Source organism: Roseibacillus ishigakijimensis (genome assembly GCF_016595415.1).
GTDB lineage: Bacteria > Verrucomicrobiota > Verrucomicrobiia > Verrucomicrobiales > Akkermansiaceae > Roseibacillus > Roseibacillus ishigakijimensis.
Window position 1 is genome coordinate 1 of sequence record NZ_JAENIO010000025.1, and the last position, 56979, is coordinate 56979.

50 protein-coding genes are annotated in these 56979 nt (G+C 60.3%); 27 read left to right on the top strand and 23 right to left on the bottom strand.

The features are described 5' to 3' along the window. Both JIN78_RS10450 and JIN78_RS10455 read left to right on the top strand, forming a co-directional pair. Nucleotides 1-351: choice-of-anchor L domain-containing protein (locus tag JIN78_RS10450; RefSeq protein ID WP_234037925.1), on the top strand; the 351-nt coding region annotated here is incomplete at its 5' end. A 66-nt stretch (nt 352-417) separates the two neighbouring features. After that, nucleotides 418-972, top strand: coding sequence for a hypothetical protein (locus tag JIN78_RS10455; protein ID WP_200391915.1), 555 nt, complete (start codon nt 418-420; stop codon nt 970-972). A 20-nt stretch (nt 973-992) separates the two neighbouring features. On the opposite strand, the gene JIN78_RS10460 is transcribed toward JIN78_RS10455, so the two are convergent. Beyond that, a complete protein-coding gene (locus tag JIN78_RS10460; protein ID WP_200391916.1) occupies nt 993-2030 on the bottom strand; it encodes a cytochrome-c peroxidase in 1038 nt (345 codons plus the stop codon). Nucleotides 2031-2164: 134 nt separating this feature from the next. Here JIN78_RS10460 and JIN78_RS10465 point away from each other — a divergent pair, with 134 nt between their 5' ends. Together JIN78_RS10465 and JIN78_RS10470 are read left to right on the top strand one after the other, a co-directional pair. After that, complete coding sequence (locus tag JIN78_RS10465; protein ID WP_200391917.1) at nt 2165-3979, top strand: arylsulfatase; 1815 nt, start codon at nt 2165-2167, stop codon at nt 3977-3979. Nucleotides 3980-4000: 21 nt separating this feature from the next. Beyond that, the gene (locus JIN78_RS10470; protein ID WP_377174536.1) at nt 4001-5497 is read left to right on the top strand and encodes a hypothetical protein; all 1497 of its coding nucleotides are present in this window, start codon (nt 4001-4003) and stop codon (nt 5495-5497) included. A 25-nt stretch (nt 5498-5522) separates the two neighbouring features. On the opposite strand, the gene JIN78_RS10475 is transcribed toward JIN78_RS10470, so the two are convergent. Next, the gene (locus JIN78_RS10475) at nt 5523-6362 is read right to left on the bottom strand and encodes a CvfB family protein (RefSeq protein ID WP_200391919.1); all 840 of its coding nucleotides are present in this window, start codon (nt 6360-6362) and stop codon (nt 5523-5525) included. 411 nt (nt 6363-6773) lie between these two features. Next, nucleotides 6774-7601: a 4-(cytidine 5'-diphospho)-2-C-methyl-D-erythritol kinase gene (gene ispE, locus JIN78_RS10480; RefSeq protein WP_307832993.1), complete on the bottom strand. Its 828-nt coding sequence runs from the start codon at nt 7599-7601 to the stop codon at nt 6774-6776. Between the two features lie 274 nt (nt 7602-7875). Between ispE and rpe the strand changes: the two genes are divergently transcribed. The 5 genes from rpe (at nt 7876) to JIN78_RS10505 (ending at nt 13559) form a co-directional block, all read left to right on the top strand. Further along, nucleotides 7876-8547: a ribulose-phosphate 3-epimerase gene (gene rpe / locus JIN78_RS10485; RefSeq protein WP_200391921.1), complete on the top strand. Its 672-nt coding sequence runs from the start codon at nt 7876-7878 to the stop codon at nt 8545-8547. Between the two features lie 56 nt (nt 8548-8603). Further along, the gene (locus JIN78_RS10490; RefSeq protein WP_200391922.1) at nt 8604-9587 is read left to right on the top strand and encodes a hypothetical protein; all 984 of its coding nucleotides are present in this window, start codon (nt 8604-8606) and stop codon (nt 9585-9587) included. After that, entirely contained in the window at nt 9587-10468 is an 882-nt protein-coding gene (locus tag JIN78_RS10495; RefSeq protein WP_200391923.1) for a peptidylprolyl isomerase, read from the top strand. Before JIN78_RS10490 ends, JIN78_RS10495 begins: the two co-directional genes overlap by 1 nt. A gap of 148 nt (nt 10469-10616) precedes the next feature. After that, nucleotides 10617-11507: a lipoyl synthase gene (lipA, locus tag JIN78_RS10500; RefSeq protein ID WP_200391958.1), complete on the top strand. Its 891-nt coding sequence runs from the start codon at nt 10617-10619 to the stop codon at nt 11505-11507. Between the two features lie 48 nt (nt 11508-11555). Continuing rightward, nucleotides 11556-13559, top strand: coding sequence for a S9 family peptidase (locus tag JIN78_RS10505; RefSeq protein ID WP_200391924.1), 2004 nt, complete (start codon nt 11556-11558; stop codon nt 13557-13559). Nucleotides 13560-13577: 18 nt separating this feature from the next. Here the strand turns inward: JIN78_RS10505 and JIN78_RS10510 are convergent, their stop codons facing one another. The 10 genes from JIN78_RS10510 to JIN78_RS10555 form a co-directional block, all read right to left on the bottom strand. Continuing rightward, on the bottom strand, nt 13578-14129 hold the full coding sequence (locus JIN78_RS10510; RefSeq protein WP_200391925.1) for a tetratricopeptide repeat protein: 552 nt from the start codon (nt 14127-14129) through the stop codon (nt 13578-13580). Between the two features lie 76 nt (nt 14130-14205). Further along, nucleotides 14206-14589: a hypothetical protein gene (locus tag JIN78_RS10515; protein WP_200391926.1), complete on the bottom strand. Its 384-nt coding sequence runs from the start codon at nt 14587-14589 to the stop codon at nt 14206-14208. 64 nt (nt 14590-14653) lie between these two features. Beyond that, nucleotides 14654-15271 (bottom strand): hypothetical protein, encoded by a 618-nt coding sequence (locus tag JIN78_RS10520; RefSeq protein WP_200391927.1) that lies wholly within the window; start codon nt 15269-15271, stop codon nt 14654-14656. A gap of 77 nt (nt 15272-15348) precedes the next feature. Next, nucleotides 15349-16425: a retropepsin-like aspartic protease gene (locus JIN78_RS10525; RefSeq protein ID WP_200391928.1), complete on the bottom strand. Its 1077-nt coding sequence runs from the start codon at nt 16423-16425 to the stop codon at nt 15349-15351. A 32-nt stretch (nt 16426-16457) separates the two neighbouring features. Further along, nucleotides 16458-17117 carry an HAD family hydrolase gene (locus JIN78_RS10530; protein ID WP_200391929.1) on the bottom strand — a complete coding sequence of 220 codons (660 nt, stop codon included), beginning with the start codon at nt 17115-17117 and terminating at the stop codon, nt 16458-16460. Further along, on the bottom strand, nt 17107-17691 hold the full coding sequence (locus JIN78_RS10535; RefSeq protein ID WP_200391930.1) for a hypothetical protein: 585 nt from the start codon (nt 17689-17691) through the stop codon (nt 17107-17109). Before JIN78_RS10535 ends, JIN78_RS10530 begins: the two co-directional genes overlap by 11 nt. A gap of 64 nt (nt 17692-17755) precedes the next feature. Continuing rightward, nucleotides 17756-18688: a UDP-glucuronic acid decarboxylase family protein gene (locus JIN78_RS10540; protein ID WP_200391931.1), complete on the bottom strand. Its 933-nt coding sequence runs from the start codon at nt 18686-18688 to the stop codon at nt 17756-17758. A gap of 152 nt (nt 18689-18840) precedes the next feature. Continuing rightward, a complete protein-coding gene (locus JIN78_RS10545) occupies nt 18841-19224 on the bottom strand; it encodes a hypothetical protein (protein WP_200391932.1) in 384 nt (127 codons plus the stop codon). Nucleotides 19225-19339: 115 nt separating this feature from the next. Beyond that, entirely contained in the window at nt 19340-20878 is a 1539-nt protein-coding gene (locus tag JIN78_RS10550) for a hypothetical protein (RefSeq protein WP_200391933.1), read from the bottom strand. 54 nt (nt 20879-20932) lie between these two features. After that, the gene (locus tag JIN78_RS10555; protein WP_200391934.1) at nt 20933-21961 is read right to left on the bottom strand and encodes a PEP-CTERM sorting domain-containing protein; all 1029 of its coding nucleotides are present in this window, start codon (nt 21959-21961) and stop codon (nt 20933-20935) included. A gap of 214 nt (nt 21962-22175) precedes the next feature. On the opposite strand from JIN78_RS10555, the gene JIN78_RS10560 reads away from it, so the two are divergent. The 4 genes from JIN78_RS10560 to rsmD all read left to right on the top strand — a co-directional run bounded on the left by JIN78_RS10560 (nt 22176) and on the right by rsmD (nt 25553). Then, nucleotides 22176-22559, top strand: a complete 384-nt coding sequence (locus JIN78_RS10560; protein ID WP_200391935.1) for a hypothetical protein — start codon at nt 22176-22178, stop codon at nt 22557-22559. Between the two features lie 139 nt (nt 22560-22698). After that, the gene (locus JIN78_RS10565) at nt 22699-23397 is read left to right on the top strand and encodes a hypothetical protein (protein WP_200391936.1); all 699 of its coding nucleotides are present in this window, start codon (nt 22699-22701) and stop codon (nt 23395-23397) included. Nucleotides 23398-23412: 15 nt separating this feature from the next. Next, nucleotides 23413-25002, top strand: coding sequence for an AsmA family protein (locus JIN78_RS10570; protein WP_200391937.1), 1590 nt, complete (start codon nt 23413-23415; stop codon nt 25000-25002). Continuing rightward, nucleotides 24999-25553: a 16S rRNA (guanine(966)-N(2))-methyltransferase RsmD gene (rsmD, locus tag JIN78_RS10575; RefSeq protein ID WP_200391938.1), complete on the top strand. Its 555-nt coding sequence runs from the start codon at nt 24999-25001 to the stop codon at nt 25551-25553. The genes JIN78_RS10570 and rsmD overlap by 4 nt, the downstream gene beginning before the upstream one ends. Here the strand turns inward: rsmD and JIN78_RS10580 are convergent. Next, nucleotides 25526-26461, bottom strand: a complete 936-nt coding sequence (locus tag JIN78_RS10580) for a glycosyltransferase family 9 protein (protein WP_200391939.1) — start codon at nt 26459-26461, stop codon at nt 25526-25528. The two genes, rsmD and JIN78_RS10580, sit on opposite strands and share 28 nt — an antisense overlap. A gap of 41 nt (nt 26462-26502) precedes the next feature. Further along, nucleotides 26503-27033 carry a DOMON domain-containing protein gene (locus JIN78_RS10585; protein WP_200391940.1) on the bottom strand — a complete coding sequence of 177 codons (531 nt, stop codon included), beginning with the start codon at nt 27031-27033 and terminating at the stop codon, nt 26503-26505. A 124-nt stretch (nt 27034-27157) separates the two neighbouring features. Between JIN78_RS10585 and JIN78_RS10590 the strand changes: the two genes are divergently transcribed. The 12 genes from JIN78_RS10590 to atpC all read left to right on the top strand — a co-directional run bounded on the left by JIN78_RS10590 (nt 27158) and on the right by atpC (nt 36989). Then, complete coding sequence (locus tag JIN78_RS10590; RefSeq protein ID WP_200391941.1) at nt 27158-27943, top strand: DUF1287 domain-containing protein; 786 nt, start codon at nt 27158-27160, stop codon at nt 27941-27943. 194 nt (nt 27944-28137) lie between these two features. Beyond that, nucleotides 28138-28485, top strand: a complete 348-nt coding sequence (locus JIN78_RS10595; protein WP_377174523.1) for an HU family DNA-binding protein — start codon at nt 28138-28140, stop codon at nt 28483-28485. 97 nt (nt 28486-28582) lie between these two features. Further along, on the top strand, nt 28583-29380 hold the full coding sequence (locus JIN78_RS10600) for an MlaE family ABC transporter permease (RefSeq protein ID WP_307832994.1): 798 nt from the start codon (nt 28583-28585) through the stop codon (nt 29378-29380). Between the two features lie 78 nt (nt 29381-29458). Next, the gene (gene msrB / locus JIN78_RS10605) at nt 29459-30052 is read left to right on the top strand and encodes a peptide-methionine (R)-S-oxide reductase MsrB (protein WP_234037927.1); all 594 of its coding nucleotides are present in this window, start codon (nt 29459-29461) and stop codon (nt 30050-30052) included. Nucleotides 30053-30202: 150 nt separating this feature from the next. Further along, nucleotides 30203-31105, top strand: a complete 903-nt coding sequence (gene atpB / locus JIN78_RS10610; protein ID WP_200391942.1) for a F0F1 ATP synthase subunit A — start codon at nt 30203-30205, stop codon at nt 31103-31105. Nucleotides 31106-31144: 39 nt separating this feature from the next. Continuing rightward, nucleotides 31145-31405: a hypothetical protein gene (locus tag JIN78_RS10615; protein ID WP_307832995.1), complete on the top strand. Its 261-nt coding sequence runs from the start codon at nt 31145-31147 to the stop codon at nt 31403-31405. Between the two features lie 61 nt (nt 31406-31466). Further along, nucleotides 31467-32009, top strand: a complete 543-nt coding sequence (gene atpF, locus JIN78_RS10620; RefSeq protein ID WP_200391943.1) for a F0F1 ATP synthase subunit B — start codon at nt 31467-31469, stop codon at nt 32007-32009. A 33-nt stretch (nt 32010-32042) separates the two neighbouring features. After that, nucleotides 32043-32438: a F0F1 ATP synthase subunit delta gene (locus JIN78_RS10625; RefSeq protein ID WP_200391944.1), complete on the top strand. Its 396-nt coding sequence runs from the start codon at nt 32043-32045 to the stop codon at nt 32436-32438. Between the two features lie 25 nt (nt 32439-32463). After that, nucleotides 32464-34005, top strand: a complete 1542-nt coding sequence (gene atpA / locus JIN78_RS10630) for a F0F1 ATP synthase subunit alpha (protein ID WP_200391945.1) — start codon at nt 32464-32466, stop codon at nt 34003-34005. 92 nt (nt 34006-34097) lie between these two features. Continuing rightward, on the top strand, nt 34098-34997 hold the full coding sequence (gene atpG / locus JIN78_RS10635; RefSeq protein ID WP_200391946.1) for an ATP synthase F1 subunit gamma: 900 nt from the start codon (nt 34098-34100) through the stop codon (nt 34995-34997). Nucleotides 34998-35067: 70 nt separating this feature from the next. Beyond that, the gene (gene atpD, locus JIN78_RS10640; RefSeq protein ID WP_200391947.1) at nt 35068-36531 is read left to right on the top strand and encodes a F0F1 ATP synthase subunit beta; all 1464 of its coding nucleotides are present in this window, start codon (nt 35068-35070) and stop codon (nt 36529-36531) included. Nucleotides 36532-36569: 38 nt separating this feature from the next. Beyond that, nucleotides 36570-36989: an ATP synthase F1 subunit epsilon gene (gene atpC, locus JIN78_RS10645; protein ID WP_200391948.1), complete on the top strand. Its 420-nt coding sequence runs from the start codon at nt 36570-36572 to the stop codon at nt 36987-36989. Between the two features lie 148 nt (nt 36990-37137). On the opposite strand, the gene dapA is transcribed toward atpC, so the two are convergent. The 3 genes from dapA to JIN78_RS10660 are packed head-to-tail and all read right to left on the bottom strand — an operon-like array spanning nt 37138 to nt 39119. After that, nucleotides 37138-38034, bottom strand: a complete 897-nt coding sequence (dapA, locus tag JIN78_RS10650; RefSeq protein ID WP_234037928.1) for a 4-hydroxy-tetrahydrodipicolinate synthase — start codon at nt 38032-38034, stop codon at nt 37138-37140. A gap of 28 nt (nt 38035-38062) precedes the next feature. Further along, a complete protein-coding gene (locus JIN78_RS10655; RefSeq protein ID WP_200391949.1) occupies nt 38063-38398 on the bottom strand; it encodes a cupin domain-containing protein in 336 nt (111 codons plus the stop codon). Then, the gene (locus tag JIN78_RS10660; protein WP_200391950.1) at nt 38379-39119 is read right to left on the bottom strand and encodes a DUF937 domain-containing protein; all 741 of its coding nucleotides are present in this window, start codon (nt 39117-39119) and stop codon (nt 38379-38381) included. Before JIN78_RS10660 ends, JIN78_RS10655 begins: the two co-directional genes overlap by 20 nt. Before the next feature lie 72 nt (nt 39120-39191). On the opposite strand from JIN78_RS10660, the gene yidD reads away from it, so the two are divergent. After that, a complete protein-coding gene (yidD, locus tag JIN78_RS10665) occupies nt 39192-39578 on the top strand; it encodes a membrane protein insertion efficiency factor YidD (protein ID WP_200391951.1) in 387 nt (128 codons plus the stop codon). A gap of 4 nt (nt 39579-39582) precedes the next feature. Then, nucleotides 39583-41514: a membrane protein insertase YidC gene (yidC, locus tag JIN78_RS10670; protein ID WP_200391952.1), complete on the top strand. Its 1932-nt coding sequence runs from the start codon at nt 39583-39585 to the stop codon at nt 41512-41514. A 166-nt stretch (nt 41515-41680) separates the two neighbouring features. Here the strand turns inward: yidC and JIN78_RS10675 are convergent, their stop codons facing one another. From JIN78_RS10675 to folP, 5 genes are all read right to left on the bottom strand, one after another. Further along, nucleotides 41681-45181: a hypothetical protein gene (locus JIN78_RS10675; protein ID WP_200391953.1), complete on the bottom strand. Its 3501-nt coding sequence runs from the start codon at nt 45179-45181 to the stop codon at nt 41681-41683. 44 nt (nt 45182-45225) lie between these two features. Beyond that, nucleotides 45226-48927, bottom strand: coding sequence for a hypothetical protein (locus JIN78_RS10680; RefSeq protein ID WP_200391954.1), 3702 nt, complete (start codon nt 48925-48927; stop codon nt 45226-45228). A gap of 59 nt (nt 48928-48986) precedes the next feature. Further along, nucleotides 48987-54818: a hypothetical protein gene (locus JIN78_RS10685; protein ID WP_200391955.1), complete on the bottom strand. Its 5832-nt coding sequence runs from the start codon at nt 54816-54818 to the stop codon at nt 48987-48989. A 260-nt stretch (nt 54819-55078) separates the two neighbouring features. Then, entirely contained in the window at nt 55079-55999 is a 921-nt protein-coding gene (locus JIN78_RS10690; RefSeq protein ID WP_200391956.1) for an alpha/beta hydrolase, read from the bottom strand. 27 nt (nt 56000-56026) lie between these two features. Continuing rightward, on the bottom strand, nt 56027-56941 hold the full coding sequence (gene folP, locus JIN78_RS10695) for a dihydropteroate synthase (RefSeq protein WP_307832996.1): 915 nt from the start codon (nt 56939-56941) through the stop codon (nt 56027-56029). Between the last annotated feature and the right edge of the window lie 38 nt (nt 56942-56979).

Below are 56979 nucleotides of genomic sequence, written 5' to 3' on the forward strand. Positions count from 1 at the left end.
AATTTTGGGCGGCCACCGACATTGCAAGCCTTTTTTGCGTATTTTTTCCTTATTTTCAGTGCGTTACGTGCTCGATTTTTGTCGTGTAGTGTGAGTCCAATTAATCCGGGGATGAACGAGTATTTGTATTTGGATGATGATTTGGATATTGACCCGGAGGTTGATGGTTTGAATCAGCCAGTCCAAGTTGAATACGATGGCTTGGTTGTCCGATTGAAGGCTCATGTTTTCGTGAAACCGGGTAAGAGTTATCATGTGAAATTTGTGATAGCAGACGTTAATGATGATAATCTTGACTCGGGGCTGTTCATTAAAGAGTCGAGCGTTCGAGTGATTAATCCTACACCTTAAATGACAAAGTTATTATATATATTAATTTGCAATTCTTTGTGTCTTGAAGTTTGTTCTTCTGCTGTCTTGATTTTAGATGACTTTTCTTTTGGGGAATCGTCTTTATCCTCAGAAGGAATGGCTTCTGATTCTGTTTTGTATGATACTCTTTTAACGGAGCGAAGAGAAATTTTGGGGGCGGGAGAGCCTAGTTGGGTGGCAGCAATTACTTCTCAAGAATTAAGCTTCTCTGTTTCTCAGCATAGCCCAAGCCCGAGAAGAACATATTTAAGTGTTTCTTATTTTTCTTCTGAAGAATTTAGTTTGTTTGGATACAATGCTTTCGCTGTTGATTTGGTTGATGTTGTAGGTTCTGGCGAATTGGTTGTTTCGGTAGATGGTTCATTTGGGAGGGATGTTGCTGTGCCCATCAATGGGGATGGAATGATTATATCTCCATTTGAATATTTGGGGACTACGGAACCATTAGATTCGTTGACTTCAATTAGATTTCGATTCTATGCTGTATCGGAAGATTTTTCGGCAAAAATCGATAATTTAAGACTTGTTCCAGAGCTGTCATCCGCTCTCCTGTTAGGAATTGGTGGGCTTTTAGTTGTGAGCAATCGCTGTCGGGATTGAGAAGTTATAGTTTGTTTGACTTAGTAATCAAATGGATCGACTTCTCTGGGGTCGGGTTCGCTGGGTTCGGCGAACTGGGGGTCGCTGAGGGTTTCCAGAAAGGCGACGAGGACGGCTTGTTCTTCCTGGTCGAGACGGAGCTCCCTGAGATCCTTGGGCAGGCTCGGGCTTTCCTCTTTCGCGGTCGCATAATGGGCCACAACCTCGGCGAGGGTGGCGAAGCGCCCATCGTGCATGTAGGAAGCGGTCACCGCGATATTGCGCAGCGAGGGAGTGGCAAATTTTCCCCGGTCCCGGGCCTCGCCAGTCACCTCTTCGCGCCCGTGGTCACTCTTGCGCAGGGGGAGGCCGTTGTTGTGGAAGCCGTGGTCGGTGAAGAAGGGCGCGGGATGGCAGCGGGCGCACCCGGCCCCTCCCTCGGTCGGGCTGGTGAAGAAGAGAGATTCTCCCCGCTTTTCCAAGGCGGTGAGCTCGTCGCCTCCGCGCTGAGCCTGATCGTAGCGGGAGTCGAAGGAGGTGAGGGTGAGGACGTATTGCTCCAAGGCAATGGCCAGCCGCTCGGGGGTGATTTCCTGATCTCCAAAAGCTGCCTGGAACTGGGCGAGGTATCCTTCCCGGGCGGCGAGCTTGGCGGGCAAGGTGGCGAGGTTCTCGCCCATTTCGATGGGGTCGACGATGGGGCGCAGCATTTGGCCCCGCAGGGTGGGCTCCTCGCCATCCCAGCGGAAGGGCCCTTTTTTCCAAGCGAGATTGAAGAGGGGCATGGAGTGCCGCCGCGTGGTGTGGGCCGGTTGCACGCCCCAGGGCTGTAGCGAGGGATCGGAAAAGGCCTCCTGGGGGAGGTGGCAAAAGGCGCAGGAGACCTCTTTCTTGCTGGCAAGGGCGTCGTCAAAAAAGAGGCGTTGACCGAGAGCGATGCGTGCGGCCGAAAGCGGATAGTCACGCGGAAGTTCGGGAGCGGGAACTTCCGGTGGATGGTCCAGCAGGAGGTTCCCGGCGCTGGGTGCCGACTGGTCTGCCGCGAGGGCCAAGGGCAGAAAGAGTGGAAAAAACTTCATGGCTAGCGGAAGGGGCGACGGCGGAGGGGGATTTTTCAACAGGGTGCGCAAGCTTTCGGCTCTGGATACTGGGGTGAGAGGGCGGGAGATGAAATTTATTTCGTGCTTCCGCGTTGGAGTAACATTCCATAATCATGATAACCAGCCTCCGTTCCCGTTCACTGCCCCGTGCGCTGCGCGTTTTCGCGCTTTTCTGCGCCGCCAATCTGACTCTTTCTGCCGCTGAGAAGCCCAATGTGGTCTTCGTAATCACCGACGATCAGGGCTATGGCGATCTCTCCTGCCACGGCAACGAGATCCTGAAGACCCCCGAACTCGACGAGCTGCATGGAGAGAGTGTGCGCCTCACCGACTACCACGTCAGCCCGACTTGCGCGCCGACACGGGGGGCCTTGATGAGCGGGCACTTTACCAATCGCGCGGGTCCCTGGCACACCATCATGGGGCGCTGTTTCCTCTTCGAAGGCGAGAAGACTCTGGGAGAGGTCTTTCAGTCAGGCGGCTATGCCACCGGCCTTTTTGGCAAATGGCACCTCGGGGACAACTATCCGTTCCGTCCCGAGGACCGCGGCTTCTCCGAGGTCGTCCGTCACGGTGCGGGCGGGGTGGGCCAGGCTCCCGATGCCTGGGACAACGCCTACTTCGACGATTCTTATGTCCACAATGGCGAGCTGAAAAAGTATGAGGGCTATTGCACCGACGTCTACTTCCAGGAAGCCACCCGTTTCATCAACGAGAGCGTGGCGGCCGACAAGCCCTTCTTCGCCTATATCTCCACCAATGCCCCGCACGGGCCTTATCACTGTGAGGAAAAATACTGGAAGCCCTACCTGCCTGAGCTGGAGGAAAAGTTCGGCAAGAAAGCGGCAGAGCTGGCGGTCTTTTTTGGCATGATTGCCAATATCGATGAGAACGTGGGCAAGATGCGGGACTTTCTGGAAGAGAAGGGACTCGCCGAGAACACCATCTTCATCTTCACCACCGACAACGGCACGGCCCGGGGGGTGCATGTCAATAATGCCGGCATGAAGGCGGGCAAAGGCAGTCCCTACGATGGCGGTCACCGCGTGCCTTTCTTCCTCCATTGGCCCGCAGGTGGTTTTGCGGAAGGTCGCGATGTCGAGGAACTCACCGCTCACATCGACGTCTTGCCCACCTTCGTGGAGCTGTGCGAGCTCCCGCCTATTGAGGAATCCTACCAGTTGGATGGCGTGTCGCTGGTGCCTTTGCTCAAGGACGAGGCCGGGGATTGGCCCGAGCGGACCATCATCACCGACTCCCAGCGGGTGCGTGATCCCAAGAAGTGGAAGAGCTCCAGCACCATGACCCTACGCTGGCGCCTCATCAACGGCAAGGAACTCTACGACATCCAAAAAGACCCCGGCCAGCGCAAGAATGTGGCCGAGCAGTTCCCCGAGGTGGTGGCCAAGTTGCGGGCCGATTACGAGGCTTGGTGGGAAGACATTTCCCCTGTTTTTGAGAACGAAGCGCGTATCCAGATTGGTTCTCCTCAGGAAAATCCCACCCTTCTTTCCAGCCATGACTGGCTCACCAATCAGCGCATGGTGCCTTGGAATCATCAGCAGATTCGGGCTGGCTTCGAGGGCACCGGCTTCTGGGCGCTGCAAGTTGCGGAAGCGGGGGCCTACCGCATCACACTCCATCGCTGGGCCCCCAGCACGGGCGCAAAAATCACCCAAGCCTTGCCCGCAGGCGAGCCCGTGCCCGGGCTCGTGGCCTTCCGCGAGACTCCCGGCCGCGCCATTCCCGTGCAGCGCGCCACTCTCAAAGTGGCCAGCTTCCAAGGCGAAAAGAAAGTCTCCTCCGAGGATGCCGGCATCACCTTCGAGGCCGAGCTGCCGGCCGGGGAAATCGAGCTGGAGGCCACCTTCCACACCAGTGACGACAAAGCCATCGGGGCTTACTATGTGGAGGTGGAGAAGCTTTAAGCCCGGTCTGGCAAATTTATGATGACGACAAATAAATACGCTCTGGGAGTCGGTCTTCTGGCCTTCGGAGCCACCAGACTGACCGCTGCCGACTGGACGGTGAGCAGCCAAGAAGATTGGCAAGCCGCCACCGCCTCCAGCGAGGGTCTCACCCTCGCCGACGGGCTTCTCGCGCCTACCGAGAAAAAAGGCACCTTCATCAGCAAATTGCAGACTTCGGAAGAGAAACGATCTCTTGCGACCCTGACTCTCGCGCAGTCGCCCATTTGGCAAAACTGGAACCCGGTGGAGAACGTTGGCCCGGAGAACCTGCGCGATGCCCCCGTGCTCCTCGTCAAGGGCCCGGAGGATTACTGGATGTTCGGCCGCTACGGAGCCCCCCAGCAGAAGGGGCAGGCTTTCCAAGCGGAGGACGTCGAGGTGGAAGGCTTCGATATTCCGCTCAAGACCACCCCTTTCGCGAATCAATTCGATGCGCCGGGAGGCTTGCAGAAGACCCTGGGTGGTTATCACGCTTGGCAGAGCCGGGATATGAAGACCTGGGTGCATCATGGCCCCGTCACTCCGGGCTTCGCCAAGTGGGTCACCAGCGCCGAGCAAGTGGGCGACAAGACCCTGATTTACTACGATTTCCCCAATGACCAGGACTCCCATGTCTTTGTGGACACCGACCTGACCGACGGCCAGCCGGGGGAAAACAAGGGCAAGGCCGTGGAGGACCCCTCCCACGGCTCAGACGCGGGTTTCATCCGCGACTTGGAAGGGAAGATGCACGTGGTCTTCGAGGACTGGAGCCCCATCAGCGCCAACAAGCGCTCCTGGGATTCCCCGCTGGCGGGTCACGCGGTGAGCCCCAATGGCATCGACAACTTCGAGATAAAGGCCCCCGCCGTCGACGAACGCACCGAGCCCACGGGCAAGATCGGCACCTATCGCCACCCTCACTGGAAGAAGGAAGACCCGGAGAACTACCCCAGCAACGTGGCCGAGTATGAGATCCATGAGCCCGAGCAGGAGGCCTATGGCGACTGGGCCCTGATTGCGGTGGGTGGTCAGTACTACCTCTTCGGCGACTACGATCCGGTGGGCGGTCACGAGATGAGTGTGGGCTGGTTCACCTCGCCATCCATGGACGAGCAGTTCACCTGGTGTGACCATATCGGCAAAGGTCACCCCGATCCCGATGTCGGCTTCGCGGAAGGCCAGTTCTACCTCGTCACCCAGCAAAAGAACGACTTCGTCAGCCCCGGTCCCTGGGTGGAGACGGTGACCGCTCGCGTGGGCGTCGATACCGACAATGATGGCGCGGCGGACACCTGGAGCGATTGGCAGGAGGTCAAGGAAAGCTATGAGCCGGTGGAGGGCTTTGCCCGCCAAGTGGCCAAGACCCCGGCCGCTCTCGACCTGTCCGCTCTTCCGGCGGGTTATGGCTTTCAGGTGGAGCTCAAAGTGGAGGATGCCACCGACAACAAGTCCAAGCCCCTCCTCGACAGTCTGCGGGTGAGCTTCGTGGACTGAGGCTACTTTTCCTCGTGTCGTGCTCTCAGCGCGGCGCGAGAGAGATGCCGTCGGGCCCGATGACGATTTTGCGTTGTTTGTAAAGGGCTCCGGTGGCGCGTTTGAAGGCTTTCTTGCTCACCCCGAGGGCCGCGTAGATGTCCTCTGCCGGACTGCGGTCACTGAGGTGCCAGAAGCCGCCGCGTTCTTCCAGCTCACGGAGGAGGACCTCTTCCAGCTCGTCAGCGAGATATTCCTTGGGGGGATAGAGGGAGAGGTCGATCTTGCCATCCGGTCGCACCTTGGTGATGTAGCCCGTCGTCTTTTCTCCCGCATGAAGGCGACGAAAGACGGTGTCGTGGTAGATGATGCCAGCGGCCTCGTTATTGATGATGGCCTTGTAGCCGAGCTCACTTTTTCCGTAGAGAATGAGGTCCACCGCTTCCCCCTCAAGGTATTTCGGGGGCTCTTTGCTCAGGAAGCGATTGAGGCGGCGGCTGGCCACGATGCGCTGGGTCGCCGGGTCGACATGGACGTGGACCACATAGGAGCGACCCACCTCGCAGGGCTCCTTTTGCTCGCGGAAGGGTAAGAGCAGGTCCTTGGGCAGGCCCCAATCGAGAAAGGCCCCCACCGGAGTGGTCTGCACCACTTGCAGGTAGGCGAACTCTCCCGGCATCACCTTGGGGTGGCGGGTGGTGGCGATGGGGCGGTCCTCGCTATCTCGGTAGAGAAAGACTTCCACCTTTCCGCCCAGCAGAGTTCCCTTGGGCACCTCGCGTTTGGGCAGCAGGATATCACCGAGCTCGCGCCCGCCATTGAGAAACATCCCCATAGGAGCCTCCCGCATCACCGTCAGCTCTGTTCGTTCACCGATTTCCGCCATGGCAGGGAGTGTGGCGGTCGTTCCTTCCCCTGACCACTGCAAAAAGAAAGAGGTCTGCCCATGCCGCATGGAGCCTATTGCCGAACGAAGCCCCGTGGGTCCCAACCGGAGATCAGCGGTAGGGCTCCAAGCGGTAGGGAGGCCTCGCCGAGGCCTCCGCGTTTTTTTAGAGACGGATGGGTCCTTGGAATCGTGAAATTCAAAGGGGCCGGGATTGCAGTTCGGAGCTACGAGAGAGGAGTTCGGAGCTACAAGAGAGGAGTTCGGAGCTACAAGAGAGGAGTTCGGAGCTACAAAAGAGGAGTCCGGAGCTACAAAAGAGGAGTCCGGAGCTACAAAAGAGGAGTCCGGAGCCGCGAAAAAGGAGCCTAGAGCTAGGAGGGTGGAGCCTTGGGGAGTGAGGAGCGGAGCTTATCCCGCCTGACCGCACCAGGTCCACATTTCCGGGTCGGTTTCACTTTTGACCTTTTCGGCAAGTTTTTCGCCATCCACTCCTTCCTCCAAGACGGCGAAGACGGTGGAGCCCGAGCCGCTCATCATGGCCCCGGCCACACCTTCGGTGGCGAGGAGTTTGCGCTTGAGAATGGCGAGGAAGAGGTGCTTCTCGAACACGGGGCGCTCGAGGTCGTTGACCATTTTGACCCCGGCGATTTCCTGCGCTCCGTAGGGGATGTCGGCATGCTCGCGGGAGAATTTCCAGCGTTTGTAGGCTTGCTCGGTGGAGACGGGAAAGGCGGGCTTAAAGAGGAGAACGGTCTCGTTCCACTCAATGCCAGCGGCCTCCACATCGGTGCCCCGTCCGCGGCACCAGCAGGCTTCGTCGAAAAAGAAAAAGGGCACGTCGGAGCCGAGGCTGGCGCCCATTTGAGAAAGTTTGTCAAAGTCGATGGGCTCGTCGTAGAGGGCGTTGAGCCCGAGTAGGGTGGCGGCGGCGTCGCTGGAGCCGCCTCCCAGTCCTGCTCCGTGGGGAATGTTTTTCTCCAAGCGGATCCTGTACCCGACTTTCTCTTTGCTCTCTTGTTCAAACAAGCGCACGGCCCGGGTGACGAGGTTGCTGCCATCGGTGGGCACGCCGGGCTCGTCACAGTCGAGGTGGTATTGCTCGGCGGGTTCAAAATGAAGGTGATCGCTCAGGCCCCGCAGGGGCGTCATGAGGGTTTCGACTTTGTGGAAGCCATCGCGGCGTTTTCCCAGGACCCGGAGGGAAAGGTTCAATTTGGCAGGAGCGTCTACGAGCACGCCCAAGGAATTGTCAGAAAAGAAGGCGAAATCCAATGGTCATTTTTAAAATCGTGCCCCTTTGCGGAGGTGGGGGGAGGACAGGATTTTTGTTTGGGGTGGTTTTTGGACAGGATGAACAGGATGAGAGAGGATTACTTGGGGCGTTTTTTGGACAGGATGAACAGAATGGGACAGAATTTTTTGTTTCGGAACTCTGAACTCTGAACTCTGGATTTTCTTCTCTGGCCTGCGGGCTCTTGCTTCTTCGCGGAGGGTTGCTATCCCTCTGGTCGTGAAAAATTGGACTTATCAGGACATCATTGTCGCGCCCTCCCTCTTGGCGGCGGACTTTGGGCGAGTGGCCGAGGAGACGAGCCGGGCGATCAACGCGGGGGGAGATTGGCTGCATCTGGACATCATGGATGGCAATTTTGTCGATAATATTTCCTTCGGCCCCGCCATGGTGGAGACGGTGCATGCGACCAATGATGTCTTTCTGGATGTCCATCTGATGATCAAGCGTCCCGACCATTACTTGTCGCGCTTTGTGGCAGCGGGGGCGGATATGATTACGGTTCACGTTGAGCCTGAGTCTGATCACCAGGTGGGCGAAACCTTGGCGGCGATTCGGGCTGCGGGGGTGCAGGCGGGATTGGCGCTGAATCCGGCAACGCCTTTTTCGGCGGTGGAACCCTTTTTGCCACAGATTGACATGCTGCTGTGCATGACGGTGGTGCCAGGCTTCGGGGGACAGGCCTTTATGCCGGAGGTGATGGAGAAGGTGCGGCAGGCCGCGGCGGCGCGGGCCGAGCAGAATTTGTCCTTCCATATTGAGGTCGATGGCGGAGTGGGGGCGGAGACGGCCCGGACTTGCCGCGAGGCCGGGGCCAATGTGCTGGTCGCGGGTTCCTCGACCTTCAAGGCACCGGATATGAAGGCGGCGGTGGCAGCTGTGCGCGGATGATTGATTTTCCGCTGGCAAAAGCCGGAGGGCGAGTGAGGTTAGAAACTACGAAGGATATGAAGAAGAAGCTAATCATGGGGGCAGGCTTGCTGGGGGTGGCGGTGGCTCTTTTTGTTTGGGGACCGCGACCGCAGAAGCCGGATTCGGAGGCTGTGGAGAGGGAGAGTAAGAGTGATTTTGCGGAGAGTGATGCCTTGCCCGGCTTCAAGTCCCGCCGGGATCGCTCGGTGCCTCCGCTTAGTCCGGAAGACTTGGAGGGGCGGCCTTCGGTTTTGTCTGGTGAGCCGGTGGTGATCCGGGAGGGGGAGCGCTTCGAGGACCTGGCTGCGGAGGAGAAAGCGCGCATTGCACAGCAGCAGGAGGAAATTGCCGGGCTCATCGCGCGCCAGCAGAATGAGGCTTTTGAGGACCAATTGGCCTTTTGGACGGGAGATCTGAACCTCACTCTCGAGCAGGTGGCTGCCTTGCGGGCGGCTTTTGCGGAAGTGCAGGGGGCGATTGCCTCCGGGGACCTGCAGGCCCACGGACAGTTGGCTTTGCTTTTGCAGGGCGAGGGGCTGGCTGACTTTCTGGGTGAGGTGCTCACTCCGGCTCAGAAGGATTTGTTGGCGTCCAGTGCCCAGCGGCGGCTGGAGGCTGATGCGAATGCCGCCGTGGCTAGTGAGATGAATCAAGTCAATCAGTTGCTGAATCTCAAGCCGCAACAGAAGGAGCGGATGGAGGAGATTCTCTATGAGCAGAAGTTGGCGGCCCAGGCGGGTGGGGCCACCGCCCGGAGCGAGGAGGAGCAGATTGCACAGGCGGAAGCCTTGCGCAATGAGATGGCGAATGCCGCGCCGGGAGAGAATCCCTTGGAGGCGATGTTGAAGGCGCGCTTCGAGCAGATTCGGGAGTCTCAGCTGGAGCAATTGGCAGAGGTGCTGACTGCGGAGCAGTTGGAAATCTATCGGCAGTCGCTGGAGGCTCGCGAGGATCTCTCGCCTTTTGCCGAGAGCTTGAAAGCCTATGCCCAGGATCCTGTATTGCGGAGGAGAAAGTGATGATTCGAGTCAATGGAGAACTGATTAACCCCGAGTTGTTGGAGGAGGCTTTTACCCGAATCAAGTCGGAGGCCGAGTTGCGCACCCAGGTGTCTTGTTGCGAGCGGGATGAGGAGTTTAGCAAGGCGGCCGAGGAGGAGGTGATTGACTCCATCCTCATAGCCCAGGAGGCGGAGAAGACGCATCAGGATTTGGATGAGGGAGAGGTTGTGCGGCGTCTGGAGGAACTCATCAAGACCTATCGGGAGCATGGAGCATCCTGGGAGATGCTGGAGGCCGAGCGCGATCATCTGCGTGACGAGGTTTCGGCGAATTTGCGCATGGAAAAGTTCATTGCGGAGCACATTCCGGCGGTTGCGGAGCCCGATGAGGAGGCTTTGGCTTCTTTTTATGAGGAGAAGAAAGGGGAGTATTGTTCGTTGCCGGAGGCGCGGTGCCTGCACCTGATGCGTCTCATTGATGGTCATGAGGACCCTAAGGAGAATTTGGCTTCGGTAGTGGCGTTGCGGAAGCGGCTCTTGGCCGGGGAGGACTTTGAGACCTTGGCCAAGGCCGAAACGGAGAAGGAAAGCAAAGAAGTGGATCTGGGGTGGATTCCTCTCGATCGACCCACCAATCCTTTCGAAACGGTGCTGTTCTCTTTGGAAGTGGGCGAGATTTCGCCCGTGCTCAGTTACGAGCATGCTCTCCATGTGGTCCAGGTGGTGGAGCGTCGGGGGGGCGAGGCCCCTCCCCTGGAGGAGATTGCCGGGGAGTTGAGCCGCCGCTATGTCACTGAGAAACGGCAGGCTGCTCTGCGCGAGTTGGCCGGGAGGCTGAGGGCCGAGGCGACCATTGAACGCGTCGACTTCGAGCAAGAAGCGGAGGAAGAGGATTCCTAGCGGCCAATTGGCTTCTCCGGGCAGGTTTGTGACAAAATCGCCAATTCCTGTTTGCCACCGGGCGGGCGAGCGTTAAGGTGCGCGCATGAGCGGATGTGCTGGAGCAGGCGGCAAGAAAGGGTTGCGCCCGGGCGACTTTGGTCCCCGGATGCGGATGGACGCGAGTTTGCACCTGGATAAGAAGCCGGACTGGATTCGGGTCAAGTTGCCCAACAATCCGGTTTTTTGGGACACCAAGTCCATGGTCAAGGACCTGAATCTGGTGACTGTCTGCGAGGAAGCGCAATGCCCCAACCGCTGGGAATGCTGGGGTCAGGGCACGGCGACTTTCATGATCGCGGGTGAGAAGTGCACCCGCGCCTGTGGTTTCTGCGCGGTCAAGACGGCCAAGCCGGACGCGCTGGAAGAGGATGAGCCGCAGCGGGTGGCGGAGGCCACCAAACGGATGGGCCTCAATCACGTCGTGATCACGGCGGTGGCGCGCGACGACCTCAAGGACGGGGGCGCGGAGCATTTTGAGAAAACGATTGCCGCAGTCCGTGAAGCCAATCCCGGCATCACCATTGAAGTGTTGGTGCCGGACTTCAACGATAAGGATTGGGCGCTGGAAATGGTGATGCGGGCGCGGCCTCAAATTTTCAATCACAACCTGGAGACAGTGCGTCGCTTGACCCCGCTGGTGCGCAGTCGGGCGCAGTATGATCGCTCTCTTTCCGTGCTGAAGAAGGCCAAGGAAATGGCTCCCGGCAAAGTCGCGACCAAGAGTGGCATCATGTTGGGATTGGGCGAGCGGGAGGACGAGATCGAGCAGGCGATGGATGATTTGCGGGCGGCGCACGTCACGGTTTTGACTCTCGGGCAGTATCTGCGCCCCACGCCGATGCACCTGCCGGTGGTCGAGTATGTGACTCCGGAAAAATTCGCGGAATGGAAGACGGTGGCGGAAGCCAAAGGTTTCCGTCACGTGGCCAGTGGTCCGCTGGTGCGCAGTTCCTACCATGCTGCCGACTTCAAGCCCGAGCTTGATTTGGAGGATTGAGGCGCGCATTTGCTTGGTGTGAAGCCTGCTTCTCCCTAGCCTGAAGGCATGCGGAGAATGGTAACGGTTGTTTGGGCACTGATGGCAGCGGCGGCGTGTGGGCATGGAGGCACGGCAGCCTTCGAAGAGCGGAATGCGGCCTATCGCGAAGCCATTGGCACTGCGCCGGATGAGCGCTTGTCCATTCGCTGGTCTCGCGAGGGAGACACTTGGTATTGTCTTCTCGGAGAAGGAGGGGCGGTTCGCGCGGTTTCCACCGTTGATGGGTCTTCCCATGAGGGGATGATCGGAGAATTGGTGGAAGAGGTGAGAGAAAGAGGCCCGCGGAGACGACGGAGTGAAGGAGGTCGCGAGCGGGAAGGACGGGAAGGGGATGCCCGGCTCCGCTTTCCCCGCGAGGGGGAATTACAGCTCGAGGGCGAGACTCATTCGGCGGGAGAGGGTTGGATCTGGGAGCAAGAGCCACGCTGGTCTCCCGGGAAGGAGTTTGTGGCGGTGCAGAAGGTGCGGGATGTGGCCGAGCGGGAGGTCCATTATGTGCGCAGTTCGCCAGATGACCAGTTGCAGCCCGAGCATTTCACCATCTCTTATCCCAAGCCTGGCGATGAGTTGCGGGTGCGCCTTCCGGTCGTCTTCACCGCGGAGGGGGTGCGTGTGCCGGTGGATGAGAAACTGCTGGAGAATCCTTTTCAAATCCGGCGGCTGCATTGGCGGGACGACCATCGGCTCTGGTTCGAGTATATTGAGCGTGGTTTTGGGAAGTTCCGTCTTATGGAGCTGGATGCTCGTTCGGGAGTCACCCGGGCGGTCGCGGCCGAGGAAGATGAACGATTCGTTCATGTTTATGAAAAGTGCGGTTGGTGGGACCTGGGAGAAGGCCAGCTCCTCTGGCGGTCGGAAGCCGACGGGTGGAGCCACCTCTATCGAGTGGCGGAGGAGAGTGGGGAAAAGAGGCAGCTCACCAGGGGCAAGTGGGTGGTGCGGGGGGTGGAAAAGGTCAGCGAGGAGGGCGTGCTCTTTCGCTTGAGTGGCTATTATGAAGGGCAGGATCCCTACTATGAACACTTTGCCCGGCTACAGCCGGAAACGGGGGAAATGATCCTGCTCACCGAGGGGGATGGCACCCACGACCTGACCTGGTCGCCTGATGAAGCTTACTATGTCGATCGGTTTTCCCGGGTGGATCAGCCTCCCGTGCATGAGCTCCGGCGAGGAAAGGATGGGGCCCTGATAGCGGTGCTGGCTGAAAGCTCAAGCGCCGAGATGGAGGAGCGGGGATTCGCTCTCCCCGAGCGTTTTGTGACGACTGATCGGGAGGGGCGCTACGAGATTCACGGGGTGATTTGGAAGCCCAGGGATTTCGACCCCGCCAAGAGCTATCCGGTGGTGGAGTCCATTTATGCGGGGCCTCATGGCGCTTTCGTGCCGAAGGCCTGGCGCAGCTGGTATGGCCATCGCAGTGAGATGGCGGAGGCGGGATTTGTGGTGGTGCAGATCGATGGCCGGGGCACCAATTACCGGGGGCGGGAGTTTCAGCAGTTTGCTTACAAAAACTTGAAGGACGCCGGATTCCCCGATCGCATCAAGTGGCTGCGGGCTGCCGCGCAGGACCGCCCATGGATGGACTTGGGGCGAGTCGGGCTCTACGGGGGATCGGCCGGGGGGCAGAGCACCCTGGCCGCTCTCCTTTGGCATGGGGATTTCTACCAGGCGGGGGTGGCCGATTGTGGCTGCCACGACAATCGCATGGATAAAATCTGGTGGAATGAGCAATGGATGGATTGGCCGGTGGATGAAAGCTATGCCGCGAACTCCAATACCGAGCACGTCGACCGCTTGCAGGGAGCCTTGCTTCTCACCGTGGGCGAAGTCGATACCAATGTGGATCCCAGCTCGACCCTACAGGTGGTGGATGCGCTCATCCGGGCGGACAAGGATTTTGACTTTCTCTCCGTGCCCAATGGCAACCATGGGATTGGGGAAAGTCCTTACCTGCGGCGCAAGCGGGTCGAGTTTTTCCAGCGCCATCTGGGTGGTCCCAGCGAGCGCTGACCGAGCGGGTGCGGGCGCTTACTCTGCCCCTTCGCTAGTGGCACCGGTGGAGCCAGTGGAGAGGGGGCGGATGGTGATGGCATGCTTGTCCCAGCGGGCCTTCGCTTTCCCTTGTGAGAGGACATACTGGAGGGCGGTGGTGGCGGGGACGTTGCGCAGCCGGATGGAGACGGGGTTGTCACTGATGGTTTTGCCGGGGTCGTCGATGACAAAGTTGGGTGCGGTGTCGCTGCCTGTTTCTTTTTCCACCAGAGCGGCGAGAGCTTCGATGCTTTCGGTGAGGGTGAGGTCTTCGAAGGTCACTTGCGGGAGAATGACGGCGGAGAGCTTTTTCTGGCGCACATTGACACTCACTTCTTGGCTGAGGCGGTCCATGGAGAGGAGCCGATATTTGGCATTCCCGTGGTTGGGCTCCAGCACTAGGGCGCTTTTGTAGGAACTCTTGGCCAGTTCCAGATTTCCTGCTTTGAGGGCGGCTTCGCCTTGGCGGAAATAATCGTTGGCGGTGGGTTGGGCCATTGCGAGGGGGGCACAAAGCCCCACGGCAAGGAGGGTTCGGAATTTTTTCATCGGTGGTGGTTGCGTAGTTTGCGACCGATCCCGCTGGATCGATCATCGGGCAAATTAGCCTTTCCTTCCTCCGGGGTCAAGAAGACAGCCCCGGAGGGCGATGGACCGGGGTGAGGATGGCGATGAGGAGATCGGTCGTGCTGGTCTCCCGCAGGTGGTAGCGGCCGCGCTCTGTCCAGAGGTAGAAAGACTGGCCGTCCGGGCAGCTGGGAAGGGCTTTTCGCAGGGAGAAGCCTTCTCTTTGCAAGAGCAGGCTCAGCGGGAGAGGAGGGGAGTGGGCAGGGAATTGCCGGAGGAGAATCTCGCGACCGGCACTGCGGAAGGTGGCGAAGGACCCCGTGCCCAGATGGGGGAGCAGGAGGGCCACTGGATCGCCGGGAGGCGTGGGATGGAGGGTGGCTCCTTCCCAGCGGGAAGGCCAGGAGGAGAGGGGGCCGGAGGAGGGAGAGAGGGTCGTCATATCCCGGGGAGAGAAACTCCACCGGGTGAAAAATCGGTGAGGGAGGGATGAAAAAACGGTGAAATCAATGCCCGCGCCAAGCCGTCACGCTGAGGATCAGAATGAGAACGCCGTAGGCGAGGCCGCCCCCGACGAGAGCCTTCCAGCGAGTCTCGGACTTGGTCGCCCAGTCGACGGCGTCGCGAAAGGTGTAGGGCATGCCAATCCAGAACATGCCTTTCGTCAGGAGGGCGTAGGCAAAGAAGGAGAGGAGAATGCGGGAGGAGGGTTCCTTGAGGAAGGCGGCCTCCAGAATAGGGGCGGCGACCATGAGCGCGACTACGCCCAGACCGCGGACAAAAAGGAATTCGCGCACCTGGGTGATGAGCCCGAAGCAGGCGAGAGGGACGATGATTTGCAGGTAGCGCTTGAGGAAATTGAACTCACCCAGGTCCATGGAAAGAGTGCCCAACCAAGAGAAGGAACCCCGGATATCGGGAGCCACCAGGAGCCAGAACCAAATGAGGCCGAGGGACATGGTGTAGACCCCGGCATTGTAATGGCGGGGCAGTTTTTTGAGCCAAGCTTGCGCTGGCCCGGACTTGGCCAACATGAGGCCATGGCTGGCGACGAGATAAATCCCGACGACGATTCCTACCGTGCTCAGGGAAAGAGATTCGTAGGGATGCATTGCTTCCTTCATCACTGGGGAGATTTGGTAGGGGAGCGGGCCGCGCTTGGCAACCCTGCAGAAGCAATTCTAACGAAATGGCGGCGAGTTCAGTCCCAGCGGAGGCCCAGAGAAGAGGCCTGCTCCCGGTCGCGGGCCAAGGTGCGGCTGGCGGGAGAGGATTGGCCGTGGGCAGGATCGCCTACATAGAGGAGGCGGGAGCCCGCATCGAAAAGAGCGGCGGAATTTTCCAAAAAGTCCATTCCGATGATGCCATCGATTACCCGGCCATGGCGGTCCTGGAAGTTTTCCCGCACCACGGGCAGGGGAATCACGGCCACCTGATATTCGCTCACAATCAGTTGCTCGAAGACGATGTTGTGAAAAATGGCGGCGCGTGCGACAGCATTGTCCCCCGAGGCATCAATGATGCGCGAGTTGCTGGTAGTGGTTTCGAGTCCGAGGCTTTGGGCGCTTTCGGCGGAAAGAACGGAGACCTCGGCACCGGTATCGACAATCCAAGTGACGAGACGGCCGTTCCACTGGGACTCGAGGACGAGATGGGGCAAATCGCGTGCGGGGCGGAGGTGGAGGGTGTCGAAGCCCAGTCCGTGGGTTTCCCCCAAGGGGCGGATGCCCTGTTGATGGGCATTGCGGGCGTTTTTCCCGGGGACCCACATTTGGCCGCTGCGCAAATCGACAAGGGCCCCGAGGGCTTCCAGCGCGTCGAGTCCAATCTGGCCATCGTAGCGGGAAGTGGCGGTATTGGCGAGGGTCTCGCTGGCGAGCATGAAGGGGAAGGGCAGGGCGGAGACGGGTCCGGCGGAGAGAACGCCCAGGCCCACCCGGGATGTAACTGGTCGGCCCAGTGCGCCGCGGGAGACCACTTGGGAGCGTTGGTCGATGCGCAGGCCGAGCTTGCTGGCGAGGTGGTTGTTCAGGTCGGTGGAATTGGCTCCAGAATCGATGAGGAGGTCGACGGGTTGGCCGTTGACCAGAAAGCGACCGGAATAGCGGGCGTCCCGGGTGATTTTTTTAAGGGGCAGCGGGGTGTAGCCTAGAGCTTGCAAACGTGCTTCCCGGAGGCCGCTGGTGGGGCCGGCTGCTGAATTTGGCGACTGGTTGGCACAGGCGACCAGCCAGAGAACTGGGAGCAGGAGAAAGAGGCGGCGAAGGGGGCTACTCATCATAAAGCGGTCGGGAGGGGTGGAGAGGGGGTTTACCTTAGAGCCTCAGCGGAAAAAAGCGAGCGGGACCATGCGGTGAGATCGGAGAAAACGCCATCGGCTTCCGCGAAGTCACTGACTCGGGTGATGCGGTTGGGAATGACATGGGCGGTCATGCCGGCGGCTTTGGCAGAGCGGGCTCCGTTCAGGGAGTCCTCAAGGACGAGGCATTGGCTGGGATTCATCCCCAGTGCCCGGGCTCCGGCGAGGTAGAGATCGGGCGCGGGTTTGATGCGGGGGGCGTCCCCGCGGCAAATGGTGGTTTCGAAGTATTTCGCCAAATCGAGCCTAGCGAGCCATCCGTCCACCCAATCGTGGGAGGAGGACGAGACCACCGCCAAGCGAGTCTGCCCGGCGAGGAGGGAAAGAACCTCCCGCGCCCCCGGGACCGGCCCTTGCTCCGCGAGCTCAGCCACGATTTCCTGCTGGCGCGCTTCATCCTTCGCCTCCCAGTCGAAAGTTTTGCCCGTCAGCTCTTCGAGATGGGTTTTCGGGGACCAGGTGGCGAAGTCCGAACCGATGCACTGGACGTAAACCTCAATGGGCAGGTCCTGGCCCTCCCGGTGAAAGGTGCGCAACCAGGCGGAATAAATGGCCCACTCGGTGTCCACGAGAGTGCCGTCGAAGTCGATGAGAAGGGCGTCAGGAAGCATGGGGTGGGAGGGGCGGGGTGCGCGGTTTCTTTCTGATAATGAGTAAAATGATGGCGATGGTGAGGAAAGCGAGACCAAGAAGGATCAGGGCAATGCTGCCACCGAGGTAGCCGAAAATTTGTCGGAAACTCTGCATCGCACCTCCTTCGGTGAGGGAGAGGAGGCGGGGCTGTTCGGCGGGCCCGGTGACGGTGAGCCCGTAGTCCCCAGGGGCGGATAGCTCGAAGTGGCCGAGCGCCCGCTTTTTGGTCTGCGGGCCATTGATGGTGGTGGAACCAGTTCGGGCCACAAAGGGGAGGGGCGCGGGATCCCCGGCAGCCTGCAGTTGGAAATGATAGCCGCCGGGCAATGCGGGGTCTTCCCTGATGGTTTCCCCCTCGAAGAGGTCTTCGAAGTTGTGCCAAAGGGTGATCTGCCCGGCTTTTGGAACAGTGATCAGGGTCTCTCCAGGGGCTTTCAGGATCGCCAGGCTGGTCGAGCTGGCATCGATGATGCTGCGGACTCCTCGCACGCCGGTGAAGATCGCGGAGCCCCAGCAGAGCAAGGTCAGGGCGAACAGCAGTGGCACTTTCATGATGGGGGAGTCTGGGGGGCTTTGGTGGAAAAACAAGTCCGCGATCCTCCGGGAGCGGCAGCATTCAGGAGAGTTTCAGTTCCTGGCGGAAGTAGGCGATCGTTTTTTCGAGCCCTTCGGCGAGGGAGACCTGGGGTTCCCAGCCGAGCTTGCTCTGGGCCAGACTGATGTCGGGTTGCCGTTGGCGCGGGTCGTCGGAGGGGAGTTCGCGGAAGACCAGTTTGGACGGGCCACCCACTTGTTTGAGCACTTCCTCTGCCAGTTCCAGCATGGTGAATTCACAGGGGTTGCCGATGTTGACCGGGAGGGGATAGTCGCTCTCCATCAAGGCCATGAAGCCGCGGATGAGATCGTCGACATAGCAGAAGGAGCGGGTCTGGGTGCCGTCCCCGTAGATGGTGATGTCTTCCCCCCGCAGCGCTTGCACGATGAAGTTGCTCACCACCCGGCCGTCCTCGGCATTCATGCGGGGACCATAGGTGTTGAAAATCCGCACGATACGAATATCGACGCCATTCTGGCGATGGTAGTCCATGAAGAGAGTTTCCGCGCAGCGTTTGCCTTCGTCGTAGCAGGAGCGGATGCCCACCGGATTGACGTGGCCCCAATAGCTCTCCGGCTGGGGGTGGACTGCGGGGTCGCCATAGACCTCGGAAGTGGAGGCTTGGAAAACACGGGCTTTGGTGCGCTTGGCGAGCCCCAGGCAATTGATGGCCCCCATCACCGAGGTCTTGATAGTTTTGATGGCATTGTATTGGTAGTGCGGGGGGCTGGCCGGACAGGCCAGGTTATAGATGCGATCGACTTCCACCTTGAAGGGCTCGATGACATCGTGTCGCATGAGCTCGAAATTCACGTTGTCGCGCAGGTGCGCCACATTGGCCTTGCGACCAGTGAAGTAGTTGTCGAGGCAAATCACTTCATCCCCCTGCTCCAGCAGACGGTCAATGAGATGAGAACCCAAAAACCCCGCGCCACCCGTTACTAAAACTCTCATGGGGCGTTCCCATATCTCAGCCGGGGAGGAGAGGCGAGTGCGAAGAGGAAAAGATTTTCCGAGAAATCATGAAAAACGGCCCCCGACTTTCGCCGGGGACCGTCTTCACCATACACACAATACAATAACGCCAGAGAGAGGGGGATCTGATCTTAGCTGGGAGAGAGTTCAACCGGGTCATCGCCTGCCTTGTCAGGGTGGCGTTGACGGCGTTCCGCAGCTTCGCGCACCCGGTCGGAAGCTTCCTCAGCCGCCCGGCTGCCATCGCGCTGCCCTTTGGCGGTCGATTCTTTGACCGAGTCGGGCATGAATTCGCGGGTGAAAGTGCTGGCAAAGCTAGCGCCGTAAGCGATTCCGTAGGCGACGTCGTGCAAGACTTCATCAAGGGCCTGCTTGACCTTGGGAGCCGCTTCCCGGGCTTTTTGGGACGCGTCATTCACCGCAGAGCGGACAGCCTCGTCCACTCGCTCGAAGGAGGGCTTGCCGCCTTCGCGGTCACTTCGGTTGGGCTGGGAGTCAGTGTTATCGCTATTCATGATTTTCTATCGTTGGGAGCGGCACCAAGCCGTTCTTTTGTCTCTCAGAATAGAACCCGTTGGCGAGTTTTTGCCCTCTACAATTGGAAGGCTGATTTGTAATCGTGGTTGGACGCTAGAAGCTGTTCAGCTTATGGAGAAGGTCGTGGGCCCGCCGATCTGGAATGAAGGGAGCGGCAAGCGCTTGTCGCAGGTGGTTGCGGGCTCCAGTGGTGTATTCGTGATCGAGATTCCACAGAGCAAGGTGGAGATGGGCAAGGTATTGCGCTCTGGGATTGAGGGCCGCGTCCGATAGCATGGCGTGAGACTCCGCTGCGGAAGTTTCCTCACCCCTGGTCGCGGTGTAAAAAATGACCGCAGCCATTGCGTTACTCGGGTTATTTTTATGCTCCCATCTCATCAGCGTCTTCGTGTCCCGCCAGTTCGCCAAATGACTTCGGGTGGCAAAGAACAACGTTGTCGTCAGAAAGAAAAGGAGGAGGAGTGAGAGTCCAAGGAGGAGATGTTTCTTGCGCTGAAGACAAGAGGTTGAGAGAAAGAGCAAAGGGGGAACCATGAACAGCAGCCCCAAGTGGATGAAGTAGCTGTAGCGAACAGCAACGGCATACTGTCCGGTGGGAACGAGATTGGAAACCGGAAGAAAGAAGAGAAACGACCAGGCGAGACCGAAGAGGACGAGGGGCTGTCTTTTGAGGAGAGAAAATGTTCGTAGTAATAGGAGAGTCAGGAAAATAAGAATGAGCGTCGGGGTGAGGACGGATGGGTGGAATTCAGGAAAGAGAGTGTGTCCTTTTGGCAGCAATCCAGTGCTAAAATACCAGAGAAAAAGCGCGGGGAGGGCCATTGCTCTTTGCAGCAAAGAGCTCTGGTGACTGGCCAGAATCTGTTGGGATTGGAAGCTGAGGGTAAGGATAATCAGGAGGATTGCTGCCACTAGGAGGGGCGTTTGGCGAGCTGCTGCGAGTCCAAGGGTGGACCAGGCGGGTTTCTTTTGAGAATCACGGGTCCAGTCCAGAACAAAAAGTGCGAGTGGTAGAGCCACCGCAGTTGGTTTGGCCAGCAAGGCCCCGAGACCTGCCAACCAGCAAAGAAGAAGCCAGCCGAATGACCGTCCTTGGCAAAAGAAGGACAGACTTAGCACGCAGAAGAATCCACAGACGACGTCCTTTCGTTGGGCAATCCAAGCCACGCTCTCGATGCGTGCCGGGTGGCAGCTCCAAGAGAGCACGAGGAGGCTCAATAAGGTGGCCCCCAGGGGGCTGCGGGATTCTGGTTGTTCCCGCGTGAGCTGAAAAAGGAGGAAAACCAAAAGCCCGCCTGTGGCTGCATGCCAAATCACATTCCCCCTATGATGCACGGAGGCAGAAGAACCCCAGAGTTGAGCCTCCACCTGCAGGGAAAGAAGGCTGAGGGGGGTCCAGAGGTTGAGAGGTCCGACGGACTCCCGCGAAAAGGCCCATCGGAGCGCCTCCCAGCTGAGACCATTGCTGATGTTCTTTTCCTCAAGGAGATAAGGCGTGTCGTAGGCCAGAGCTTCGTGCTGAAAGGAGGGAGCAAAGGTGACGAAAGTCAGGAGAGCGACGAGGGCGGGAAAAAGTAATGGAGTCAGCTTCCGAGCCAAGGCTGCGTTTGCGTTGTTGGCTGGCAAGGACATGCTGGAAAGGGTTTCAGGCGCTGGAGCGGCTTCGCGATACTCTCTTGAGGGGCACTAGCGGCGTTTTCTCCGCAAGAGGCACAGGCTGCCGGCCATGGATAGGGCGAGCAGGGAACTGGGCTCAGGAATCGGTACGAAGTTCGGGTCCATCACCACGAGACCTGTCATTGCAAAAGGAGCATAGTCTGAGGTGCTGACGCGATCCGCGACGAGTGAGTTCAACTGACTACTAGTCAGTGGCTGACCCGCTGATTCCGCCAGGGCAAAGAGATCCGAGGTCAAGCCCAGATTGTCAACTGAGGGAGAGCCTGCCAAGGAGGCTGAAGTGATATAGAGGTTGCCGTTGGGGGAGAGAGAAATGTCGGCGAAAACAGAGGAGGTAGTCGTCAAATATTTGTCGACAACAAAACTGCCGCTGGAGGGGTTGGCCGACCAGAATTCGCTGCCGTCTTCGAAAAAGAACTGCCCGCTCACTGGGTCGATGTCGAAGGAATGGAAGTTGTTGGAAGACGAGGCAAAGAAGCTGGAGGCTCCGGAGACTGGGTCGACCTGATAGATGGAGGTGGAGCGATCAGCTCCCCGTTGCACGTAAACCTGTCCGGTGCGCTGATCGACCGAGATGCCGTTGCTCTGATAGTCAGCTCCCCCGGCGTCCTTGATGCGGGACACATTCGTTAGCTGGAAGCTTTCGTTAAAGGTGTAGATCTCTTGATAAGAAATATTGAAAGGGGCGGGCGAGCCATCCAACGAGCCCCGATAGGTGTTGCTCAGGATGTAAAACTCATTGGTGCGGTAATTGTAAGCGATGTCACGCCCGATATGGATGGAGTTGCTTCCGGTGTAGCCTGGGGCGCGTGGCGCGGTATCAAGGGAATCGAAGATCGCGGAAGTCCCGTTGGATATGGAGCTCGAACCAAGACCGGTGACGCGTTTGAGTCCGGTATCATCTGGCCAGTCGAAATGCCCAAGGTAGTAAACCACCTCGGAGGGCTGTGCCACATAGGCCGCCTCAAGGGGGAGGGTAGAAAAGGAACAGGCAAGCAATGTGCCTGAAACGATAGCGGGGAGGAGGGGGTGTTTCATAAACGGGTGCTCTCTTAAGGTGAATTTTTAAGTATTCAAGGGGAAAATATGGTAGGGATTTCGAGGGGTCGGAGTGTTTTTTTTGTGTGCTTTCATTGTTAGTTTTTTGTGAGTTTCTTGTTCCCCTATTCAGCGGGAGAAAAATTTTTTTCCGAATATTTCCGAGTGAGGCCGGGTCTCAGCTAGCGAACCCCGTGAACTGAAAGGAATCAAAATGAAAAAAGCACTGGCAGCCGTTTCGGCCTTCATCCTCGCCCTCGTGGCTCTTCCCAATACCGCGCAAGCGGAAATCCATATTCGCATTGGTAGCAGCAAAACCTACATCAGTGGTCGCACTTCGTGTGGTTGCGCCATCTACACCAAGCGGGTGGTGTGCGGCTTCGATCGTTTTCACCGTCCGGTTTACAGCTACCACCGGCAGCCGGTGCGCTGCACCTGCCGGAGTGTGCGCCGGGCCCCCATCGTGCATCACCGGCATGTCTATCACCACCCCGCCCCTCATCGGGGGCATGGTCATCACCGGCCGGCTCCGCAGTCCCATTGCCGACCTGTTCCCCATCCCCGCCATCAGCACCTGCACCCTCGCCGTGGCCGTTGACGGGACCGGGAATGGTCGTTTTCTTCGCAAAGAGTCCTCGCGCAGGGCTCTTTTTTTCGGCCTCCCTCCCGCTGCGGGCGCTAAAGGCTTGTGATTCGGCCAAAGGAGACGAAGCTTGCTCCCGCAACACTTCGAATTCATGAAGATTTTCCTTCCTCTTTTCGCTCTCTTTTTCTGTTCCTTCGCCACCGCGCAGAAGGTTCCCACCGTTTTTGCCGACTATTTGGAGCCCGATGTGGCGGTGAAGGGTGAGGTCGTGGTGGTCGTTCCTCCCGATGAGATTCAGCAATATATTCGTAAGGTCGACGAGGTGCGCAAAGCGGATCCGGAGTGGTTTGCCGAGTATTCTGAAAAGGCAAAACCCGGGGTGCCCTTGCCTTTCCACGAAAAGCTGGGGTTGAGCGAGGAGGAATACGCTGACTATCTGGAGCTCTGGGACCAGCGCAAAATGGAAGCTGTTCCGCAAGGGGAAGTCATTGTCCGGCTGGAGCAAGCCGAGGAGGGCCTTTGGCGCATCCGGGTCACCGGGGTCGGTTCCGACATCACCACCATGCTCTACAATCCGGCGGACGATACCTACACCACCACCAGTGGGGTGATGAAGCGGATTGAGGATATCGCAGCCGATAAACGGAGCATTCTCGGAGCTTGGACTGGCAAGGAATGGAAAATGGAACTGGAGGATAGCTTCGGCACCACCAAGGAGAATCTGGCCATTGGCAAGCTCGCCGACGGGAGCTTCGGGCTCCTCGTTTATCGCATCCAGGAGGTGTCGACTTCCGGTCGTCGTCTTTTTGACAAGAGCATGGTGATTCGCTTTGCGATCAAGCAGTCGTAGCTCTAAGCTGCCTCCGTGAGGGGGCGAAAATGGCGGCGGCTGCGCAGGTGGTTGGGCTTCGGCTTGTTACTGGGGGTTCTGGCTGCCTTGCTGGTTTTTCTGGGAGGCAACTGGTTTTTGACCAGTTCCCCGGGTCGGCGGCTCTTGGCGCGGCAGCTGGAGCGACGCACCCCGGCTCTGCGTTGGGAGGTCGCGGGGGCGACCTGGTCTCCGTGGCAAGGAGTCACCGTTCGCCGCCTCTCCGCGCATCTGCGGTCCCCCGGTGGCGGACCGGGTGCCGATTTGCCGCCTTTGCTGCGGTTGCGGGAGATGAGGCTGCAGCCCCATTGGCGGGAGGTGTGGAAGGGACGAAAGGTCTTTCATGAGATTGGGGTCGACCAGCCCGAACTGAATCTCCCCCTCGAATACCTGGTGGTGGTGCAACCCTCCACCACGGCGAGTGCTGATTCGGGTGATCTGGCAAGCTCTTCAGCGAGTGAAAGGGATGCGAGAGAAGATGGCGAGGCCCGGGAGAACGAGCCTTCCGTGGTCCGCGAAGCAGGGGGCGAGCAGTCCGCCGCGCCAGTCGCGGGGAAAAGCGGGCCGGATTCTGGCCGCTCTCGCTCTGGAGAACAGACGGCTCGCGGGTCCGGGGAGGCCGCGGCCAGGCCTCTTCAGAGGGAGGACCGCTTCTGGCTACGCTTTCGCGAGGCCCGGGTGCGTCTGTATTCGGTCAATTCCGCCTTCGAGCTCACCGTCGATGGGCTCAGCGGTGACTTGCCCCTGGCAGGCCCCGATATCGGGGGGCGACTGGCTTGGCAAGGGCTGGCCTTGGGAGAACATGCGCTTCTGGACGCCGGAAGCTGGACCGTGGAGTGGCGGGAGAAGCAGTGGATTTTTCCCAATCGGGAGTTCGAGCTTGCGCTGGGGGAGGCTGTAGGGGAAGCGGGCTTGTCTTTCCGCCTGGGCGGGGCCTTTGCGCCTCGCCTGCCGGGCAAGCCCTTTCGGGTAAATAGCGCCCTTGATCCCCAGTCTCTTGCGCCCGTAGTGTATTCGCAATGGGGAGGCCTCAGGATGGAGGCGGCCGAGGTGGCGGCTCACTTCTCTGCCCAAGGGCGTTTGCTTCATCCCCAGACCTGGCAGGCGGCACTGGGGGCTTCGGCAGAGGCTCTGGCGGTGACCTCTTCCCAACGGCAACAGACCTTCGTCTTCGACTCTGTGCGGCTGCGGGGCCGGTTGCAGCAGGCCGTGCTCCACTTCCCGGAGCTCGCTTTTCGTTCGGAGACCTTTTCCCTGCTGGGCAATGGATCGCTCGCGCTGGGTGGCTCCACCCTCGGAGTGCTGCGCCTCGTTGCCGCCCCCGACCTGGCCGAACGATTCACCAAGGTGGCGGTGGGGAGCCTGGTCAGCGTGGGGTGGACGAGCAGCTGGTTGCAGCCTTTGGTGACCCCGGACCGCCTTTACCGCGACCTCCATTTCGAAGGGGTCCATCCCCGGGTCGTGGTGAATACCGGACGAAAAGGGGAATTTTTGCTCGTGAGCCAAGTGGTTGACTTGCTAGGGAGCTTCCTCACCCGCGAAGCGGCGGAAGAGGAATCCGCCCCGCGCACACTGCCTGCACCATGAGAATCATCGCTGGAACGCATCGGGGAACCCGTCTGAAAGAGCCCGCCGAAGTCACGCGCCCCACCTCCGACCGGGTGCGGGAGGCGATTTTCAATGTTCTCCGCCATGTCGTTCCCGAAGCCCGGGTGCTGGATTTGTTCGCTGGCACGGGCGCTCTGGGGCTGGAGGCGCTCTCCCGGGGAGCCCGCAGCTGTCACTTTGTGGAAAGGGAGGCCCAAGCTTTGCGCTGTCTTCACGATAATCTACGGCATACCGGATTTTCCACGGCCAAGGTCATCGCGGACGATGCGCTGGCTTATCTCGCCCGGGTGGGCGAGGAGGCCCAATATGACCTCATCCTGGCCGATCCTCCCTATTACCGCGATGGAGCCCCGGATTTGGCGAGTCCTCTTTGGGAAAAGCCGCTGCCTCTTGCGGCGGGGGGAATCGTGATGGTCGAAGTAGAGGCCGAGCGGGAAACTCCCGAGGACCCGCCTTTCCTCACCTTGGTTAAACGCAAGAACTACGGGAAAACGACGGTGCTCTATTTTGAGGCCAAGAGTTCTTCCTGAGGGAGTAGCCGTGTGATGGCCTCGGCCACGGCCTCGGCGGGCAGCTCGGTGAGACAGCGGTGATCGAGGGGGCAGCGGGCCAAGAGGCAGGGAGCGCATTCCGCGTGAGTGGTGAGGACTTCATGCTTCTTTCCCAATGGCCGGTGGGTGCGGGGATCATGGGGACCCATCAGGGCCACGCAGGGGACACCGAGGTGGGCCGCTAGATGAAGGGCCGTGCTGGCCGGGGCGACCAGCACACTGAGCGAAGAAAGCTCCTCCAGCCAGCCCGCGACATCGCCCTCCCCCGGGTCGGAAAGAGCGATGAATTCGTAGGCTTCCCCGGATTGCAGTAGCTTCGGAAGCTGGCGGAAGGATTCTTCCGGCCAGTCCGCCGCCGGGCCGAGATCCGATTGTCCAAGAAGGCCGATGCGGGCAGGAGCCGGGCTCGCCGGGCGTTCGGGGGGGGTGAAGTTCTCGGTTGCCCGGGGATGACAACCCAACTTTTCCGCCAGATCGAGATATCGAGTCACCCGATGGGGGAGCGGACCGGTTTCGCGGGCCAGGGAGAGGGCCTGCGTGGTCCACTTATCCAACGCGGGCAAGGCAGGGCCGAGGCGCTGGGCGACGCCCGTCTTGGCAAGGGCGCGTGCTGCCGGGCTGTCCTCCACCAATAGGGCCGAGTCGAACTCCTCTCCGGCGAACAGCTTGGCAAGCTTTCCCACCGAGGAGGAGGGATAGGCGAGAACCTTGTCAAAATGGATTTTCCAAAAGGCTTCCCAAGGACTGGGACAGAGCACCGTCACCGATTTGTCCGCCTGGGCTCGCGCGATGGCGCGGAAGGCCGGGGTCGCCCAGCACGCTTCGATGGGATCGAGGGGAGCCACGAGGGCGAGGCGGGAACCAGTGAAATGCGAATCGTCGGACACACGGGCACTTTTGGGGAAAGTCGCCCGGGAGGCAAGAGCCATCAGGCGGGCTGCAGAGGCAGGAAATGGCCGGGCTGGTGAAAATCCGGCTCCCGACCCGGCAGGGGGGCAACGGTGAAAAATCGCTGCTGGGGAGAGTCGAGAATGGCCGTCAGATTGAAATGGGTTGGGGGTTGGTCGCCGAAAATCTGATGGGGAAGAAAAAGGGAAGCCTGCCAAGCTTCTGCGGTTGGCGAGCCTTCCGCTTGGATCCCGGAAAAATCGCCCTCCTTTTCAGCGGGCTCCCGCACGCCCCGGAACCATTGCGCCCACCAAGCTCCGTTAGGGCTCAGGTTGACTTCGAGATATCGTCGCGTGCCGGCGGGAGCCAGGAAGAGCTCGACCACGTCATGACGCCACAGTTCCGGGACGAAGCGTCCTTCGCGAGCCTCGGGATGACACCGGGCCCCGGCCTCCCGGCTGGCTGAGAAGTGAAAACCTTCTTCGGAAATGCGCAGAACCAGAGTCAGCGGGGGAGAAAGGGCGGCTCCGAACCAATCAGAAGCGAGGCGATGGCGCGATTGTTGCTGCATGGAGGGAATGAGTAGCAGGATTATGACAAAAACGGGCGAAATATTCTCTATGGAATCCAAAAAAAGGGTGGTGCGTCGAAAGACAGTCCTCTAAGCTCCGTTAAGAAAGTTGTAGCAAATATCGGTGAAACTCAAGCCTATCGAATATATCGGGCCAGCCCCGACTGTCAAGAAACCCCGCAGTGGCGCAGGGGGATGGCTTTTGATCGGATTTGCGGCTTTATTGGCCTTCTTGCTTGCCCGGCCTTTTTTCCAGCTGGTGCAGGCCCAGCAAAGCGAGCCCAATGCCACGACTCTAGAAGCGGCCGGTCGCCAGTTGGACAAGATGGGCACATTTGGCGCGAAGCTGGCCAAAGCCGCCTTGGCCCGGACGCAAGCCGAAGTGGTTTATGACCTCACCTACCGGGTGATTGACTTTCCCAATGGCGATATTCCCGCTGATCGCGGCAAGGCTGAGGATGTCATCATCCGCTCCTACCGGGCCTTGGGCACGGACCTGCAGCTGCTGCTCAACGATGATATGTCGGAAAATTTCCGGGAGTATCCCCGCTACTGGGGCATGTCCGGACCCGATCCCAACATCGACCATCGCCGCACTCCCAATCTGCAGCGCTTCTTTGTTCGGTTTGGCGAATCCATTCCGCCGTCCAACTCTTCCGACGACTATGATATCGGCGATATCGTGGTCTGGCATCTCCCCGAGCAGTCGCCCCAGCGGGCAGGCCATATCGGAATCGTAGTGCCGGGACCCGGCAAGCTGTCGGACGAAAAGTGGGTCGTGCACAACAATGGTTCCGGTCCGCGTTGGGAGAATGAGCTCTTCTCTTACCCCATCATCGGGCACTACCGCTACATCCCGGAGAGTCTGTTGGTCGATGTGGATGCCGAGGGCGAGCTTCCCATGCCTTGAGTCCGTCTCTTCTCAAGGGGGATTCCCTCAGCCCGGTCGCGTCACCAGACGCCTGGGAGGATTCTTGCAAATCACCACGATTTTTGCCGACTCGAAAATCTAACAGATTCTAACAGGTCCGAGTGCTTGTAGATTGGAGGGTCGTTCAGATGGGGAGAGGCAGGAAAGCGGTTGGAAAGCAAGCTGAAATCCATATGACACAAAGGCTCGGGAAGATCGACTTTAGCTTTGCCAAGCCTCGCATTCTTGCGCAGAAAGAGGGGGCTATGAACAAAGCAGAACTCATTGAAGCAGTCCAAAAGGAATTGGGATCCGAAGCAACCAAGCGTCAGGCCGAAGAGTCTGTCGCGGCCGTTCTTGATGCGATCGCCAAAGGTGTGAAAAAGGACGAAAAAGTTCAGATCATCGGTTTTGGCACTTTCGAGGTCAAAAAGCGGGCTGAGCGTATGGGTCGTAACCCCAAAACTGGAGAAGCGATGAAGATCAAGGCTTCCAAGTCTGTTGGCTTCAAGCCTTCCTCCACGTTGAAAGCCTCTCTCTAAAATCCCCCAGGAATTTTTTGAGTCTTCCCCGGTGTGGTCTTGGCCCACCGGGGTTTTTTTATTTGCGGGGAGAGGGAAAAAGGGTCGAAGTGGGGGGGTGAAAATTCTCGCGCAGCTGGGCGACTTGTTCTTGGCCTTTTGCCGCTACTTGGGCGAGCTGGCTTTTCTGGTGGGGGAGGTGGCCGAGTCCCTGTGGCGCGGTCGGCTGCGCTGGCCCCAGTTCTATCGGCAGATTGCCGAAATTGGATTTCGCTCGCAGCCCGTGGTCGTGATCACGGGAGCCTTCACGGGTGCGGTTTTGGCCGCGCAAGCGCTCTTCCAGTTCAAACTGGTGGGGATGGAGACCCTCGCCGGGGGCCTGGTGAGCGCGGCCATGCTGCGGGAACTCGGTCCCGTGATCACCGGGCTCATGTTGGCCGGGCGAGTGGGCTCATCCATGGCGGCCGAGATTGGGACCATGCGCGTCACCGAGCAAATCGATGCCCTGCGCTCGATGGCGGTTCATCCCATTGACTACCTCGTCACCCCGCGCTTTTTGGCCATGTTTGTCTCCATCCCGCTCCTCCTCGTGCAGTCGGTGGTCTGCGGCATTCTGGCCTCTTACCTGATTGGGGTGCCTTTGTTCCATGTCGAAGAGGCCGATTGGTGGAAGAATGTGCGGCAGTATTCATCCCTCGCCGATGTCTCGGTGGCTCTCATCAAGGGCGGAGCCTTCGGGCTCCTCATCGTCATCATTTCCTGCCACCAGGGCTTGCAAGCCAGCAATGGCGCGGTGGGAGTGGGCAAGGGGACGACCCGGGCCATGGTCTATTCCTCCCTCGCTATCCTCGTGGCCAATTTCCTTCTCTCCATGCTCATGCAGCTCATTTTTCCCTTGGGAATTGTCACCTCCTGAAGGCCCGCCCCGGATCGGACGTTTGACGAGAAGCCCGCCGGGGAATAACCTTCTACCTATCCCGCTCCTATTACTGACATGAATGCATCAAAAATTCTGACCACTTGCGCCGTGGCCTGCAGTCTTGTTCTCGCCAGCCTGGCCCTCAGCCAGCAGTTGGCCAGCAAAGGGCCCGCGATGGAAGTGGCCAAAGAAGCACCGGAAGCACCGAAACAAAAAGTTGTGAAAACAGAGGAAGAATGGAAAAAGGAACTGACCCCCGAGCAATACCGCATCCTGCGTGAGGCGGGCACCGAACGGGCATTTGGTCAGGTATACAAGGAATTCAAAGAGCAGGGGGCGGGAACTTACGTCTGCGTCGGCTGCAATACCGAGCTTTTCACCTCCAATGAAAAGTTCGATTCCCATTGCGGGTGGCCCTCTTTTTACGACCCAGCGGATTCGGAGCATGTCAAGACCGTGACCGACCTCAGTGGGGGCATGGTCCGCACTGAAGTGCGGTGTGCTCATTGCGACGGCCACCTCGGCCATGTCTTCGAGGGCGAGGGCTTCGACACCCCCACCGACCAACGCTACTGCATCAATGGCTCCGTCCTCCGCTTCGTTCCCCGTGAAGTCGCCGAGAAAAAGGCTGAAGAAGAGCCTGAAAGTGAGTCAAAAGACTCCAAGTAAGCAGCTTCTGCTGTCAAACAGCCCGTCTGGCCCCAGGGCCGTTTGACGATTTTTAGCGGTCGATTGCGGACTTTGTGAAATTTTTCACAAAGTAGCCTTGACCCCCGATTCGACAATCCTTATTCGAATCGCAGTCGGCACCGCAACACCGTGAATTTTTCAACCTACTTCTCCCGCATTTCTCTGACCGCTCTTGGCCTCTTGGCCACCGGCGGTATCGCATCCGCCGCCGAGGGTGGTGGTCATCACAAAATGCCGCTCAATGCTGAGCAGATTCTGGGCCCAGTTTCCAATTCCATCCTGATGTGCTGGATTGCGGTTGGTCTCATCGTTCTTTTCGCCAAGGCGGCGACCAAGGAGATGAAGATGATTCCGGCAGGCTTCCAGAACTTCGCGGAATGGGTGGTCGAGAGTATCTACGACTTCTTCGGCAACATTCTTGGTGAGCATCTTATCAAGCGCACCTTCTGGTTCTTCGGTTCCGTTTTTGTCTTCATTCTGGTCAATAACTACCTCGGGCTCTTCCCGGGTGTGGGCACGGTTGGCATGTATGGCACCGGCGAAAATCTTTCCGAGCCTGTCTGGCGTCCTTTCCTGCGGGGGGCCAATGCCGACTTGAACTTGACCGCGGCCATGGCCTTCACCTTCGCCATTCTTTGGTTCTACTGGGCCATCACCGAAAACGGAGTGAAAGGGTTCTTTGACCACATTTTCGCGCCCAAGGGCGATTTCGGCGGGCTCATGCTCATCATGATGGTGCCCATTTTCCTCTTTGTGGGGGTCTTGGAGATGGTTTCCATTGCCATCCGTCCCGTCGCTCTCAGTTTCCGTCTCTTTGGTAACATCTACGGTGGTGAGCAGACCTTGGAGTCTCTCATGGCGCTTATTCCTGAAGGTTTAGACTTGTTGCGTTTCCTGCCCGCGTTGCCCTTTATGTTCGTCGAGTTGCTCGTCGGTCTCATTCAGGCGCTCGTCTTCACTCTTCTCAGTGCGATTTTCCTCCGTCTCATCTGTGACCACGATCACGGTGATGACCACGACGAGGCTCACTAATGACCCCTTTCGGCGCTTGACCATGGCAAGACTGTGGGAGTGTCGTTCAACCAACAAAAAACAGATACAAACATGACAATCGAAATGCTCCCATTGGTGATCGCAGCCTTCGAAGCCAACAAGTTCTTTGTTGCCGCTCTCGCCGCTGTTGGCGCGGGTCTCGGCATCGGCCTTCTTGGTTCCAAGGCGGCTGAAGCAACTGGCCGTAACCCCGGTGCTGCTACTCCCATCCTCGTTCTTTCCATTATTTTGGCCGCCCTTATTGAGGGTGTCTTCATTCTTTCTGCCTTCGCAGTCTAAATGATCTTACAAAGTCCGCCGGACTTCAGGTCCGGCGGCAATTTTTCACTCTTAATCCACGATGAATCTCCTATTAGCCGCCGCCGAAGTCGAACCCGGAGTCTGGGAAAACCTGACCAAGACCTTTGGTCTCAAGGTGCCCTCCTTCGTGGCTCAAGTGATCAATTTCTTTCTTGTTATCTTCGTTCTCAAGAAGTTCGCCTTCGGGCCCATCCAAGCCATGTTGGAAGAGCGCAAGCAGCGCATTGCTGATGGCGAAGAGAAGCTTGTCCAGATCGAGCGGCAACTCGCTGAGAGCGAGAAGAAGACTGCTGAAGCCATTGCCAAAGCCAATGCCGATGCCCAGCGCATGATTGACGAGGCCAAGGAAAGCGCGGCCAAGCTCAGCGAGCAGGAAGCCCAGAAAGCCTCCGCCTCCGCCCAAGCTATTTTGGCCAAAGCCGAAGAGGCTGCCAAGGCTGAGCGTGAGAAGATGAAGTCCGAGCTGAAGACTGAATTCGGCAAGCTCGTCACTGCTGCGACTTCACAGGTGGCTGGCAAAGTCCTCAACGACGACGATCAGCGTCGCATCAACGAGGAGTCCCTCAAGACTCTCTCCAACTAATCTCCTTTTCTTCTCTTTTAAGAACCAATCGCGATGAAGATTTCCAAGTCTGCTCAAACCACGGCGCGACGCATTTTTCGCCTGTGCTCTCCCGAGGGCCGTATCGATGAAGATCGCATGCGCCAGGCAATCGCTAAGCTCGTAGAAGATCAGCCCCGTGACTACCGGGCGATTCTGGCAGGACTCGCGCGTTTGGTTCGTCGGGAAGAAGCCCGCAGCCGCGTGGTGGTCGAGAGCGCCCAGTTTCTCGACCCCGCCACCGAGCAGCAGGTTCGCGACTCCTTGACCAAGCAATATGGCCAGGGTCTCAATTTTGAATTCCGAACCAATCCCGACCTCATGGGTGGGATGAAGATCCGAGTCGGCGATGACGTCATCGATGGTTCGGTCGCCGCGCGCATCAAGCGCCTTGAAACCGTATTTCAGTAAACACAATCTCCAATAAATCAATCCGATGAGCAGCATTCTCCAAGAACTCGAATCGCAAATCTCGCAAGTCTCGGCTGGCGTGGAAAAATCCAATGTCGGCATCGTGCGCGAAGCTGGTGACGGGGTGGCCAAAGTGGAAGGTCTCAGCGATGTCATGCTGAACGAAACCATTGAATTCCCTGGTGGCGTGAAAGGTCTCGCTATGAACCTTGAGGAAGGGGAAGTCGGGGTCGTTCTCCTTGGTGACTACACCAAGGTGACGGAGGGAATGGAGTGTAAGACCACCGGCAAACTGTTGTCCGTTCCGGTTGGCGAGGCTTGCCTTGGCCGCGTGGTGGACGCCCTCGGTGCTCCCGTCGATGGCAAAGGGGCGATTGACGCCGCTGCCGAATACCCTCTTGAGAAGATTGCTCCCGGCATCATTAAGCGGAAGTCCGTTTCCGTTCCCGTGCAGACCGGTATCATGTCTATCGATGCCATGATTCCCATCGGTCGCGGTCAGCGTGAGCTCATCATTGGTGACCGTTCCACTGGTAAGACCACAATCGCAGTCGACACCATCATTTCCCAGGCCCAGCAGAACAAAGCCGCCGAGCGTGGCGAGCTGAAGGACTTCAAGCCTCTCTACTGTATCTATGTCGCGGTGGGCCAAAAGCTCTCCAACGTTTCCCGCACGGTCAAGACTCTCGAGGACGCGGGCGCAATGGAATACACCACCGTGGTTTCCGCTTCCGCTTCCGATCCGGCTGCCATGCAGTTCCTCGCTCCTTACGCGGGTTGCGCCATTGCCGAATACTTGATGGACCAAGGTAAAGACGTGCTCATCGTCTTTGATGACCTTTCCAAGCACGCGGTGGCTTACCGTCAGGTTTCCCTGATTCTGCGTCGCCCCTCCGGTCGTGAGGCTTACCCTGGTGACGTTTTCTACCTCCACTCCCGCCTCCTCGAGCGCTCCGCCCGTCTTTCGGAAAATGCTGGTGGCGGTTCCTTGACCGCCCTGCCCATCATTGAGACCCAGGCTGGTGACGTGTCTGCTTACATTCCGACCAACGTGATTTCCATCACCGACGGTCAGATTTTCCTCGAAACTGACCTCTTCTATCAGGGTATCCGTCCCGCGATTTCCGTGGGTCTCTCGGTCTCCCGGGTGGGTTCGGCCGCGCAGACCAAGACCATTAAGTCGGTGGCGGGAACAACCAAGCTCGACTTGGCCCAGTTCCGCGAATTGCAGGCCTTCGCTCAGTTCGGCTCCGACCTTGATGCTGGCACCAAGGCCAAGCTCGACCGTGGTCAGCGCATTGTGGAACTCTTCAAGCAGAACCAATACTCGCCCCTGTCCTTGGAAGAGGAGTGCATCTACCTCTTCGCGATGCAGAACGGCTACTTCGATGATGTCGACGTGGAGCGCGTGAAGGAGTGCCAGGAAGCCATGGGCGAATTCTTCAAGACTCGGAAGGCTGACTTGATGGCGGAAATCCGTAACGACAAGCCCGACCTCAAGAAGAACAAGGAGTTCAAAGAAAAAGTCGACCAGGCGCTCACCGACTTCAAGAGCTCCTGGAAGTAATGAAGTTTGCGAGTTTGTCAGTGTTCAGTTTGTTAGCTTTAAGAAACTGAATCGGACTGAAAAACTGAAAACTAAAACACTAGAAAACTTAAATGGCCAACCTTCGTGATATTCGCCGACGCATCAAGTCGGTTAAGAACACCGCTCAAATCACCCGCGCCATGCAGCTGGTGGCAGCGGCCAAGATGAAGAAAGCTCAGGACCAGGCACTCGCCGGTCGTGACTACGCCGATTTGCTCAATCAAGTTCTGGTGAACTTGAAGGAGAACGTCGACGAGGAAGCGCATCCTCTCTTGGAACAACGCGAAGGGACCAAGGAGCTGGTGTTGGTGATTTCCACTGACAAGGGGCTTTGCGGCCCGCTCAATACCAACTTGTTGAAGAAGGTTCGGGCCAGCGTGAACGAAGGCGCGGAGTTCATCACCGTTGGCCGCAAGCTCAAGGAACAACTTTCCAAGAGTGGCGCGAGCATCGTGGCGGACTTCGAAGTTCCCGACCCGGTGCCCTTTGTGGACGCCCGGCCCATCGCCACTTTCCTGACGCAAAAGTTCCTGAGTGGGGAATACGACAAAATCACGGTCGCCTTCACCAACTTTGTCTCGACCCTGACCCAGGAGCCAACTGTCACTCAGCTTCTGCCCATCGATGCGGATACCGTCGGGGAAAAGCAGGATTACGAAGGTGTGGGCAAGGAAGGTGATGTCAAGGAGACCGATCACGCGGCGGCTTTGGGGAAAGATTACCTCTTCGAGCCCAGCTCGGAGGGAGTGCTCGATGCCCTGCTTCCTCTCTTCGTCAACTTCCAGGTTTACCAAATGATTGTCGAATCCCGCGCTTCCGAGCACTCCGCCCGGATGGTCGCGATGAAAGGGGCTACCGACAATGCCAAGAAGATGACCAAAGAGCTCACCTTGCAGTATAACAAGGCGCGTCAGGCGGCCATTACCGCCGAGCTTCTCGAAATCACGACCGCCATGAAGGCAATGGAATAAGCAGCTCCCTTTTCTTCATCTTTCACCTCTTTTTTAACTTTTAACGGATCAAAAACAACACTCTCCAACCATGAGCAACCAAGGAACCATCGTCCAAGTCATCGGCGCCGTCGTTGATGCTGACTTCTCAAAGGCAAGCAAGTTGCCCGACATCTATAACGCCCTCGAAGTGCAGTATAATGCCGGTTTGGGTGACGTGACTCTCACCCTGGAAGTCCAGCAGCACCTCGGTGATGGCTGGGTGCGTGCGGTGGCGATGTCCGCTTCCGACGGCCTTAAGCGTGGCATGACTTTGACTGACACTGGCAAGCCCATCGCGGTGCCGGTAGGTGATCAAGTGCTCGGACGTATCTTCAACGTCACTGGCGACCTGGTCGACGAGAACAAGCCTCTCCCCAATCCTGACCAGACTTCTCCCATTCACCGTCCCGCTCCCGTGCTGACCGATCAGTCGGCGGCGACCGAGATTCTGCCAACTGGAATTAAGGTGATTGACCTCATCTGTCCTCTCCTCAAAGGGGGTAAGGGCGGCATGTTCGGTGGTGCGGGTGTGGGCAAGACCGTGGTTATCATGGAGCTCATCAACAACATCGCCAAGGCGCACGGTGGTTACTCCGTTTTCGCCGGGGTGGGTGAGCGGACCCGTGAGGGTAACGACCTTTACTGGGAGATGATCGAGTCCGGCGTTATCGCTACTGAGAAGGATGAGAACGGTCATCCCAAGGTCAATGCCGATGGCACTCCCGTGCTGAAGGACGGTTCCAAAGTAGCTCTTTGCTACGGTCAGATGAACGAGCCTCCCGGTGCCCGTCTCCGCGTCGCTCTCTCCGCTCTCACCATGGCCGAGCACTTCCGTGACGAAGCCGGTCAGGACGTTCTGCTCTTCGTCGACAACATTTTCCGTTTCTCGCAGGCTGGTTCCGAGGTGTCCGCCCTTCTCGGCCGGACTCCTTCCGCGGTGGGTTATCAGCCCACTCTTTCCGAGGAAATGGCTGGTCTTCAGGAGCGAATCACTTCCACCAACAAGGGTTCCATCACTTCTATCCAGGCCGTTTACGTTCCTGCGGATGACTTGACTGACCCCGCGCCCGCCAACACCTTCGCTCACCTTGATGCGACCGTGGTTCTCGAGCGTTCCCTCGCGGAGCAAGCTCTCTTCCCGGCGGTGGATCCCCTCGCTTCCACCTCCAAGGCCCTCGCGCCGGAGGTTGTGGGCGAAGAGCACTACCGCGTGGCCCGGGGCGTGCAGCAGACCCTGCAACGCTACAAGGACCTGCAGGACATCATCGCCATTCTCGGTATGGACGAGCTTTCCGACGAGGACAAACTCACCGTATTCCGTGCGCGTAAGATTCAGCGTTTCCTCACCCAGCCCTTCCACGTGGCCGAGATTTTCACCAACGTGCCCGGCGTTCTTTGCTCCATCGAAGATACCGTGAAAGGCTTCGCTGAAATTCTTGATGGCAAGCATGACAGCGTGCCGGAAGGTAATTTCTACATGAAGGCTGGCATCGACTCCGTCGAAAAGGCCTAAGCGAACTCTCTCTTCATCAACTCACTTTATAGCTCAACATGGCCCTGCACCTCGAAATCGTCACCCCCGAGCGGAAAGTCTTTTCCGACACCGTGGACAATGTCTATCTGCCTGGCACGGATGGGGAAATGGGGATTCTGGAATCTCACGCTGCTCTCGTTTCCGCTTTGGACGCTGGTGAATTGCGTTACGCCAAGGGGGGCGAAGTGGTCGAGCTGGCCATTGGCCATGGTTTTGCAGAAGTGACCCAGGAGAAGGTCACCGTGCTGACCGATGTGGCCTTCGCCGAGGACCAGATCGATGAAGACAAGGTGGCCGAAGCTCTTGAACGGGCTCAGAAGACTCTGGAGGAAATCGATCCCAAGGAGGCGGAAGAGCACGCGGCCCAGCAGAAGGTCATTGCTTCGGCGATGGCTCAGCTCGCGCTCAAGAGAAAGCGTCGGAACTCATCCAACTGATTCCGACTTTTCACCTCATTCCTTTTGACAAAGAAAGAGCACCTTGGAGGTGCTCTTTTTTTATGCGGAAGCTTCTTGGCCGGAACAAAAAAGGAGGCCGACGGGCCTCCTTTTGCGGTGGATGGGGTCTGAAGGGACCAGCCCGCGCTTAGAAAAGCTCGAAGTCGGCGAGGACCTTCTTGAGGGTCTCGGTTTTCTTCCCGTTGAGGCCGACGAGGGGCAGGCGGAGCTCGTCCGCGCAATGACCCATCAGGATGGCGGCGCTTTTCACCGGCACGGGGTTGGTGTCGAGGGTCATGAGGGTGTTGAAGAGCGGGTAGTATTTCTTCTGGAGGGAGAGGGCTTGCGCGTAGTCACCTTCGCGGCAGGCGTTGACGAGGCGCACCATCACTTCGGGGATGATGTTGGCGGCCACCGAGACGAGGCCTACGGCCCCACAGGACATGAAGGGTAGAGTCAGGGGATCGTCACCCGAGAGAAGCTCGAAGCCAGCGGGCACGGCCTGCACAAGCTGATTGATACGATCCACGGAGCCTCCTGCTTCCTTGAGGGAAATAATGTTCTCGCAATCGGCTGCCAAGCGGGCGGCGGTTTGCGGGGCGATGGCCACCGACGAGCGACCCGGCACGGAGTAGAGCATGATGGGCAGCTTGGTGGCATCCGCTACCGCCTTGTAATGCTGATAGAGGCCTTCCTGGGAGGGCTTGTTGTAGTAGGGGCAGACTTGGAGAGAGCCGTCGGCACCCATTTCTTCGGCGGCTTGGGTCAGGTGAATCGCCTCGGCGGTGGCATTGGCTCCGGTGCCAGCGACCACCTTCATGCGGCCGGCGGTGTGCTCGATGGCGACTCGGATGATCTCCAGGTGCTCCTCGGTGGTGACGGTGGGGGATTCCCCGGTGGTGCCTACGGGGACAATCCCGGTGATGCCTGCGGTAGCCTGACGATCGATGAGGGCGCGGAAGGCGTCGTAGTCAACGGTGCCATCGCGAAAGGGGGTGATCAGAGCGGTGTAGGTGCCTTCGAACATGCGCCGCTTGTCTCTCATTTTTTCGCCCGGGGCAAGCGTGGTATTTCTAATCCTGCAAGATGCCGAAGTAGGTCAATTCCAGGTCTTCGTCCTTTTCGTTGCGCAGCTCGTGGTGCTCTCCCGGGGCCAGGGTGATGGTCGAACCAGTGGCAAGCTCGTGGCGCTGGCCATCGACCTCGACGGTGAGAGTGCCTCGGGTGACGAGAAAGACTTCCCACATGTCGGGATGGGAATGACCGGGGGCCACTTCTCCGGGGGGAAAGACCGACCGCGCGAACTGGGTGACGCGGGGGACCTCTCCCTGGCCGAGGTAGACCTGCTTGCGGAGGGCTTCATTGTGGGAGACCCCGGCCCACGGAAGGTCAGGCGAGGTAATGATCATGGCTCCAGTCGGTGATCATGACCCAGTCTTCTTCGAGCGGAAGGGCGGTGGTTTGCACGGGTTCTGCAGACTGGGGGAGGGGAATGATGCCGCTGTTGACGAGCCAGAAGAGAAGGGCGGCCACGAGAGCGAGGATGAGGAGGAGGGCGATGGCCCGGCGCTTGGGGAAGGGGCGGCGCTCCCGTTTTTTGTTGGGATCGGGGAGATAGGATTTCTCCGCAGCAGGTTCTTTGGGGGGCTCCTGGCGGGCGGAGGGGGCGGCGACGAGGTCGTCCTCAGCGAGGAGGGCAGGGACTTCCGAGGCTTGCTGGGTTTGTTTCGCAAGAATGGCGAGGGCAAAGGGAGCCAAGGTGCCCAGCGCACTGGCGACCTTGCCTTCACCGGCTCCGGTGGATTGGGCCAGCGGGGCAATGTAGTCGGTGAGTTGGGGGCCCAGCAGCTTTGCTAATCCGCTCTTTCCCGAGCGCTTGAGCTCTTCTCCGTATTGCTCCAGAGTCTCGCCGGGGCCGTCGAGGATATCGGTGTCCGTTTGGGCAAGGAAGTCCTGCAAGATAGCCGCTTTCTCGGGGTTTTCGGCCGCCTCCTTGAAAATGGCAAAGAGGGTGGAAAGAGACTCTGCGATTAGAGGAGCGGAAATCGAGTCGGCCACGCCAATCTTCTCGGGAAAGGCGGGCAAGGTCTCGGCGTTGATTTGCGTGCGGGCAGTGGCGAGAAGGCTCATGGATTTGGGAAGGGTTTTCTTAGGGCCCGGCGGGACGTTCGTCGAACGATTTTCCGGTCTGGAAAGGGAAAAATGGCCACTTTAGCCGTGGGCAGTGAGCGGGAGGGCTCCCCGCCATCAATCATTCCATCCAGCCTCGCCAAGAGCGGGGTCGCCTTCCATACTCCTCTTTCCTTCGTGAAAATCATTCTCAAAGCTCTGGTCCATGGCTATCGCCTCTTGGTGCGCCCGTTTCTCCACTGGGCCAGTGGCGGGCAGGGCAGTTGCCGCTTCGAGCCCTCTTGTTCCGCCTATTTTTTGGAAGCGGTGGAGACCCATGGCAGTAGAAAAGGAGCCTGGATGGGGATAAAACGGATTTTGCGCTGTCATCCATGGGGTGCCTGTGGTTATGACCCCGTCCCGCCGACAGGACACTCCGCCAAAGGAGAGGCACAACCGTCTGACGGCTCAACGGACTGATATTATGGATCGCAAGGGAATCATCGGCCTCTTAATCTGCGGAATTCTATTCGCAGCCCATCTCTATTACAGCAGCATCGAGCGAAAGGACTTTCTGGAGAAGCAGGCCGCGAAGCGGGAACTGGCCGAACAGCGGAAGAAAGAGGCGGAGGCCAATGTGCCGGTCCCGGAAGGGGAAGCGGGTGAGGCCGCCACTGCGGCGCAGGAGGAAGCGGTCACCCCGGATGCTCCCGAAGAAGAATTCCGCCTGGAAACCGAGAAGGTGACCTTCGTCTTCACCAACAAAGGGGGTGGCATCAAATACGCTGAGTTCAAGGACCAGGACGCGGTGGTGGTTTCTTCCGAGCGCAAGAATCTTTCCGAGAAAGACCTCGCCAATCCCGGCAAGGTCCACCTCAACCGCTACGGCGACACGGCGGTGGGCGCGCTGGTGAAGGGCGGGATCGACGGCCATCTCGGGCTCACCTACCTCAAAACCAAGGAAAGCGAGCGGAGCGTGACCTATGGGGCCACCACTCCCGATGGCCTGACCGTGGCCAAGACCTGGACCCTGGTGGAGAGTGACAAAGAGGCCGGGCAGTATCTGGTCGATCTCAAGATTTTGCTCAAAAACAGCAATGAGACCGGCAATGTGGTGCTCAAGAGCTACGGTATCCATGCCGGTTCGGCGGGCCCTCTCTACAAGGGCGAAGAGGTGCGGGGCACCGGCTTTTTCGTCTATGATGGCGGGCTACGCTTCGAGGGCACCACTTGGTTCGGGAAGGGCTTCTTTCGCGGACCCCGCGCACGCTACGAGAAGTTTGTGGAAGACGTCGAGTATGCCGGGGTTTCCAACCAGTTTTTTGCCACTCTGGTGGGCAAGAAGAAGCCGACCGATGCCACCATCTGGGCCAAGGCCCCCGAGTTTGATTTGGAACGCAATGCCGGTGGCGGCAAGAAACGCTTCGTGAGCATGGCCTGGTCCTTGCCGGATGAAGTTCTCAGCCCCGGCGAAGTGGAAATCATTTCCTACGAAATTTTCATGGGGCCCAAGGACAACAAGATTGTTCGCCAGCTGGGCGAGGGCCGCGGCGATGTCATGCATTACGGCATGTTCTCCTTCATCAGCCGTCCGCTCAACTGGCTGCTGAATTTCTACCACGACTCTCTTTTCTCCAAGATTTCCGACAAGTGGGCTTGGGGTTTTGCCATCATTCTCGTCACCTTCACCATCCGGGTCATCATCTGGCCGCTGCACAATGCCTCCACCAAGACCATGAAGCGGATGTCCAAGCTCCAGCCCATGATGGCGGAGCTGAAGGAAAAGTATCCCGATGATCCGCAGAAGGTGCAGACCGAGACCATGAAGCTCTACAAGGAGTATGAGATCAATCCGGTCGGCGGCTGCTTGCCCATGTTTGCCCAGATTCCCATTTTCTTCGGCTTCTACTCCATGCTGCGCTCGGCAGTGGAGCTGCGGGGGGCGCAGTTCATGTGGGTGGATGACTTGTCATTGCCTGATACCGTGGCCGAATTGCCCTTCGGCCTGCCCTTCCTGGGGAATCCGGTGCCCATCAATCTGCTGCCCCTTCTCATGATGGCCACCATGTTCATCCAGATGCAGCTTACCCCCAAGACCGGGGACGCCATGCAGCGGCGCATCTTCATGTTGATGCCCTTCATGTTCTTCTTCTTCTGTTACAACTTCGCTTCCGCTCTCGCGTTGTATTGGACGGCGCAGAACATTTTCTCCATCGGGCAAACCTGGTGGATGCAGCGTCAGCCCGAGGTGGACCTCAAGAAGCGCAAGCCCGGCCGGAAATCCTTCATGGAAAAGATGGCCGAAAAGGCGGAGGAAGCGCAGCGGATGCAGAAGGAAGGCAAACGCCCCGGTGCATCCAATGCCCAGCCGACGCAGAAGCCCAAGAAGCCCCGGGGTCCTAAGACCGGCGGGTGAAGGGAGCCGCCGTAGGGGTTGGTGAGGGCGCGCGGAGGTTTTTGAACCGCGAAGGCGCGGAGACGCGAAGGGGAGAGGGGTGGTTTTGGGGCTGGCCCGAAGGGGGTGCACAGTCCAGCCCGGGTGTAATCCCGGGAACCTCGGGATGCCTGAAATGGCGGCGGTGTTAATCGGCCAGGGAGACTTGAATCTGGAAGAAATTGCGAGGCAAGCCGGATTGGGGGACGGAGATCCGGAGGGCGTGCCGGTTGCCACCGAGAGAGGTCACTCCGCCGACATTGACCGGGCCGCTGAAACCGGTGAGGTCCGTGGAGGAATGAACCTCGAAGGTAAAGGATGAAAGGTAGGCATCGGGGAAGGTGAACTCGATGTCGTAGGCGTTGAAGGCCTCTTTCCAGACCAGCTCGATGTCGCTGGGCAAAAGGTCGGGGATGAGATCCGGCACTTCGTTGCTGCGGGGATCGACGCCGCTGAGGTGGTATTGCAGGTAGTTGATGCCGGTGACCGGGTGCTCGTCGTAGGGGCCGTGGGCCCCAAGTTCGCCAAAGAAGAAGAGTTCCCACTCGTCATCAAGGAGGTTGCCATTGCTGTCGCGATCGGAGGCGGTGGGGACGACCACGAAGTCGATGGAGAGAATTTCCATGGTATCGAAGCCCGCCACGGGATCGACATCGAGATAGCCGGTGACGGTGAACTGGGCACCCAGATTGAGGCCGAGGCCTTGTTCCAGGAGAAAGCGGTCGCCGAAGGAGTCGACGAAGAGAGCGAGATTGCCGCCATTGCTCCGGCGGTAGTGGTAGCGGTGTCCGGGGGTGGTGGAGGGCTCGATCACCACGGTCCAGGTGTCCACGGGCCGTTTGGTGCCGGGCACGTTGCCCAGGAGAGTGTTCATGGCGGAGCGGGCGTTGCTGCGCAGACTGGAGCCGATGGTGTTGTAGGGATTGGGCCGGGTGCTGTTGCCGACCACATTGCCCTCTTCGTCAAAGATGGCCACGCTGGCTCCGGGGTCGGTGATCGCTCCGGTGCGCAAGACCGAGCGCAGGGCATCGAGGGGCAGGGCCATGCTGGGATTGCTGGCCGAAACGGCCGCGTGACGGGCGTAGATTTGGTTGGCGAGGTTCTTGATGGGAGTGGAGCCGCGCACCCCGGAGTCGAGAAGGGTGAGGAGGTCGCGGAAGTCGCAGCCTGCCGTGAGGAGAGCACGGATCATGCCCTCGTCGAGGGGAGTTTTGCCGCTGTCGTAGGGGCGGCTGCCAAAGAGGGTGAAGTCGGCGATATCGGCGGGCACGCCCAGGGTGGCGGCCTCGGGCAGCCCTTGCAGGGCAGTGAAGAGAGCTTGTTCGGCCAGGATGGCGACCGCGTTGTCGAGAGGATCGAGGCGGGTGAGGGCGCTGATAGGCTGGTAGTTGGCAGCGGCGGTCTGCATGCCAGCGACCCAACCGGCGGCGTCGGCGGCCCGATTGTCCCCGGAGGCGACGAAGGCATTGCCCTCGGCGAGCGATGGAAAGACCGGGCGATTGAGCACGCGGTAGGTCTCGCGCCCATTGCGGGGCCGGTTGCTGCCAGTGCCGAGGTCGAAGTAGATTGGGGTGGAGAGGATGAGCCATTCGCGTTCCGCGAGAGGGCTGGTGACGGGTAGTTTGGCGCCATTTTGCCCGCTCAAGGGGGCTTCCGTGATCGCGCGCACGTTGGCGTTGGCGAGGGCCAGGCCGCGCATGTCGTGGGCTTTGAGCAAGACTCCGGGGTAGTCATCCTCGGTGGTCGCGGTGCCGTTGTCATTGAAGGGCGAGGCTGCTCCGGTGGTTTGGTTGAAGGCTTGGGCGTAGAGGTAGAAGCCCTCGCCCAGATGGGGTGGGGTGCGGGAGCCCGCCGCTACGTTGCTATCGGGATCGTTGGGGTCGGTGCCGGCGAGGATTTCCTCGAGATCGGATTGGAAGTCCAGATCGCTATCCGCGCCGCCCGCCGGATCGAGCCCGAATTCTTGCTCCACATAGTCCGGCACGCCATCGCCATCGCTATCCAAGTCGTCTGGAGCGGTGGTGAAGGTGTAGCGGCGGGTGGTGATGGGGCCTTCGCGACCGGAGGCTTTTTCTTTGGCAAAGAAGGCCCAATCCGAGGGGTAGCCGATGGTGAGGGCGTCCCCGAAGAGCTGCCAGCTGGCGGCGGGCACGTCCTCGCGGTAGTAGATTTCCAGAGTGGTTTCGTCGTAAAGCACATCCACCGTGACGGCCTCGCCATAGCTGCCCGACTCGGGGCTGACCCGGAAGGAGGGGGCGAGGAGGGCGGTGTTGTCGGCCAAGGCGGAGACCGAGGCATTGGGCAGGAATTGGTTGGCCAGCACGTAGTTGGCCCCGGCGGGGGTGGCGGGGGTGATGTTGGTGGGATTGGTCAAGCCGGCCGAGGGCGAGAGGTAGGTCTCCACCGAGAGGGTGGTGCCGGGAGCGCCCGCGCCATTGGTCCAATCCGGCCGGGGCTGGAGGGCGACGATTTGGGCGTCACTATTGACCAAGGGGCGCTTGTCGAACCAGAACAAGGTGGCGAATTCGCCGGAGGGGGGCAACCAATCGGCGAGCGCTCCGCTCTGGACGGTGGCGAATTGGGTGCCGCTGTGGTTGAGGTAGGTCCACTCGATGCTTCGTCGCGAATGGGCATCGCCGAGGAGCTGGATGAGACCGCGGCCCGGCACGGGGAGGACCCCGGCGTAGGGTCTGCTGGCATTGGTGGTGAAGGTCTGGCGAATGGTGAAGGAGCTGCCATTGACCACTCCCGCGTAGGCGGCCTGGCGCCCGTCGTGGGAGGTGATGATCACGCCATCGGGGGCATTGGGAATGCCGGCGGGAAGGGCGGCAATGCTGCCCACCGCGAAGGGGAGGGCGGGGGAGGTGGCCTTGCCATCCAGGAAAGGCCCGAACTTATGGGTAAAAATTTCCACCGTGGGGGACCCGGGCAGATAGGCCAGGGTGCAGGTGCGGCCGTCAGTGCCACGCACTTCGGTCGTCAGCTTGCTGTCGGGGCGCACGTTGCCGAGAGAATTGGAGGTCAGGTTCGTGGTGCTGAGAGGGATGAATTCGATCAGCTGGGGCGGAATGCTCGCGTAGGTCGCCACGGCCCAGCGGGCGTTGGTGTCGGGATGGCGGAGGCCTTGCAACTGGGAGAGGCCGAGGAGATTGCCAAAATGGGCGCCGAAGGTGGGAGTGGCATGGGGGGTATTTATCATTTCCACGCTATGACCGTTGTCGGCGTAGGTGGCGTGGACGAGCAGGCTGCTGGTGGTGGCCGGGGGATGGAGGGGGACGGCGCTTTTCGGGCCCCGGTCCGAGCTTTGGATCGAAAGGGGAGACGAGCCCGTGACCGGGAGCAGGCGGAGGCCATTGCTGGTCTTTGAGCTGAGCACCAGGTATTCGGTTGTGCCGGCCCGGTAGCCGGAGGCGAGCCCCGAGAGGTTGGCCAAATCGGTGCGCACTGGTGCGGAAACCGTGACCGAACCGTTGGCGGCCACCGTGAAGTGCCGCACCTGCCCGCTTTCGCTCTCCACTAGGCTGAACCCATTTCGGGTCTCGTGGGGCACGAACCATTCGTGGGGCAGTTCCGTTGCCGGAGCCGCCGGGAGCCGGGAGCTCAGCGAGAGGAGGGCGGTGAGGGCCATCGGAAGGAAGTTGGCTTTCATGGGGCAGACTGGGTTGGAATTTTGTGGGCGGGAGAGGAGGAAGCTCAGTTGTGGGTGATGATATTGGTGGGGATGATGCGCTCGATTTCTCCCCGCTCGGAGAAGGGCACGAGGAGGTATTGGTAGGAGGCCCCCCGCGCGGCCGGGTGGCTGTCGCGCAGCCAGATGGTGTGGTCCAGCCACTTGGCATCGGGGTAGGCGCTGGCGGACCGGCTGAGGTAGGCGGGGTTGTTGTCGCCGAAGACGGGGGCGGCGGTGGTGAAATTGGCGGGATTGCGGGTAAAGACCCCTGTGATCGGCACCGGCATGGCGGGCTCCTGGCTGCGGTAGTCGGCAAAGAAGAGGAAGGGGTCTTCCACCTGATAGGAGATCGGGATGTCGCTCTGGTGACTGGTGGGGAAGTTGGACTTGAAGGACAGCCGGTCGATGAGGGGGGTGATTTGCACTAGGTTGGGCTGGGCTTCGGGGTAACGCTCGGAGGGGACCTGGTAGCGGTAGACCACGAAGGGCATGAGGGACTCCAGATTCTCTGCGGTGGGCGGGCCGGAGCTCTGCCTGCGGTAGTGGAAGAGATGGGATTCGGGGCGTTGGTCGCCGGGGAGGAGGGCCATGTCGGGAAGCTTGCTGGAGGGCGAGGCCGCAACGGTGCCGATGAGGATGCCGGCCGAGGCCTTCAGGGTGTTCATGAATTCGGGTGGGATGGGGTGGGCGTAGAAGGGACCTTCGCCAGCGGCAAAGTTGGTCACCGGGAGGGCCCACTCGGCGACTCCGGGGAGGGGCTTGGCGGGCCAGGGAATGACATCCTGCAGGCCGGGGGAGGGCTCGCTCCATTGCCCGCTCACTTGATTGGAAAAGTCCCCGGTGGCGAATTCAAAGGCTCCGGTCACGGGGTCGGGGATTTGCGGACCGATGGGCCGGACGACGAAGGTCAGCTTCTCCTCGGCGGGAAGGGTCAGGGTGAGGGAGAATTCGCCCCCGTCTCCGAAGCCGGAGGAGAGGCTGTCGGTGCGGTAGACCGCGTAGGAGAGGCTTTCGCCATCCTCGCTTTCCAGCACCGGGCTGGTGCTGGTGGCGATGCGGCCGGTGAGGCCCGGGGCGGTGAGGCTGGGCTCGCTGCCCCCCTCGGAGGCCACCCAGACCTCGAAGCGGTCCACACCCACCGGATCGCAGAACCAGGAGAGCTCGGCGCGGGCCCGGTCGTCGACGGCGGGGAGATTACGCGGCTCCATCAGCATGGGCACCCCGAGGTCTTCATTGACCACGGTCACGCAGCCGAGGCGGGTGAGGGGCGAGGCATTGCCGTGCTCGTCGAAGGTCTGCGCGTAGTAGCAAGCGGTCACGCCATTGACGAGGAGGGTGGCGTTTTCCTTCCACTCGTAGAAGGAGGGCAGGGCCTTTTGGGAGGACTCCTGGGCCACGAGGGTGAGCTTGCCCCGGTTGCCCGCGCGGCGGTAGATGCGGACTTCGCGAATGTCCTCGCTGCCGAGGTAGAGCTGACCGCAGACGGGCTCGATGGAGCCATCGGGATTCACCGGCAGGAAGGGCGGAGGCGTGGTGCCCGGAACCACTTCGATCCACGAGGGGCAGTCATCATCTTCGGAGTCCGGGGGCAGATAGCGGTTGATGTCTTTGCGCACATTGCCGCGGTCGTCGCGCAAGACGCGTTGGGAGATGAGCACGGGACAGCATTTGTGGGCTTCCGCGCGGAAGGAATGGACCTTGATGCGGTCGGCCGGGGTGGACTCGGGATCGGTGGTGACCGTCAACCAGCGGCTGGTCGAGCCATCGCCCAGTCGGCTGCGCACGGAGAGGCGGTAGCCTTTTTTCTCAGGAAAAGGCACGAAGACCGCGCCGTAGAGCTCCGCGCCCTGGTAGTGATAGGTGCGGGTGAAGTAGATCTGGCTGCTGGCGGAACTTTGTTGGGTGGGATCAAAGGTCTCGGTGTTGTGGTAAGCGAGGTCGAAGGACTTGACTTTCTCGGCTACCCGCGGGGTCTGGGTGCTCTGGTCGATGCGGGCCACGAGGACCATGAAGCCATGGGCCGTGGCGCTGAGGCCGAGGCTGTCGGGGGTGGCTCCGTAGGGATCAAGCCAGCGGTTGATGCGGGGAACACAGAAGCAGCTGATGAGGGCCCCCTCGGGTTGGGGCGGCCCCACCCGATCGCGCAGCACGCCATACATGGCCCCACAGTGGCCGGAAAGGTTGGCCGGGGTGCAGGCCGAGCCATCGACCGCGCGCACGGTATACCAGTAGGTTTTGCCCATGTCGGCATCGTCTTCGTTCTCGGCCAACGGGGTGCCGGTATCGACTCCGGCGAGACCGTCTTCATCCAGATCGGCGGGATTGAGGTCGTCGAAGGTGACGTAGGGTTCGCCTTCGATATGGTTGACCTCGCCGATGAAGTTTTGCTCCGGATTCGCCCCGTGGGTTTGCCAATCAATGGCGGAATGCCAGCGGTAGACGCGGTATTTCATGGCGCGGTTTTCCACCGGGGTCTCCGGCACCTGGCGGATGGTCACCCGCAGGTGTTGGCGACCTTTTTCCTCGCCCGGATTGGAGCCCGCGAGGTCGAAGACGTTGTCCACCGAGACAATGGCGGGCATGGAGGGCGGCAAACGGTCGCAGATGGTGATGGCCGCCGCCGTGGAGAGGGGGCCGGGATGACCCGCGATGTCGCGCGCGGCCACGTAGTAGTAGAAGGAGTCGCCGTCTTCGAAGGGATCGTCGAATTCGGGGTTCTTGTCATCGCCAAAGAAAAAGATATCGGGTGAGAAGCTCACATTGGCGGCTTCGCCATCCGTCATCAGGGTGTGGGCGGCAATGGGCAGCATGTTGACCTTCACCCCGCCGAGATTGAGGACATCTTCCGCAAAGGAGAGGCTGGAGGGGTTGCCGGTGACGGCATCGACCGCTTCTTGCTCCACGCGGTAGAGATTGAAGCCGTAGGTGTGGGGCAGCAGGGTGCGCAGGCCATTGGGGGTGCCCCAGCGGAGGCGCACCGCGAGGTGGTCCTTGGGCGAGGCCGCCAGCTGGAGATTGGGATCGACGGGGTGGGGCAGGACGTGGGCCGGGTGGGGAGGCAGCAGCATTTGCGGATTGGCGGCATCGAGGGTCACGCGCCCGACCACGCGCAGGTCGTTGTCGCCATTGTCGATCTCGCGCACCTCGTAGGTGGTGATGGAGTTGGGTGCGGTCTCGATGGCCCAGCCGAGGCCGATGGCCATTTGCACGCCGGGATGGGCCCGGCCGAGGGAGACGAGGGACTGGAGCACCTCGGCATCGGTCTCCGCCACGGTCATGATTTGCGCCAGCTTCTGGGCCACTTCCAGATTGATGCTGGTGGGGAATTCATACCCTTCCGGCAGGGTGGTGCCATTGGCTTCGGCATTGAGCGCCACGATCATTTCGGGCAGGCGGGCTCCATCGGCGTCGAACTTCCCGCCCAAGGTGAGGAGGGCCTGGATGGCCGAGGGGGAGGTTTGCAAGGTCTGCACCCCCAGCTTTTGGTAGGGATTGGCAGAGGTGGCGGCGCCGTCCTTGCCGTAGATGGCGAAGCGTTTGCCAAAGGTGGTGGCGGCATCGCCCGGTTGCCAGAGGAGGTAGTTGTGCAAGGTGGTGCCGTTGTTGGTCTCGAAGGTCTTGCCCACGGTGAAGACCAGTGGATCGGGATTCTGGGCCGGGCACAGGACGGTGCTCCAGAGGAGGACCAGCAGCAGTTGGAAGAAGGAGGAGCGCATTGCTTTCATAACCGGAAAAGGGAAAGGGATTTTCTCAAAGAGGGGGCCCGCGGGCCCGGATTTTTTCGTCATTGCATGGACCAGTCGCCGTCGTCGAAGAGGAGTTTGACTGATTTGCTGAATTTCAGGCAGAAGGGGCACCAGCCGACTTTGGCGGAGAATTTGCCCGTGCCGGCCCCGCGCAGGCGTCCGGCCTGGGAGGCGAGGATGATCTTGATCTCGCCCCGGATGGAGACGATGCAGAGGGCTTCGCCGGAGACCCCGAGGAAGACCTTGCCGCCGTAGGTGGGACCTTCCAGGAAGTAGAAGGCTCCCGCGCCCACTCCGGCATCGATGCGGAAGAGGCAGCTGGCGGGCACGCCCAAGACCACCTCCGAGATGGGAATCCAGACCTCGCCGTAGACGTAGGCCCCGGTGAAGGTGGTGCCGGCCGAGACCACGTCGCCAATGTCGGGATCGACGAAGAGAAGGGGCTCCAGGGTGCAGGTGCGGCCAAAGAAGATCCCCGCCGCCACTTCGTAGCTGGAGAAGGTGGCCCGGGCCTTGGCACCGAGGTAGCATTCCTCCAGCCCCACCGCGATGGTGGCTCCGAACTCGAGGATTTTGAAGGTTTGGAAGTCGATCTCGCCATCAGCCAGCTCGAAGGTGCCGCCGACCCCGATGGGCACCGGGGGCAGGTTGTCTCCCGGGGTGGGATCGTCCTCGGGCGCGCCGTCGAAGTCCTTCAGCGAGAGGCGCACCTCGAGGTTGATCTTGCACTCCGAGATCCATTCCACCGAGACGTCCTTGGCGCCCACCCGCACTTCCACCATCTTCTCGCCGGGCTCCAGACAGCCCGACTGCACGAAGTTGTCTTCCGAGGAGTAGCAGAGAATTTCCAGATAGACGTGCAGGGCCATTTCCTCCGGGATTTCGAACTGCATCTTGGCATCGAGCCGTAGCTTGCGCAGGGAATCGCCATTGAACTCGGCAAAGCCGGAAATCTCGCCCGAGCCCATGTAGTCGGAAATCGTGCCCAGGAGGGGATTGATCTCGTCTTCCAGGGCTCCGATGGTGTCGGAGATGACCTCCTTCATCACATTGGTAACCTGGGCCAGCACCGAGGAGAGCGAGGAAGTGATGCGGTCGGCCACGTCGTAGAGAGTCTGCCGCAGCAGGAATTGCATCTGCTTGACGAGGTCGGACTGCATGATGGCGTCCTTGAGCTCGACCTTGAGCAGGTCGATGAACTCTTCCTCGCTGTAGTTGACCAGCAGGGTATCGATGGCGTCCTGGAAATCGGCGCCAGAGGCGAGGAGGCTGGGAATCCCGGCCGCTTGCTCCACTTGCTCGAACAAGGCCCAGGCCCGGCTGAGGACAGGGGAGAGGATGTCGTTGATCATCTCGCCACTGCGGGCGTCGTCCACGATGTCCTGGATTTTGGTCACCATCGCTCCGGTCTGGGCCACTTGCCCGTGAATATCGACCAGATAGCCGCGCACGGTGAGGAGAACATCCTTGATTTGCAACAAGGCGGGCGTGACGTCGACGAGAAGGGCGTTGAGCTGTTCATTGAGCTCGGAGGCCGCAGCCTCGATGAGGGGCTGGATGATCTCGCGCACCGACTCGTCCACCAGCTCGACGAGAAGGATGTCGATGAGGTTGTTGACGATCTCCAGCTCCACTTCTTCGGCCGCGCTCTTGGCCCCGGCACCCTTGGGCTTGGTGTAGAGCAGGCCTTTTTTCAGGTTGGAGTCCTTGTCGTTGCCCGCCTGGGTGGGGGGAATGCCCGAGAGATCGGGTTTTTCCCAATTGGTGCCGTCGAAGTCGACACTGTAGTCCGCGGTGGTATCGATGCCATCGGTGATGCAGTCGATGGCGCGGATGATTTGCTCCAGCGCGGATTCGGTTTGTCCCAGGAAGCTGGCCGCGTCTTGATTGACGTCGGAAATCTTGTCGAGCTGCTCGCGCAGGGCCTGGAGCTCGGGAATGCTGTCGGCCAGCAAAGTGGCCGGATCGGTGAGCAGGGTCTCCACCTCATCGCGGAAGTCATTGTAGCTGGCGGCCCCGGCGGCGATGTCGGGCAAGAGGCGGTAGATCTCGCGCAGGGCCCCGGGATCGCCCGCGCTGCCGGTGGCGGCGTCCACGAGGGGATCAATCATTGCGCTCAGAGAGTCCTCCAGCACCTTGTCGAGCTCATCCAGGCCCTTGTCGATGGCGGCCTTGGTCTCGGTATTGAGCACGTCGGTGATGGCGTCGGCGGCCTTGTCGATCTCGCCATTGAGCCAGTTGGAGAGCTTCAGCTGGGGCAGGCCGTCATAGGTCGCGCCGAAGGAGATGTTGGTGAATTTGGCGTCCATCCAGTCGATCTTGTGCTCCATCTGGGCCACGAAGATATCCTGGGTGCGCGCCTTGTTGGAGGCGAAGCGCCGGGTCCCTTCGTCCCAGAAGAGGGGGTAGGAGAGGGGGATGAAGCCGAAGAGCTTTTGCTCGGCCTTGATGAGATAGGTCTCGCTGACCTCGGGATCCGCGCCCTGCGGCTGGCGATAGTCGGCAAAGTCCGGCACTCCGGCTCCCGCTGCCGGGAAGCCCCGGTGGGTGGGGTCGAAGTCGGCCTGGCTGAAGAAGGTCTCACCCCCTTCCTCCCACCCGGGGGTGAGGGCGAAGGCCGCCGCCTCGCTGCCGGAGGCGGTGGTGATGGCCTGCACCGTCAAGTCGCGGAAATAGGGGATGTCGATGGTGGCGGCGAAGGTGACAAAGCCCTCGCCCGGAGCGCCGGGAGACTCGGGATTATTGAAGCGCAACTTGCTGGCTGGCACCACGTTGTAGGCTTGGTTGGGACCGTCGAGCGGAATGTTGGCCGGCAGGCGCAGCTGGGAGTCGATGCCATTGAATTCCTCCGGATTGTCGAGGGCCAGCTGCAAGGTGGAGAGATTGCCGTCGGGGCAAAAGGCGAGGGTGCCAAAGAGGTCCTGGTCGACATGGGAAACGCGCGTCTTGGCCCCGGCCGCCAGCTTGCCGAGGAATTCACAGGCCACGTCGGGATCGGGATAGGTCAGGAATTGCAGGCTTTTCAGGTCGAAGCTGGAGTTCCAATAGCTGAGCGATTTGCCGTCGGCCTCGGAGAGGTCGGGGGTCATTTCCCCGGGTTCGCCCAAGCAATCGAAGGTCAAGCCGGTGAAGGCCTGGTGCCAGTTGGAATAGCCCTTCACCTCCACCGAGCCATCCACCCAGCTGGCGCAGCCCTCGGCCTCATTGGTGCTCTCCAGGAAGGTGAGCTGGAATTGGCTGATGCTGCACTCGAAGCCCTTGAGCTTCACACTGCCGTCGTAGGTGCCATCGATGCCGACTTGCCGCCCGCTGACCCCGGCGGTGCGCACGTAATACTTCGAGCCGCCATTGCCTTGGTCGGGCAGGAGGCCGTAGTCGTAGTCTTCCAGCGATCCCCCGAGACGCGAGGCCCCGCTGTCGTTCGTGCCCGTCACCTCAAAGTTCAGGCCCGCGAGGTCGCCCTTGCCATCGCGATACCCGGCTTCTCCCGGGAGGTAGGCGGCGGGGGCGGCCGGATCTTCGTTAAAGGCGGCCAGCAGGAGGGCGGCGGGAGCTTGTTCGCGGGCAGTGGCGGCGAGGAGGGGATTTTTCAGCAGAGTGTTGTCGCTGGCATAGAGTTGGTAGCCGGGCATGTAGAAGGAGCCTTCGGCAAAGGTGTCGGTGCGGTGGGCATAGCGGAGGGCCGAGCGCTTGCCCCACTCCAGCCGGTGGCCGGCCCCGCCGTCGATCTGGGTCGACTGGGCGTAGAGCCCGCCATTGGTGGCAAAGTGGAGGGTGTCGCCCTCGGGCTTGGCACTGATCTCGGTCGCCAGCAGCGCGCCTCCGCAATCGCTATCGGGGCAAGTCTGGTAGTAGGGCACGGTCAGGGGGGTGGCCGCTTTCAGGCTGGAGCCCGCGTTGTGGTCGATTTTTCCCTCGCGGATGGCCACCTGGGAGGGGTCGGTAAAGTTGACCGTGGTCTTGTGTGGAAAGTGGGTCTCGAACTCGTCACCCAGGATAGAGAAGTCGGTCGTGAGGCGGGCGGTGCCATCGTCGGCCGTGGAGAAGCGGGCCGTGCTCGCCGCCGTGGTGTGGGCAAAGATCAGGTAGCGATCGTTGGAGCAGCGGTCCGCCATCTCGGGGCTATCGAGCTGCCCGGCGTTGGAGAGCTGCCCCAGCCGTTGATACTTGGCAAACTGGCTGTAGCGCACTTGACCCACCGTGAAGTCGAGCTCGCCATTGGCCGCCACCACCACCTGCTGGCTGGCAAAGAGGAGCGGGTGGGCCTCATCCGCGACCACCGCATGGGCTCCCAGATTGAGATTCAGCGGTCCGGTCAGGCAGAGGTCGGGGGTCAGGCTCAGCGCCACATTGCGGGTGAAGACGCTCTCTCCCAGGTAGGAGTTGGCAGTGAAGTCCGGAAAGTAGACCAGCCCCTGGGGCAGATTGTAGCGAAAGCCGGTGGCATGCGCTCCCGTCGGGCGCAGGGTGACATTGAGCAGCTCGAAGTCCGGCACGTCCAGACAAGTCAGATTCGCCCCCGAGCCATTGGTGGGGTAGGCGGCGTGGCTCCCGTTCGCCAGCTCCATGTGCCCGTCGTCATAGAGCCGGACCTGCAGGAGGCCGCCGCTGCCGAAGGAGACCTCGGGACGTCCCGCGAGGTGACCGCCATTGACCGGCACCTGGATGGCGGTCAGCAAGTAGTCGTCCTCTGGATCGGTATCATCATTGCCGGTCGCTCCCGCCACCGGGGTATTGCTGATGGTCTCCACCACTGTCGCCACCTCGTCGAAGAAGAGATCGCCATTGAAGTGCAGCAGCTGCCGCGCGGGCAGCTCGCAGGTGGCCCCTTCCTTTAGCGTGCCGGTGGCGTCTTCCTGATGAAAAATGGTGGCCCGCAGGATGTAGCGCTCATTGACGGGATCGAGCTGCTCGGTGGGCACGATTTGTCCGCTGAAGGTGAAGCCAAAGAGGCCCGGGCCGAAGAAGGTCAGGGTGTGCCGGGTGCCGTCGTCGCTGTAGGAGGGTGCCGAAGCGGTGGCCGAGAAGAGGCCGTCATTCTCCAGCGGCACGGCCGTGCCCGTGCTCTCGGCCTCCAGGGAAAATTGCACCGAGACCTCCGGGGAAACGGAGGCAATCGGCGCCGCGAAGTCATCGTAGCGAGCGGTGAAGACTCCCATGGTGACCCCGAAGCCCTCGTGGCTGGCATTGGTCGCCAGCGCCCAGTCCTTGGTCCAGTTCAACGTGCCCGGCACGGTGGCAATGTTCCAGGCGGCGTCCCCACTGGTCTCGTTGGTGAATTGGAAGACTACGCTGGGCTCGCTTTCGTCTTTCTGCCCGCCCACATCGCTCCACGGCCCCGGGGTCGGCTTGGGCGGGATTTGCCCGGGCTTGGTCACGGCCACCGCCCGCTGCAGTTGGGCCGTCAGGTAATAGCTTTCCTTGGAGTCGAGGAGCCCGTCGGGAATGGCCACCGCCCGCAGGTCGAAGGTCTTGGCTCCCAGTCCCGCCGCGAGGGTTTGCAAGCTGTGGGGCGAGGTGCCCGCCGTGCCCCCGCCCCGCAGGGTGACCGCCACTGGAGCGCCCCCCGTCTCGCGCATGATCTGGTAGCGGATGCGGTAGAAGTAGGCCGTCGCGGGGTCGGCCTTGGCCGAGTTGCGAATGGTCACCTCGTAGTTGCTCTCAAAGCCGTGGGCATTGGTGGTGGCATCGCCGTCGAACTCATCGGAGGCCAGCAGGTAGAAGGGATTGACCACCTCCATACTGTCCAGATTCGTGGTGTGGGCCGCTCGCATCTCCGGCAGCAGGGCGAAGAGAAATAAGCTGAGGGCGAAGGGCAACCGCAGGCTGGAGGTCGCGCGGGAGAAAAGGCGGGAGGAAGGCGTTTTCATGGCTCAGAGTCGTTAACCGCAAGTTCGAGAGCGCATTTTCCAGAAAAATCTTCCAGACGGCACTCTCAGCCGGGATTCTCGCCCCGCCAGATGGGGAAGACTCGCAAGAACGGGGTGCGAGGGCGGGTGAGCCGGGCTGGGAGACCGAACCACGATCTCCCTTACAGTCTGCCTCTTTCCGCGCTCTAGAGACAAGTCTTCTTTTCCTCTGGCGGGAAGGAGACTGGCCCCGCTGTGAGTTCGAGAAGTGTATCCAATTGTTAGCGGATGGTTAGGAGCCAGAGTAACAGTTTCGCAATCACATCCTTACGCTCCTTGTCGTAAAAAAGGAGGTGGTGGGACTGGGGAAAAAGCTGGTAATCCGGTCGCTGGGGAAAAGCGGCCCGGAAGCGCTCCATGTCCCCGGTAGAAGTTAAGAAATCCTGACCACCATGCAGAATAAGGGTCGGGCCGGGCACCTCCCGGGCGTGGCGGGGGGCCTCTTCTGCCAGGTGGGCGAGGGTGGCCAGATAGCGCAAGGTATAGCTCTCCACATGATAGGGATTTCCCTCGCTTTGCGCGAAGTGATCCGAGTGGGTCGTCGCCTGGAAGGAGCCTCCGGCCAGTGCGGCCAGGGAGACGCGGGCCCCGGGGGCGAGGGTGGCCGCCACGCGCAGCAGGGCCACCTGCCAGCGGGGGAGGGCCCCCAGCGAGACCACGGGGGAGACCAGCACCAGGCCCTCCGGGGCCTCGGGCACGCCCTCCGCGAGGGCCTGCAACATGACGAGCGAGCCCATCGACTCGCCCACCCACACCAGGCGGGCATCGGGATGGCGCTGCCGCAGCGCGGTGTGCAGCTCGCGCAAGTCTCTCTGCCAGAGCTGGCGGTTGGCGATGTCGCCCTGGTGGGCCCAATCCGCATCGTAGCCCGCCCCGCGCTGGTTGAGAGCGTAGAGAGTGGTGCGGGGAGCCTGCTCGGGGAGGGCCCGGCCGAGATTGCCGAAGTCCCGCGCCGCGCCCTCGATGCCGTGGAGGGCCAGGAGCACTGTTTCCGGCCGCGCCTGCCGGTTCCAATGTTGCAGGGAGAGCGCCTTGCCATCGGAGGTGGTCAGGTAGGAGGTCGGCGGGGGGAGGTCCTTCTCGGGAGGAGACAGGGCGCAGGAAAGGAGCAGCAGGGGCAGGGCGACGATGAGAGCACGCATGGGGGAGGGGAAAAAAGAGGGGGGAAATCAGAGCCCTGCGCGGAGCAAGGCCATCTCGTGCAGCACCTTCAGGGTCTCGAAGGTGCCCTTCACCTCGTGCACGCGGTAGATGCTGCCTCCGCGGGCCTCCCCGGCCACCACTGCCGCCAGGGTCGCGGCATCGCGGGCGGCCGGATCCTCGATTCCCGCCGCCTCGCCCACAAAGCCCTTGCGCCCCACGGGCAGGAGGAGGGGACGGCCAAAGGAGCCCAGCCGCGGCAAGTCGCGTAGAATGGCCAGGTCGTCCTCCGGCCCCTTGGCGAAGCCGAAGCCCGGGTCCAGCACCACCTGCTCGCGGGCCAGCCCGGCAGCCTCACACTGCGCCAGCTTTTCGGCAAAAAATTCCTCCACCGCGCCCACCACATCGGGCCAGGTGACGTGGGAGTGGTCCACCTTGGGCGCGCCCACCGAGTGCATCACCAGCAGGGCCGCCCCCGCCTCCGCGCAGGCCCGGGCATTGCGGTCATCGGGCAGTCCGCTCATGTCATTGATCAGCTCCGCACCCAGGGGCAGCACCGCCGCCACCACCTCCGGACGCCAGGTATTGGCCGAGAGCACGGGGGGCCACACCTGTTGCTCGTCGCGGGGCTCGCTGGTGGCGATCACCTCCGGCCAGCGTTCGCAAAAGGCCTGGAAGCGCGCGATCTCCTCCTCCACCGGGATGGCCTCGCGATTGGTGCGCGCACTCTCCGCGCCCACATCGATGAGGTCCGCGCCCTGGGAGATCATCTCGCGGGCACGCTCCACGGCCCACGCCGCCTCCACCCGGCCATCGCCGGAAAAGGAATCATCATTGATATTGAGGATGCCCATCACCACTCCCCGCCGGGGCCAGTGCAGGGACCGCTCACACAAACGCAGCTCCATGGCGGGAGCTTGCTTGCTCGCGGCGCTGGTGACCACTCTCGAGATCGTCTTTCTCCTCTCTTCAGAGCGCCCCC

Bases quoted from the DNA above. Each gene is read 5' to 3' on its own strand.
- JIN78_RS10460 (WP_200391916.1), bottom strand. From the start codon at position 2,030: ATGAAGTTTTTTCCACTCTTTCTGCCCTTGGCCCTCGCGGCAGACCAG.
- JIN78_RS10465 (WP_200391917.1), top strand. From the start codon at position 2,165: ATGATAACCAGCCTCCGTTCCCGTTCACTGCCCCGTGCGCTGCGCGTT.
- JIN78_RS10470 (WP_377174536.1), top strand. From the start codon at position 4,001: ATGACGACAAATAAATACGCTCTGGGAGTCGGTCTTCTGGCCTTCGGA.
- JIN78_RS10475 (WP_200391919.1), bottom strand. From the start codon at position 6,362: ATGGCGGAAATCGGTGAACGAACAGAGCTGACGGTGATGCGGGAGGCT.
- JIN78_RS10490 (WP_200391922.1), top strand. From the start codon at position 8,604: ATGAAGAAGAAGCTAATCATGGGGGCAGGCTTGCTGGGGGTGGCGGTG.
- JIN78_RS10495 (WP_200391923.1), top strand. From the start codon at position 9,587: ATGATTCGAGTCAATGGAGAACTGATTAACCCCGAGTTGTTGGAGGAG.
- lipA (WP_200391958.1), top strand. From the start codon at position 10,617: ATGCGGATGGACGCGAGTTTGCACCTGGATAAGAAGCCGGACTGGATT.
- JIN78_RS10505 (WP_200391924.1), top strand. From the start codon at position 11,556: ATGCGGAGAATGGTAACGGTTGTTTGGGCACTGATGGCAGCGGCGGCG.
- JIN78_RS10510 (WP_200391925.1), bottom strand. From the start codon at position 14,129: ATGAAAAAATTCCGAACCCTCCTTGCCGTGGGGCTTTGTGCCCCCCTC.
- JIN78_RS10515 (WP_200391926.1), bottom strand. From the start codon at position 14,589: ATGACGACCCTCTCTCCCTCCTCCGGCCCCCTCTCCTCCTGGCCTTCC.
- JIN78_RS10520 (WP_200391927.1), bottom strand. From the start codon at position 15,271: ATGAAGGAAGCAATGCATCCCTACGAATCTCTTTCCCTGAGCACGGTA.
- JIN78_RS10525 (WP_200391928.1), bottom strand. From the start codon at position 16,425: ATGAGTAGCCCCCTTCGCCGCCTCTTTCTCCTGCTCCCAGTTCTCTGG.
- JIN78_RS10530 (WP_200391929.1), bottom strand. From the start codon at position 17,117: ATGCTTCCTGACGCCCTTCTCATCGACTTCGACGGCACTCTCGTGGAC.
- JIN78_RS10535 (WP_200391930.1), bottom strand. From the start codon at position 17,691: ATGAAAGTGCCACTGCTGTTCGCCCTGACCTTGCTCTGCTGGGGCTCC.
- JIN78_RS10540 (WP_200391931.1), bottom strand. From the start codon at position 18,688: ATGAGAGTTTTAGTAACGGGTGGCGCGGGGTTTTTGGGTTCTCATCTC.
- JIN78_RS10545 (WP_200391932.1), bottom strand. From the start codon at position 19,224: ATGAATAGCGATAACACTGACTCCCAGCCCAACCGAAGTGACCGCGAA.
- JIN78_RS10550 (WP_200391933.1), bottom strand. From the start codon at position 20,878: ATGTCCTTGCCAGCCAACAACGCAAACGCAGCCTTGGCTCGGAAGCTG.
- JIN78_RS10555 (WP_200391934.1), bottom strand. From the start codon at position 21,961: ATGAAACACCCCCTCCTCCCCGCTATCGTTTCAGGCACATTGCTTGCC.
- JIN78_RS10560 (WP_200391935.1), top strand. From the start codon at position 22,176: ATGAAAAAAGCACTGGCAGCCGTTTCGGCCTTCATCCTCGCCCTCGTG.
- JIN78_RS10565 (WP_200391936.1), top strand. From the start codon at position 22,699: ATGAAGATTTTCCTTCCTCTTTTCGCTCTCTTTTTCTGTTCCTTCGCC.
- rsmD (WP_200391938.1), top strand. From the start codon at position 24,999: ATGAGAATCATCGCTGGAACGCATCGGGGAACCCGTCTGAAAGAGCCC.
- JIN78_RS10585 (WP_200391940.1), bottom strand. From the start codon at position 27,033: ATGCAGCAACAATCGCGCCATCGCCTCGCTTCTGATTGGTTCGGAGCC.
- JIN78_RS10595 (WP_377174523.1), top strand. From the start codon at position 28,138: ATGACACAAAGGCTCGGGAAGATCGACTTTAGCTTTGCCAAGCCTCGC.
- msrB (WP_234037927.1), top strand. From the start codon at position 29,459: ATGAATGCATCAAAAATTCTGACCACTTGCGCCGTGGCCTGCAGTCTT.
- atpF (WP_200391943.1), top strand. From the start codon at position 31,467: ATGAATCTCCTATTAGCCGCCGCCGAAGTCGAACCCGGAGTCTGGGAA.
- JIN78_RS10625 (WP_200391944.1), top strand. From the start codon at position 32,043: ATGAAGATTTCCAAGTCTGCTCAAACCACGGCGCGACGCATTTTTCGC.
- atpA (WP_200391945.1), top strand. From the start codon at position 32,464: ATGAGCAGCATTCTCCAAGAACTCGAATCGCAAATCTCGCAAGTCTCG.
- atpG (WP_200391946.1), top strand. From the start codon at position 34,098: ATGGCCAACCTTCGTGATATTCGCCGACGCATCAAGTCGGTTAAGAAC.
- atpD (WP_200391947.1), top strand. From the start codon at position 35,068: ATGAGCAACCAAGGAACCATCGTCCAAGTCATCGGCGCCGTCGTTGAT.
- atpC (WP_200391948.1), top strand. From the start codon at position 36,570: ATGGCCCTGCACCTCGAAATCGTCACCCCCGAGCGGAAAGTCTTTTCC.
- dapA (WP_234037928.1), bottom strand. From the start codon at position 38,034: ATGAGAGACAAGCGGCGCATGTTCGAAGGCACCTACACCGCTCTGATC.
- JIN78_RS10655 (WP_200391949.1), bottom strand. From the start codon at position 38,398: ATGATCATTACCTCGCCTGACCTTCCGTGGGCCGGGGTCTCCCACAAT.
- JIN78_RS10660 (WP_200391950.1), bottom strand. From the start codon at position 39,119: ATGAGCCTTCTCGCCACTGCCCGCACGCAAATCAACGCCGAGACCTTG.
- yidD (WP_200391951.1), top strand. From the start codon at position 39,192: ATGGCCACTTTAGCCGTGGGCAGTGAGCGGGAGGGCTCCCCGCCATCA.
- yidC (WP_200391952.1), top strand. From the start codon at position 39,583: ATGGATCGCAAGGGAATCATCGGCCTCTTAATCTGCGGAATTCTATTC.
- JIN78_RS10675 (WP_200391953.1), bottom strand. From the start codon at position 45,181: ATGAAAGCCAACTTCCTTCCGATGGCCCTCACCGCCCTCCTCTCGCTG.
- JIN78_RS10680 (WP_200391954.1), bottom strand. From the start codon at position 48,927: ATGAAAGCAATGCGCTCCTCCTTCTTCCAACTGCTGCTGGTCCTCCTC.
- JIN78_RS10685 (WP_200391955.1), bottom strand. From the start codon at position 54,818: ATGAAAACGCCTTCCTCCCGCCTTTTCTCCCGCGCGACCTCCAGCCTG.
- JIN78_RS10690 (WP_200391956.1), bottom strand. From the start codon at position 55,999: ATGCGTGCTCTCATCGTCGCCCTGCCCCTGCTGCTCCTTTCCTGCGCC.